Raw genomic sequence first — 48,047 nt, 5'->3', positions numbered from 1 at the left:
ATACCAAGTTGCTGTCATTTGAGTAATTTGCTCATTCGTTTTCCGGGCTTTGGATCCACACCCCGGCGCTATTCGGGAAAGACGATGGGTCCCCGTTTCCGGGATTGCGTCACGATGATTGCAAAACAACCGCAATCATCCCGCCGCCCTCCCTCCACGGGGATGACGGAGAGCGGCGGCCATGCCGGACAAAGAGGGGGAGAGGCCGCCCCCGGCATCCTCATAAAAGGGCTTCAAGCGCCCTTTGCTCTTTCGCTTACCGCAAATAATCGTCATCCCGGCAAGGGCGATCCTGCTTTTTAGGATCGTCCGCAAGCCGGGACCCAGCGTCTTTTTGATTTTTTCCTGAAATATTCTTACCTTTTTGAACGCAACTTGGTATCAGATCAGCCAGCCAATCTGCGTATCCTTCCGGAGGTTGAGTCAAAAGAACAGGCTTATCCTTCATGCCTTGTCTCCCTGCTCAGGATTAAAGGTAACGCCGGCCAACAGCTGTTCGATAAAGGCCTGGACGGCGGTGATGTCGTATTTATCGTCCATGGTGACCCGGAGGGACAGCATTTCAATGAGCCCCGTGAGGGCGTAGGCGAACAGATCCGGGTCTATGGGCGGGGTGATGACGCCCGTGTCAATGGCCTGCTGCACCTCCCGGATAATGGGCGTGGTCAGGTCGTGGTAGATTTTCCGGACCGCCTGCTCCGGCCATTTGTCCTCCCCCGCCATTTCCGCCCGAAGCTGATGCAGGATTTCGTTGTAGCGCTGGTAATTTTCAAAAAAGACCCTCCCCCGCAAGCGCAGTCTTTCCGCTAAATCCGTCTCGTTTTTGATGGCCCGGGCCGCCCCGCCCAGGATTTTCCGGATCACGTCGTTGACCACTTCCACGAACAAATCCCGCTTGTTGGGAAAGTACAAATAAAAAGTCCCGGTGGAGATGCCCACGGCCTGGGTGATGTCCTGCACCTTGGTCCGGTGGTATCCCTTTTCCGAAAAAACCTCGATGGCCTTTTCCGTGATCTCCAGCTTGCGCTGAAGGCGCGGGTCCGCCTCCTCAGGCAGAGCCTCCAGCGCCTCTTCCCGGGGAGGCGGCGCCTCTTCCTCCTGGGGATGGGGATCGCTTTTTTCCAGTTCCTTGCGCAAAAAGTCGATGGGAAGGCGCATCTCTCTTTTCATCTTGCGGATTTGCTCCAGCCGCTCCAGGTGGGAGTCGTCGTAATAGGCCATGGTGCGTCCGGTCTTAAGGGGCGGATGCAGGAGCCCGTTTCTCAGATAATAATGGATGGTGGTGCGGGAGCACCCGGATTTTTCGATCAATTCCTTGATGCGCATATAGGGCTTTTTATTCATCAATAATCCTTTAATGCAGGGTCCGGAGGGCGGGCTGAATTTTCAGGCGAACGCCGGCCTCCAGGTTCTATTTTTGGTTTCATCCCCCCCAAAACTATTGTCCAACTATATATATTCACTCTGCAAGTCAAGAAAAAACAATTTTTTCTGAATATTCAAACCGTCCATTCAGCGAGATAGGACTTTAATCTACAAGGAAAAGCCATAAGTATACAGTTTTGAATATTTTTCATCGCCTGGAAGGGGGGCGTTTTTTTTGTTGACGCCGGAGGCGGTCTAGTCCACTCTAAAAATGACTATTCATTCATAACTGTAGTTATGAGGGGAACGTCGCAACAAGGGCGCCCCCCCCAAAGCGCCCCCAGAACTTCCGGCCTCTTAAAAACAAAAAAAAACCAGGCCGGATCCATTGGCGAAAGGAGACATCCGTATGAGCAAATCAGGCATAGCCATTATAGGGATCGGCGAGGTTCCCACGCGCATAATGCCAGAGAGAACGCCCTGGGACATCCTGTACGACACATGCATGGATGCGGTGAACGACTCCGGGCTTGATAAAAACGACATCCAGGGGGTGATCACAACCAGCCCCCAGGCCCAGCCGCGGCTCACGTCCGAACTGGCCTTCGGCAAGCTCCCGGAAGAGCTTGGCCTGGAAGGTTGCCGGGACTGCTGCATTGTGAACGCAGGCGGCGCCGGAACGTCCAACTGCCTGCGTCTGGCCGGGCAGTACATCGAATCGGGCGTGGCCGACGCGGTTTTGGTCAACCACGTGACCGTGCATTCCACCATTTCCGTCCCCGAACTCATCGCCTTTTTCGGTCAGGCGGGCGTGGACCTGCAATGGGAGTATCCTTTCGGGACCACCTATAACATCGTCATGGGGCTCATGGCCAATCGATTCATGCACGAAAGCGGGTGCTCTCCCCTGGAAATGGCCTCTGTAGTTACGGCCCTGAGGAGCTGGGCGACCCTGGACCCCAACTCCATATTTTACGGCAAGCCCGTTCCCACGCCCGAGATGGTGTTGGAGTCCAGCATCATCAATACGCCTTTGCACAAGAGGGAGTCCAATGTGCTGGCCGACGGCGGATGCGCCATGGTGGTGGTTTCGGCCGAGCGCGCAAAAAAACTGGGCAAGCCCGCGGCCTACAAGCTGGGCGAATCGGCCCGGTATTTTTCCGGCACCACGGTTGTGAGGGATTCCGACAAGGTTACGAATGGTTTTAAGGTCACCGCCAAGGAAGCCATGGCCCAGGCCGGCATCCAGAAGCAGGATGTCAGCATTTGGAACTGCTACCTGGCTTACCCCCTGGCCCACCCCATCATGGCGGAAGCCCTGGAAGTGGCGCCCGAGGGCAAAGGCGGCCAGTGTTTCCTGGAAGGACGCATGTCCTTCGGCGGCGACATCCCCTGGTCCACCATCGGCGACGCTCCCGGCCGCGGCCACACGGGTTCGGGCGTTTCCTCCGCCATGTACGTGGAGACGGCGCGCCAGCTCATGGGCAAAGCCGGAGAGCGGCAGGTGAAGGATTGCCGGTACGTCTACCAGAACACGGCGGGCGGCTCGGGTTTTAACAACATTGTAACCATCTGGGGGAGGGAGCCCAATGAGTAATACGGAAAACAGCATCGACATGACCCGCCCGCTGCCTGACGTGCAGCCCTGGAGCCGCCCCTTTTGGGAAGCCGCCAAAAACGGCGAACTTCTGGTCCAGCATTGCATGGATTGCGCGGCCAACATCTTCTACCCCCGGAAATACTGCCCCGAATGCTGGAGCGGAAACCTGGATTGGATCAAATCCTCCGGCAAGGCCGTGGTCTACTCCTTTTCCACCGCTTACGACATGGTGGAGCCCAGGTTCTGGGAGGATCTTCCCTACACCATCGCTTTTGTGGATCTGCCCGAAGGCGTTCGCATGATGACCCGCATTGTGGAGTGCGATCCCGAGGACATCTCCATAGGCATGGAGGTGAAGGTGACGTGGCGTAAACTGAATGACGACTTTTTCCTGCCTTACTTCAGGCCGGTCAAATCGTAGGCCTTAACGCATAGGCGTAGGCGCAAAGATAAAGAGAGAGGCCTACTGGCGAGTCCCCGGAACGGCAGCCCCCACATGCCGCCGTTATTGTAATTATACGGGCAACCAAGGCGCAAAACTCGCCAGGCATGGTCTTCTCTCCAGGCGACCGGGGAACGTTCGCGCCCGCATTCGCGGCGTCCCCCGGCCGCCCCCCTTTTTCATGAAGGGCGTGCGCCGGCAAAGACGAATGCTTCCGGAGGGAGGAATCATGACGGAATATCAAACCATAATTTACGAAGTCGACGAGGCAAATCCGGCCCTTTGCCGGATCACCCTGAATCGTCCGGACAAATACAACGCCATCAATCGCGAAATGGCTGACGAGCTCATCGACGCCTTTCGCAGCGTGCGGAAAGACTCGGCGGTAGGCGCTGTGGTTCTATCCGGCGCCGGAGAAAAGGCCTTTTGCACGGGCGGAGACCTGGATATTTTCCCTTCCCTGGCCGTGCATCAGAACAGCCTGGACTGGCTGGCCCACGAAGGGCTGGAAGTGCAGCGGGCCATTACCGGCTGCGAAAAGGCGGTCATCTGCAAGGTGGACGGCCACTGCCTGGCCGGCGGTTTGGAGCTGGCCCTGTGCTGCGACCTGATTTACGCCAAAGCATCGGCCAAATTCGGGCTGACCGAGATCAACATGGGCATTCTGCCCGGTTGGGGAGGCACGGCCCGCATCATCCGAAGCCTGCCCATCTACCGCGCAAGGGAAATCGTGTACAGCGGCCGCAAGGATTATTCGGCCGTGGAAATGTTCGAAATGGGATTTCTGACAAGGGTGTTCGAGGACGACGTCTTTGAGGAAAAATTCGAGGCCGTGGTCGCCAACATCGCATCCAAAAAGCCCATCGCCCTGCGCATGGCCAAGGAAGTCATGGGCCGGTCCATTGACGGCTGCGACCTGGAAACAGCCTTGGCCGTGGAGCGCAACGGCATCCAGTGGCTGACCTACGCGCCGGACATCCAGTCGGTTATGGACCAGTTTCGGCAAAGCCCGGAGCTTTTAACCCAGCAGCAAAAAGAGGCCAACAAGGCTTCCGATTCCAAATAACGCTTCCCGCAGCGCGTTGAGGGGCCGTTTGACGGAAAAACGCAAAAGCTGCAAAGCGGTTAACCAAATCAACAAACAATATCAAACCGCGCGGCGCGCGCCGTGCGGACTTCATATGGAGATATTCGCATGGATTACGGCTTTTCAAAAGAACAGGAAATGATCCGCAAGGAAATGGCCCGGTTCTGCAAAAAGGAACTCAGCAGGGAGTATGTGGCCTGGATGGACGAAAACGTGGACTTTCCCCCCGGCGAGTTGTGGGAAAAATTTCGGGAGATAGGCATTTTTCAAGCCTACATTCCCGAGGAATACGGCGGCGAGGCCATCAGCGTACTGGATTCCATGATCTCCTATGAAGAGATCTGCAAGGCATCCATGTCCGTGGCTTTGGCTGTTGGGGCTTCCATAGGGTTCGGCGCCCGCTTCATTGGAGAATTGGGCTCCAAGGAGCAAAAGGAAAAATACCTGCCGCTTCTTGGCGAGGGCAAAGCCAAAATGTGCATGGCCCTGACCGAGCCTGCCGGGGGCACGGACATCCTGGGCGCCATATCCACCACTGCCGAGGAAAAGGAAGGCCGCTGGGTCATCAACGGCGAAAAGGTGTTTATCACCGGCGCCCACGCCTCGGACTATATGATCACCATCTGCCGGACCCAAATGGACGCCAAGCCCAGCGAATCTCTTTCCATATTCCTGGTTCCGTCCAATTCCGAAGGCATTACGATCACCCGCATTCCCAAGATTAGCTGCCATCATTGCGACTCCGTGGGCATCACATTCTCCAACGTGGAAATCCCAACGGAAAACCTGATTGGAACCCGCAACGGCGGCTGGTACGAAATGCTGACAGTACTCAACCCCGAGCGCATCGGCTGCGCCGTCATGGGCGTGGGCCTCATGGCCGCCGCTTATGAGGACGCGTTTCAATACGCCCAGCAGCGCCATGCCTTCGGCGGTCCCATCAGCCGGTTCCAAATCCTGCAGCATTATCTGGCGGACATGTACATCAACCTGGAAAACGCCCGCAACCTCACTTACAAAGCCGCCTGGCTGTGCGATCAGGGCAAGCCTTACCACCTGGAAGCCACCATGGCCAAACTGGTCGCCTCCGAGGGCGCCCTGCACGCCGGACGCTTCGGCGCAGAGATCATGGGCGGCTACGGCATCTGCATGGAATACCCCATGCAGCGTTATCTGAGAGACGCCTACCAACTTCAATTCTCTCCCATCTCGAACGAAATGAGCAAGAACATGCTCATGCAGTTCCAAGGACTGCCCAAATCCTGGGCTTAAAAAGGAGCCTGCCATGTACACCTTAGGCGACATTCCCCGTAAAGGGGCCCTTCTTTATCCGGAACTCGAAGCCGTTGTTTTTGAGGACATCCGCCTTACCTATCAACAATTGGAGGAACGGGTTAACCGCCTCGCCAATGCACTCACCGGCCTGGGAGTCAAACAGGGAGACAAAGTCGGCGTGATCGGAGAGAACAGCGCCGCTTTTTTGCAACTGTATTTCGCCGCGGCCAAAATCGGCGCAGTCACGGCGCCGCTCAATTTCCGGTTGTCCGACCCGGAAATCGTCCATATTGTTAACGATTCCGAAGCCATGATCCTTTTTGCAGGCGAAAGCTACGAAGAAAGAGTGTACGCCCTGATGAATCAGATGCCCGGGGTGAAAATCTTTGTCACCCTGGAGAAACGGGTTCAGGAGATTACGTACGCCGAGGATCTGATTCAGACGGCCCCATCCACGGAGCCGCTGGTTGACGTGGATGAAAACGATCTGGCGGTCCTCATGTACACAGGCGGCACCACCGGGCTTCCCAAGGGAGTCATGCTTTCCCACAGGAACATCCTGACCGGCGTAATCAGCGCCAATCTGCAGTATCCCATCGCTCCCGGCGAGGCCACGTGCTTTGTGCTTCCTTTATTCCATGTTTCGTTCTGGCCTGCGTTCTGTTTTTTGCTGGCCGGGGGCAAGGTGGCTATAAACCGGAAGCCGGATCTCAACGAAATCCTGCGGATCATCCAGGACGAAAAATGCCAGCACATGAACGCAGTCCCCACCATTTACGGATGGCTGCTACAGTTTGCCAACGTGGACGCTTACGACCTGTCCAGCCTCAGGCTGCTGTCCTACGCAGGCAGTCCCTTCCCGCCTGAAGTGCTTAAGCAGTGCATGAAAAAATTCAAAGCGGATTTCGCCCAGGGATACGGCGCTACGGAAACGGCTGGGGGCGCCGTGACCGGGCTGAGCCCGGAGGAGCATATTCTGGAAGGCCCCGGCTCGGAGCTCTTAGTGAGCGCCGGAAAGCCGTCCCTTTGCGCCCAGGTGAGAATAACGGACGAAGAAGGCCGCGTATTGCCTCCCGGAGAGATCGGGGAAATTTCAGCCAAAGGAAAGCACGTCATGCGGGGCTATTGGAAAAACCCGGAGCTTACCGCCAAGGTGCTTAAAGACGGCTGGTATCACACCGGCGACATGGGCCGCATGAACGAGCAAGGGCATCTTTTCCTGGTGGACAGGAAGGCGGACATGATCGTCACCGGCGGCGAAAACGTGTACCCCAAAGAAGTGGAAGACGTGCTTTACGCCCACCCGGCCGTCTTGGAATGCGCCGTGGTTTCCGCCCCGGACGCCCGCTGGGGCGAAAGGGTGCAGGCGGTGGTGGTGCTCAAGCCGGACCAGACCGCAACCCCGGAGGAGTTGATAGAGCACTGCAAGGCGTATTTGGGCGGTTACAAATGCCCCAAGGACATCGCTTTCTGGGACGCCGTGCCCAAAACGCCCGTAGGCAAGATCCTTCGCAAAGACGTTAAAAAAGCCTTTTGGACCGGCCATGACCGGAGCATCGGCTAATCAACCCCATACTTATGCAACACGCATTTCAGGAGGCAGCTATGGCAACGGAATTCGTAATGGACGATTTTTTTAAGATCGACCCGGAGCCGCATCTCATCGGAGACATGGACGCGGTCAACCATTTTCCCGGCGTTCAGATGTGGTGGCGGGCAATAGACAACATCCACCGCCCCTTGACCATCGGCATGCCGCCGGAAGCCTTTGAAGGAGTGGAGGAATGGGAGCTGCTGAAAACCTCCGATCCCAACTCCCTGCTTAAGGCCATGGATAAATACGGGGTGGACGTGGCCTGCCTGCTGCCCGAATCTATGATGGATACCACGGGATACACCAGCCGCTGGTGCACCAACGGCGAAATGGCCAAGGTGGTGGAATCCAACCCGGACCGCTTCATGTATCAGCCGAACGTCTCTCCCATCAAATTCAAGGGCGTGGAAAACACCATTTGGGAGCTGGAATACTGGGTTAAGGAAAAAGGCGCCAAAATCTTCAAGTTCTATCCGCCGGAAGACACGTACATCAATGACCCGGATTTGTGGCCCTTTTACAAAAAAGCCGAGGAGCTGGACATTGTCCTGGACATCCATACGGGATTCTGCTGGGTGCCGCCGGGCAAAAGCAAATACGCCCTGCCCATTTATCTGGATGACGTGGCGCGGGATTTCCCGGACCTGAAAATCAACGCCTTCCACATGGGCTACCCCTATTGCGACGACCTGAACATGGTGGCCATGGGCCATCCCAACGTCTATGTATGCCTGAGCCTGCTGATTCCCTGGGCGTTCAGCGCCCCCAGGAAGTTCGCCCACATCATCGGCGAAGCTCTGCGCTGGGTGGGGCCGGACAAAATCATCTGGGGCTCGGACTACGCCGGCTTCGGCACCCAGGTCGGAGCGGCCGTCAAAGGCATGCGCGAATTCCAGATTCCCGAAGACATGCAGGCGGGATACGGCTATCCGGCCATTACGGAAGAAGACCGCGCTAAAATCTTCGGCGGCAACCTGGCCAGGCTCATGGGCATAGACCCCAGCAAAAGGCGCATATCCAAATCATAACTAACATCCCATAGTAGGAGAACTCCATGTCTTATTCAGAACTTTTCGACCCCATTGAAATCGGGAATGTAACCATAAAAAACAGGATCGCCATGGCGCCCATGAATCCGGGCCTGGCCGGTCCCAATGGGTATCATACGGATACAAACACAGCCTGGTACGCCACCCGGGCCAGGGGCGGATTCGGTCTGATCATCACCGAATGCTGCGTCATGAACCCGCATAGATGGAACGGCTCTGAAATCCTCAATCCTTCCATGTTTTCGGATTACCGCTATTACCGGTATCACAGCGAAATGGTGCAACTGATCCACGAATACAACGGCTGCAAAATCTTCATGCAGCTCAGCCCGGGTTGGGGACGTCAGGGCCATCCCCATGTGGAATCCCCGGACTGCCCGTCCGGGGCGCCTTCCGCCATCCCCCTGCGGGTGGACTTCCGCAACCTGAACAAAGGCTGGGAAAAGCAAACCAAAAGGATCAGCCCGGCATTGTCTGAACTGGTGCCGGATTTCGACGTATTCCGTAAAATGAACGACGAAGAATACGCCGAAGCCCGCGAATTGCTGATTAAAGGCATGATGGAAGTATCGCCGGACACGGTGCATTTGATGCTGGGCGACACGCCTCGGGAACTGACCATCCCGGAGATTGTGGATCTGGAAGACAGGTTCGCGGTCCAGGCCAACGACGCCTATATGCTGGGATACGACGGAATCGAAGTGCACGCGCCCCATGGCTATCTGCTGCATTCCTTCCTGTCCCCCCGGTCCAATCAGCGCCACGACGAATACGGCGGAAGCCTGGAAAACCGGGCCAGGTTCCTGTTGAACATCATCGAGAAGACCCGCAAGAAAATCGGCCCGGACAAGGCCTTCGGCGTTCGTCTTTCCGGCGATGACCTCATGCCCGGCGGCATCACCCACGACGAAGTCAAAAAGGTGGTGGAATGGTGCACGGCGGCGGGCGCCAACTTCTTCAACATCTCTCAGGGCAGCTACGAAAACCCGGGCGCGGCCTTCGCCCCGGACGGAGAAAACGACTTCCTGCGCTGGGCGCCCGGCTTCAAGGAATCTTCCGGAGGCCTGCCGGTCATCACCCCCAACTACATCAAGCCCGAAACTGCGTGCGAAGCCCTGCGCACAGGCCATACGGACCTTATCTCCCTGGGGCGTCAGGCCATCGCCGATCCGTTCTGGCCCGCCAAGGTCAAGGAAGGCCGGGAAAAGGACATCGTCAGGTGCGTCCGCTGCCAGCGCTGCTATATGAATTTGATGATCAGCCATTGGCTGGAATGCACGGTCAACCCCACCGCAGGACGCGAAAAGCATTACCCGGAACTGTGGATCAACACGCCCAGCCTGGACAAGAAAATCGACCGTTTCAAGGGCAAGGCCAAAGGCCTGGCCCAAATTTAACGGAGGACAGCGTAACGGCTTAAGGGCCTGCCTCCGGCGGCAAACTTTTTGTAAAAAGTTTGATCAAAAACTTTTCAATGGCGCTTCGCGCGATAAGGAAAGACGCAGGGTCCCGGCTTGCGGGCGGATCCTGAAAAACGGACCCGCCCTTGCCGGGATGACGGCCTTTTAAGGCGTTCGAAAACCATTGGGTTGGCAGGGATTTCGGGGATATGAACTTATTTCCTGCACGGAGATTGTTGATAAAGAAACTGGCTTCCTGAAATAAGTACCGTGTCCCCCTGAAATCCGTAGGCAGCGCTTATCATGCTGCGTTTTTGGGTAGCCCAGGCAGAGCAGTATCCTGCCTGGGTTGCGAAGCGACATGAGGTGCGGCCTGGATGGAATGCGGAAGTTGGGCAAGGCCGGCGGACGAATGACATCGCCTGAATCCATATTGATTTCGGGTTTCTGATGGCGCTATATTTATTGAAATATATATAATTTCATATAGTTCTATATGCATTCCCACGCAAAGCATGGGAACGAGGATAGCAAGGATGTACGAAGAATACATCATGAAACTAAAAGATCGCGTTGCGGTGGTGACAGGCGGGGGCCGGGGAATAGGCCGGGCCGTCGCCCTGGCATTAGCCCAAAACGGCGCAAAGGTCATGGCCGTTTTCCTGGCCTCGAACGAGGCATCCTGCAATACGGGCCAGGCCATAAACGTCTGCGCCGGGTCCGTGTTTTATTGAAATTACCCTGGCATCTGCAGTTAGGGGGGAAATAACATGCCCATGCCTAAAACAATTTCGCGCCTGAAATGGCTTTCGGGTCTGCTCTTCGGCATTCTTTTTTTGATTGCGATTTCTTTCGCCTTCAATCTGGAAAACGCCATTCAAAAGCACGTGATCGCAAAAAAGCTGGAGGCCCAGCACCATGGGATGGATATTTTAAAGGATCCCGGCATTCGCGTTATATTTGCGGGCACGGGCGTGCCTGTTCCGTCCAAAGACAGAGGCGCTCAATGCATCGCCGTCATTGCCAACGGAGAGCTCCTCATCTTTGACGACGGAGGCGCCGGCGTAAGGAGCTTGGCGGCCTGGGGATATCCAATCCACAAGATAAACAAGGTGTTCCTCACCCATCTCCATTCGGATCACATGGCCGGACTGGGGGGCTTGATCGGCGCGACATGGATCGCCGGACGCACCGGGCCTTTACGCGTTTACGGCCCGGACGACAGCAACAAGCTCTCCCATACTTTGTATCCGCCAACTTCCCAGGAATACCAGACCGGGACATTCACCACGGGGCGCGTCCCGGACAATCGCAGGGTCTTTGAGTTGGGAAAGCCGGATTTTCCCAAAGCTCCCAAAGACTATGTTCCGGGCATTGATTACGTGCTCCGGGGAATTTCCATGGCTTATGAGCCGGACGTTATGGAGCGCAACGGCAATGTGCAAACCAGGGAGTCGGCGCCGTGGGAAATGGGTTTCGCCATACCCCATCCTTTGCCGGACATGGAATCCGCCGGGACGGCCCCGGATTTCGGATGGGGAGAGCTGAAAACCGTGTATGAAAGCGAAAGCGGCAAGCTGAAAGTCAAAGCCTTTCTGGTGGACCATTACGCCTGCTTTCCGTCCTACGGATATCGGATCGAGTGCGGCGGCCAGGCTGTTGTCATCAGCGGGGATACGGAAAAAATGACCTACATGGCAAAATGCGCCAAAGGCGCGGACATCCTGATCCATGAAGCCGTGAACATGAGGATGCTGGAGGCCATAGCCGCAGTTCTGGAGGAAAAATACGGCGATCACGAAAAGGCCGGTCATTACCGGGGAGCCTCTGCCCATCACACGGATTCCCTGGATGTCGCACGCACCGCAATGGAGGCGGGCGTCTCGCGGCTGGTTCTAACGCATGTCATACCGCCCATTGACCCTGGCTTCATACACGAGCGCATCTTTGTCAAAGGCATGGACGATATATTTAGGGGGGAAATCGACGTTGCAAGGGACGGCATGGAAATTTATCTGCCGCCGGCGGCGTCGGAATAATAGCGCCTCCTAGCCTTCCTCCAGCGCATAGGCCACGGCCTGGATTTCTGGGGACATGAACTTATCTCCTCGACAACCATAAAGTTCGTTAAGCAGGATCGTGGAGATAAGTATCGCGTCCCCGTAGAGGGAGGCTGCGTGATGATTGCAGTTATTTTGAAAACCTGGGCATTGAAATATTAGCCTTTCAACGCATAAGCCACGGCCTGTTGAGCGTGAATGACGGTGGTGTCGTACAGGGGAACCGGGGCGTCCTTTTGATCCAGAAGCATGCCGATTTCCGTGCATCCAAGGATGATGGCCTGAGCGCCCTGAGCGGCCAGGTCCGCTGCTATTCCGGCGTATTCCTCGCGGGACTGATTCAAGACCTGGCCCAGGCAAAGCTCCTGAAAGATAATATCATTCACAATCTCCCGATCCCCTTTTTTAGGGATGACCACCTCCAGACCGAAATCCCGGGCCAAACGCCCCGTGAAAAAATCCTGCTCCATGGTGAACGCCGTGCCCAGCAGCCCGACTTTGGAATATTCGTCCTTCACCAGGGCCTGAGCCGCAGCGTCCGCGATGTGCAGCAGGGGGATGTCCACCGCCTCTTCAATGTCCGGGGCGACTTTGTGCATGGTGTTGGTGCAGATGAGCATAAAATCCGCCCCGGCCGCCTGGATGTTTTTGGCGGCGCGGCAAAGTTCAGCGGAAATCCGGCCCCAGTCGCCCGTTTGCAGGCATTTTTCGAGGGGTTCAAAATCCACGCTGACCATGGCGATTTTGGCGGAATGCAACCCGCCCAACGCCTTTTTGACGCCTTCGTTGATCAGCCGATAATAGGTTTCCGTGCTTTCCCAACTCATGCCGCCTAATAATCCGATAGTTTTCATGGCTGCCTCGTTACGGATTTCAGGGGGACGCGATCCTTATCTCAACATCATTTGTGAGATCCTTTATCCCTTTTGCTGAGACAAGGTCATGTCCCCGAAATCCAATGGTCTCGTTGTTTTGGGTTTATTCCATTTTAGCATTATTCAGGGCTTGAGAAAAAGCATTCGCCGTTCTTTCCAGATCGTCCCGTGTGGTGACCCAGGAGCAGACGCTCACCCGGATGGCCTGGGTTTCCTTCCAGACCGCGCCGCCGCACCAGCATTCCCCTGAAGCCTGGACGGCCGCCAGGGTCTTTTGAGTCAACTCGTCGGTTTCACAGGCGGCCAACACCTGATTGAACGCCACGTCGTTTAAAATGCGAAAGCCGCGCTTCCGAAGCATTTCCGCCAACAGGGCGGCGTTATCGCACAGGCCGTCCACCAACTGCCCCACGCCCTGCTTGCCCAAAAACTTCAGGGCCGCCCACAATTCAGGACCCCGGCCTCTGCGCGACATGTCCGGGGTGAAAAGCATGTTATCCCGGCCCTCGCCGTATATAATGTAAGAGCCCGACGCCTGCATGGCCGCGGCCAGGGCCTCCCTGCGGCGGCACAATACAATGCCGCAATCGTACGGCATGTTCAGGGTTTTGTGGGCGTCCAAAGACCAGGAGTCGGCCAAGTCCACGCCTTGGGTCAGGCTTTGAAACCGTTTCGAACCCGCGGCCCACAGGCCGAAAGCGCCGTCTATATGAATCCAGGCCCCCGCCTCTTTGGCTTTGGGGCAAATTTCGGCAAAGAGATCGAAAGCGCCGGAGTTGACGTTGCCGGCCTGCAGAATCAACAGGCAGCGTTCGTCCAGGTTCGGCATCCGGGAGGGGTCCATGCGGCCCTGACCGTCCACCGGAACCTTTTCCACGTTTTCCGATCCCAAGCCCAGCAAGGACAGGGCTTTGAACACCGTGGCATGGGCTTCCTCTCCGACAATCACGCGGAGAGGCGGCGCGCCGAACAATCCCTTTTTCGCGGCGTCCCAGCCAGCTCTCTCCAGCAAGGCGTTCCGCCCGGCGGCCAGGCCGCAAAAAGTGGCCACCGAGGTTCCGGTCACAAATCCGCCCGCCGTTCCCAGGGGAAGCCCCAAGAGATCCACCAGCCAGCCTTCGCACACCTCCTCCAGCTTGGCCGTAATGGGAGAGGACGCATGCAAAACCGCGTTCTGATCCCACACGTCAGACAGCCATCTGGCCGCCAAGGCCGCGGGAATCGCGCCGCCAATCACAAAGCCGAAATATCGCCCGCCTGTTTGAGCGGTCGTGGCGGGAGATCCTTTTTCGTGAAGCAACGCGAGAATTTGCTGCGGGTCCCCGGGCGTCTCAGGCAGAGGCTCGTCAAAGGCCTCCAGGCCGTCCAGGGCCTTTTGTTCAGGGAACACGGGACGGCTTGAGACGCCGTCCATGTACTCAAAAGAGTATGAGACCGCCTGCCGAAAGACTTCTTTAGACTCCATCATATCAGCCATGACGGCCCGCACATTCTTCGTATTGTGTGACTTGTTTTCCATAATAAGGCTCCTTGTGTGCGCCTTTTTATTCGTTAAGTTCAGAGGCGGTATTATTCCATAACCATCTGTTCATGAAGTGCTTTCTTTAAAAATATCCATCGCCCCTTGGAGCTATAGCCAGCATAGGCTTGACATTGAATGCAGTCAATTATAATATTGTATGCATGACAAATTGGACGCCCAAACCATTAGACCCCGCCCTGCCCCGCTACCTGGCCCTTGCCCGGGCCATTGCGGACGACGTGCGCGCCGGAGTTCTGCGCCCCGGCGACAAACTACCCACCCATCGAGACCTTGCCGACGCCTTGGGCGTAAACGTAAGCACGGTCACCCGGGGATATAAGGAGGCCATGCACCGGGGCCTGATTTGCGGGACCGTGGGGCGAGGCACCTTTATCACCGCGGACGCGGGCGCGGACAGGGCGCTGGTTTCCACGGAGTCGGTCCACGGGCCGAACTTACTGGAGTTGGGTCTGGTCACGCCTTTGTACGGACTGGAACCGGACGTGCGGGAAAGCATGGAGCGTCTGGCCAAAAGCCGGGATCTTTCCGGTTATTTAAGATACAGCGCGCCCGGCGGCCTGCCCGAACACAAGGAGGCGGGAGCGGCCTGGGCCGGGAAGCACGGAATGCCTTCGCCGCCGGACCGGGTGGTGGTTTTCTCCGGGGTGCAGCACGGCCTGACCTGCTGCATGCTGTCCTTGTTCCGGCCGGGGGAGCGCATCGCCGTGGAGCAGTTGACCTATCCGGGAATCAAGTCCCTTTCCTCCATGGCGGGATTGCAGCTTGCGCCGGTTGAAATGGACGAACAGGGCATGATCCCCGAAGCCCTGGACACGGCCTGCCGCCGGGACGAAATCCATGGGGTGTACTTAATGCCTGGGGTGCAAAACCCTACGGCCGCCTTTATGAGCATGGAGCGCAGGCAAGCCATCGCCCAAGTGATTGAAAAGCGGGGCTTAACGCTTTTGGAAGACGACGTCTATGCCATGTCGCGGGAAGAAAAAACGCCCCCTGTTTCTTCCTTAATCCCAAACAACGCCGTTTTTTTCGCCGGAATATCCAAGGCCTTCTGGCCTGGCCTGCGGGTGAGCTTTAGCGTGGTTCCGGCCCGATTCCAGCGCATCCTGGCCGAGGCGGTCCTGAACACGGTCTGGATGACGCCTCCCTTGAACGCGGCCCTGGCGTCGGAAATGATTCTCAGCGGAAAAGCCGATAAGGTCCTGGCGGCCAAAAGACAAGAGGCGGCCCGCCGGAACATTCGGGCGCGCGACATTTTGAACGGTTTTTCCTTCACAGGCTACGACACCGGCTTTTTTCTTTGGCTTAAGCTGCCCAGGCCGTGGACCGGCAGGTCTTATGAAGACGCGGCCCGGAACGCAGGCGTACGGGTGTTTGGAGCCGAAAAATTCGCCGTGGGAGGAACTCCCGCGCCTGCCGCAGCCCGCATATCCCTGACCGGGCCGGATTCCATGGACGCCCTCTCCAAAGGGCTTTCCGTGTTAAGGGGCATCCTGGAAGCCCCCGGCCCTCCCCCGGAAGGTATTCTTTAATGCTTAGCAAGTTGCTGCTGTTGGAACAATTTGCTTATGTATCTTCTGGGTTTTTGTCCATACCCCGCCGCTAATTCCACAATGACGCTGGGTCCCGGCTTGCGGACGATCCTGAAAAGCGGATCGCCCTTGCAGGGATGACGATTTTTTGAGGTTAAAGAAAATATTGAGGGAGCAAATCCATTTGTTGGGTTTCGCACGTATGTCTTTGGCTTTGATCATTATTCCGGCGAGGACTGGACAACCTTCTTTTGAAAAGTTCTGCAAGCTCTACCCAACCTACTATTTTTATGGATAAAAAGTAGGTTGGGTAGAGCGCTGGAGCAGAATATTAAACCGAGAAAACTGCGTCTTGATTAAACGCATTATAAAGTTTACATCGCCGCCGCGAAACCCAACAATGCAGGACGGCTGCTAAGGCCGCCGCGCCCCCAAAAACATAGACCCAGTGTCATTTTGGCCTGCCGCAGAGCATATTAATTGAGCGAACGGAACGTGGCGTCAATCAGGCTACAACACCCGGAGGGCGCTGAGGCGAAGGATTTGAAACAGGCTGACGTCCTGATAGGCGCCGGACAGGATAATCCGGGAAAAGGCCTTGGAGTAGAACCGGCGATAGGCTTGGCGGCGGATGCGGAAAAACTCCTCGTCCGGGATTTCTGAAAAATTGCAGGCGTTCCGGTGGTAGTCCATGTCCTCAGGGGCGCCCATTTTGCTCAGCTTGGGCAGGCACAGGTCGTAAAGCGGCGTTCCTTCAAAGGGCGTGACCACGAAAAAGGTGGCGAAGTTCAAGCGGGATTGGCAGGCGAAATCCACGGTGGCAAGAAGCTCGTCCCGGGTTTCGGTGGGGAATCCCAGCATAAAAAAGCCCACGGTGGTTATGCCCAAGTCAAAGGCCATGTTGATGGCTTCATTGACCTTTTTAAGGTCCAGATTCTTTTTAATGAGCTTTTGAAGCCTGGGCGATCCGGTTTCCACGGCGATGCCGGAAAAATGCACCCCCGCCTTTTTCAGTTTTTTCAGCAGACGCAAATTCAGCAAGTCGGCCCGCATGGCGTTGGGAAACGAAATTTTTATTTTCAATCCCCGATTGATAATCAGATCGCAGATCGCCTCGGCGCGTTCGGCGTTCAGGTTGAAAATGTCGTCCACGATTTCAATTTCCCGCACTCCGTGCCGGCGGACCAGGGCTTCAATCTCGTCCGCCACGTTTTCCGGGCTTCTGGGCCGAAAGCCCTTGCCGAAAATTCGGTGGCAGTAGATGCATTGATACGGGCAGGAGCGGGAGGTGAAAACCGGCATATACCGGTTTTTCCGAACGTTGGCGAAGCGTTCGGCTTTGGCGTAGGCGTTTATGTCGATCAAATCCCAGGCCGGGAAAGATAGGGCGTCCATGTTCTGGATTTCCAGGGCGGGCGGCGTTTTAATAATTTTTCCATCCCGTCGGAACGCCAGCCCGGGGATGTCCTCCAGACGGCCCTGGCCTGTCTCCAAAAAACGGACTACCGCGGGAAAGGTTTCCTCCCCCTCTCCCAAAACCGCCAGGTCAATGTTGGGGTCGGAAAGGACGTCTTCCGGACCGGATGTGGGATAAGGGCCGCCCGCAATCACCATCGGCGGCTTGGGCAGGGCCTTGAGGCCGGCGGCCAGCTCGTGGACCGTGTACGACTCCAGGGAGAACGCGGAAATTCCCGCAATGCCGGGCGCCATATCGCGGGCCGTTTTCAGGGCGTAACTCATGGGATCGGCATGCAAGCGCATGTCCAGAACGCGGACGTCATGGTCCCCCTGGCGCTTCAGGGCCGAAGCCAGGTACATAAGCCCCAGGGGCGGAGACGCCTGGATATGGGCCGCATTGCCCGACGTGGGTTTGATCAGAAGAATTTTCGTCATATTCGGTATTATGCTCGCAGAAGGCGCTTTTTTCACCCTCAGCGTTCAAATACAATAGGGGGCGGGGCCTGTCAAACTCCATGCGGCGGTCTTGGGTGAAAAGACTTGTGCTTGCAAGAAGCGGCGGGTTGTGCAAAAATTCGGCATCTTAATTTGGGAACCGCGGAGGAGATAAGGGTTCGGCGCCTCAAACTTGCGGCGTAAGGACCAAACCCTGCTCCGCTCCCGGCGGCGGATTCACCTCCCATGGACAAGGCCTTGAAAAATACATTAACCAACAATCCGGACGCCCGGGCGCCTGCGCAGCCCCTGGACGACGGAACCCGGGTTTTAATGCGCCTGGCCAAGGCGGACCGGTTCAACACCTGGATGGCGGACGCCATTCGCCCCTTTGTGGGGGAAAAGGTGCTGGAGATCGGCTCGGGAATCGGCAGCCTGACGAAGAAGCTCCTGCCCAGGCAAAGCTACACCTGCACGGACATCAACCCGTTCCATTTGGAAATCACGCGCAGGCTTACGGAAAACCGGCCCTATCTGGAGGTTTCGTATCTGGACTTGAACGACATCTCCCAATTCACCAAGGCCCGCCGTTCTTTCGACACCGTGGTCTGCATTAACGTCATCGAGCATCTGGAGGACGACCTGGGCGCCGTGAACAATATTTCCAGCCTGCTGGAGCCGGGCGGCCGGGCGGTGATTCTGGTTCCCCGGGGGCAGGCGTTTTTCGGGACTCTGGACGAACTGGTGGGGCATAAGCGCCGGTATTCCAAGGACATGCTTGTGGGCCTGGCAAGAAAGACGGGCCTGACCGTGGAGCGCATCATCCCGTATAACCGGGTGAGCACGGTGTTTTGGGTGCTTAACGGGCAGGTTCTGAAAAAAAGGAGCTTCGGAGGCTTTCAAGTCTATATGATGAACCTTCTGACGCCCCTGTTCCGGCGGGTTGACCGGTTTATCCCGTCTCCATCCTTAAGTTATCTGGCGGTGTTCAGAAAATAACCGGGCGGACTTTCATGACCAGGAATCGACGACACATCCTTGTTTTGCTCATCTACCTGGCTTTTTTTTCCCTGCTGTTTTTGCAATATCCTTTAAAAAACTGCCTGCCAGGCAATTACGACGCCTGGATGCAGATAGTCCTGTGGAAAACGCTCCTGACCAAGCTGCAAAGCCTTTTTACCGGAGAGTTTTTGGGGACCTTTTTTTATCCCGCGGAAAACGTCTTTTATTACGGCGAAACGTCGCTCATCACCACCGCCATTTTCGGAACGTGCAAAGTGTTGGGCGCCAGCGACCTATGGTGCTGCTACTGGATCATTGTGCTGGTTTTCGCCGGGGCGGCCTGGGGGGTGTACATCCTGGCCGGGAATTACACAAAAGACGCCGGCGGGGCTTTTTTCGCCGGATTCGCCTATGCGTGCTCCAACTTCCTGTTCGGAGGCATAGACGATGCGCCCATCTACTGCGCTTTGACAACGGGCCTGGCCCTGCATTATTTCCTGAAGTACATCCGCGAAAACCAGCCCAGACATCTGGTTTGGATGGCCGTCATTGGCGGACTTGAGGCTTATGTTTCGGTGTACGCCTTTGTGCTGCAAAGCGCGGCCCTGGCCTTGTTCGCCGTGGCGACCATTAAAAGCTGGGCCTCGTGGGACAAGATGAAAACAATCGCCCCGCGCGCCTTGCTGTATGTGCTCATCCCCCTGCCCCTGTTCGTATTTCATCTGTACGCCAAGGCCTACGGAAACGTGTATTTTCCCTGGCCCGTTCATCTGGTCATGGACGGAACCAGCCTTCGGCCCTGGAGTTTGTTCGGCGTCCTGCCCGGCAACCTGCTTTATCCGGCGACGACGTCCGATTACGTTGTGTGGAGCCATGTACGGATCATGGCCTTTGTGGGATTCGGGGTGTGGGGTCTGGCGTTGCTCGGGCTGATCAAAGCCCAGGGGAGAAAAATCGAACTGATTCTGCTGGCTCTGTTTGGCTTGATTTTCTCATTCGCCGTCAAAGACCTGAACGTCCTGGGCGACGTGTACCGCCTGCCCTTCTATTACACGGGCGACGACTCTTTGCTGAATTTCTTCCGGGTTCCCAGCCGATTTTTTATATTAACGTCCATGGCTTTGTCCATATTGGGCGGAATGGGCCTGAGCGTCGTCCGGCAATGGTGTGCGTCGCCGTGGATGAAGCGCGCCGTGCTGGCTGCATTTTTGGTCTTTCATTGCCTGGAGAACACGCCCTTTCCCCTGGCCGCCTATCCCATGGGCCCCATGGGCGATCCGCCCGCGGAATACAAGGAATATTTTCAGGGAATGGATGACGCCGTGATTCTGGACCTGCCATCCACGGACATCGCCGTTGTCCCCTTTGAGGACGATTATCTGTTCGGATTTAACCGGGAGTTCATCTACATGCACTGGCAGTTGGATCACAAAAGGCATATTCTAAACGGCATCAATGGCTATGCGCCTTCCTTCCGGGTGTATTTTGAAGGGCTGACGGACAAGGTTTTTTACGAGGGGAACCTGGAGGCGTTTGACAAATTCAGGCCCTACAAGCTAAGCCATGTGGTCTTTCACAAGGATCTTGTTTTGGAAAAGGACGAGGGCATGGAGGAGAGGTTAAAGGCCATGCCCTTTCTTGAGCTGAAAATGGAAACGCCCCGGCTGTGCATTTTTAGGGTCTTGCCTTCCAAGGCGACGCGCCATTGAACCTTTTCGGCATTGCCTTTGTCGCGGGGAAGGAATGCACCTGCCTTCCCCGCGCAATTGGACCAAAATTCAGACGCTCCATCCCTTATCTTCAATGGCAAGGCTGCCACTCGATAGCTGAAGCTGCGCTTGGTCTTCGTCAGACGCTTCAGCCTGATTTTGAGCTTGTTTTAATTGAAAGCCTTTCAGCACGCTTTTGAGGCTTGCAGCCTGAGCCGCCAATTCATGGGCCGCCGCGGCGGACTCTTCTGAACTCGCGGTGTTTTGCTGCATCACGGAATCCACTTGGCCCAAAGCCTGGTTGATCTGCGCCACGCCCTGGGCCTGCTCATCGGATGCAGTCGCTATTTCTCCCATAATATCAGTTATTTTTCCCACGCTTGCCACGATCTCCTGCAAAATGACGGAAGTTTGCGCTGCGACGTCGGATCCATTTTTCACTTTACTGGACGACCCTTCAATGAGTTCGGATGTTTCCGCAGCCGCTTTGGCGCTGCGTGCAGCGAGGGCTCGCACCTCCTGCGCAACCACTGCAAATCCTTTCCCGTGGACTCCGGCTCTGGCCGACTCCACGGCGGCGTTAAGAGCCAGCAAGTTGGTTTGAAAGGCGATATCATCAATAGCTTTGATAATTTTAGCAATATCAGCGCTGGATTTTTCTATATCATCCATGGCTTGCACCATGGAATCCATCTGTTGGCTTCCAGCTTGACTAGACTCCTTCATGGAGTCCACCAGCCGATTGGCATGAGACGCGTTTTCGGCATTGGCTTTAGCCTGGGTTCCTATTTCAGCCATGGATGCTGAAATTTCCTCCAGAGAAGCGGCTTGTTCGGTTGCCCCATGGGACAAAGCCGTACTGGATTCCGAGACCTGCCGGGCGCCTGTATCAATTTGGGAGCTTGCCAGACCCACCCTGCCAATGACAGTGTTCAGGCTGTCAGCCATATCTTCCAGCGCTTTACCCAACTCATCTTTTTCAGACGCGGCGATCCGGGTTTGAGAAAGGTCGCCTGCGGCGATCCTTTCGGCCGCATTCATTTTGTTCCTCAGGCTTTCAGACATTTTATCAAAAGCCTGAGCCAAATGCCCCAACTCATCCTCCCTTTCCATAGCCAATGTTCTGGAAAGATCCCCCAGGCTCACGGCTTCCGCCACGGTCATAAGCCTCTTGATGGCCCGGGCGGCGCTGAATCCAATGGCCGTGCTCACTGTGATTCCGATTATGGAAGCAAACAGCATCAGGATTGCAATATTCCTAAAAGAATCATTTACCTTACCAAAAACCTCCTCATTCGTTTTTTGCGTGATTCGATCAATGAGACTGGACGATTGTTCAGCGCCGGAAAGGACTTTCGCTCGCAGGGCCTCCTGCCTCTCCGTATTAATGATGTATTTTTGCGTCAGATCGGTGATATGCAGGTTAACTCTCTTGGCGTCCGCAGCTATCCCGTAAAACGGAGTTCCCTCCAAATTTTTCATATCCTTTTCAACATTTTTAAGTATGGCTTCCAGATAGGCTTGCAATTCATCTTTCCGGGTGGAGTTCCTTTTTAATTGCTCAAATAAAATCATGACCTCATAATTGGAGGAGGTGTTGATATTCGCTCCCGATATAACAAGGCGCTCCAAGGTGCTGACCTCCGCCCTTCTTTCTTCATCCGCCAGATTTGCCACGGTGGCGTTTATGTACTCATTGGATTTCTTGATCGATTCTTCTGAGAGAGCCCTTACCTGCCTTTCAAGTGCAGAGTTTTCGGACTCAAGAGCTTCATATTTCTGCAGGTTGCCCCAGACATCCTCCAACTGACGGACTATTTCCTGGACTTTGACCTGGCCCATAATGGACAGGTAATTGTTGTTCAGGGATTCAAAAGAAATTCTGGCGCCCAAATAGCCATGGATGTCCGTCGCCAGACCTCGTACATCCTGAGCTGTCTTCCCAAAGGATTTATGCCTGGCGGCCAAGTCCTTGATCATGGCGATATTGCTCAGGTACATAATCAGAACCGCAACAAGCACCAGTATGAAAATAAAGCCTGGAACAGCCATTTTTTGACGGAAGGACATTTTACGAAGGACTTTGATCGACATGACATTTCTCCTTTTTGGGAGGGGTTTTGTGCAGCGGTAATTTTTTTCATGCGACGTTCTTGCTTAGTATTTAGCAATATCTGTGCCTTAACGGCGGATATCAAAGAGTGCAGAGGAGAGGGGGGTTCGGCGGGCGATATTCGAAGAAATGACAAGCCGGCCCCGACAAACTTTTGACAAGACCGGCGAAAATTTTGGAAAGGGCCTAATGGGGACAGGATCCATCAAATATCCAGGACGCCCCACCATCCGATAACCCGTTTGAACAAGTCGAATTGCAAAAGCACTTCGTCTTTCATCAGACGCAGGTTGACGTTTTCTTTTTCCAAAACAGCCTGCTCCATTTGCTTGGCCGCGCTCCACAGGGACAAGGCGCTGATGCTGCCCGCCGTGCCGGCGATCTTGTGCGCAATCGCCTGGCAGGATTCAAGGGCGCCATCGTTTACGGCTTTCTCCAATCCCCTCATAAGCAAAGGCGCTTCATCCATGAATATCTTCAAGACTTTTTTGGCCAGGTTCATGTCCCCCATAACCTGGGCGAAGAACTTTTGCTTGTCGAAAATCAAGGAGGCCTGCTCCGCTATTACGGGCCGGGCCTTGGACCACGCCAGATCGCTTCCGTATTCGATGGTTTTGTTATCAACTGATTCGTGCAGGTTCATGCGACTCTCCAATCCGCTCAGATAAATTTTTATTCGTGCAGCAACGCTGTATAAAGTGATCTTCGTCACATGCCCCCAAAAACTTAACATAATTTTTTCATACCCTTTCCGCCAAGGGGCGCAGGGGCGATCCAAACGTCCGGCCATGCTGTTGGCCATGCCGGCGTGAGAAGCCCTGGCAACAAAAAATACTGTTTTTCTTCGCGTAACAATCATGCCTTCCCTAAGATCAGCAAAGGGGGGATCCCATAATTTGCTTGTGTTTCACACTTGGAAATAGTAATAAGTATCGTGTGGAGATAGGCTTACCGGACTTTCCGGAGGCTTGGTTTGAGGTGAAGTTTTAGGATCTTTGTTCCTGAAAATTCCTGCCCGAACAAAAAAATATTACGAATTGTAAACGGCTTGGCATGCCGGTGCGAACAGGTTCGTCCATTTTGCGCCGACCGCAGGCCAACGTTTTCCCCTCCACTTAGCGCCTTTGCTGGAACCCCATAGCGCGTTGTTTTCTATACGTTTTTTGAAAGGGTGTGAACATGATGAAAAATGGTCATAAAATCAACCCAACCGCTCCATTCAAAAATCGCCCCTTGGCATGGGCGCTTTTTTGTTTCATGCTGATTTTCCTGTGCACGGGATTTCAGACGGCGCTGGCCCAAGAGGAAGCCCCGCCTGACTGGTACAGAATCCGCACCAACAGCGTGCCTAATATGCCTCAAGACCTGACCGTGGATTCCACGGGCGCCGTCTGGGTCACGGCCGCCAATGACTCGGAGGATGAGCCTGGGGTCTGGCGTTTGCCTTCCGGTGAAACCCGCTTTCAATATTTGACCGACTCCCGGGCCAACAACTGGCTGGAGGGCGATTATAACAATGTCTTGGAAAAGCCTAATCTGAACGAAGAGATCAATTACGCGGCCCAGGATGACGACGGCAACGTGTGGTACGCCCTGAATAACCGGACCGTGCTGGTGGAAAAGGCGAACGGGGACTGGCTGACCTTTGACATGGTGGACACCAGCTATTTGGGATCGGACACCACCAACGTGGACAGCGCCCACACCATTCGATTCATCAACAACCAGGACGGAACCCAGGACGCATTGCTCATTGCATACCGGAGCATCCTAAGGGTTGATTCCAACTTCAACGTGACGGCAACCCGGGAGGTTTACCTCCAATACAATAATTACTTCATCCAGGACGCCTATTTCGACACCCACGGAAGATACTGGGTGTGCGACGGGTACGGCGTGCAGTTTGGAACAAACCTTCTGAATACTGAGTTTCCGGCATACTCCGATGCCTACAAAAACGACCCGGAGGCGCCGCCCTCTAATCCATGGGTCGTCACATCCACCATCGAAGCCGTAACGCACATCATGGAAGATTCTTTGGGAAACATGTGGTTCAGCAGCGACAGCGGAGTTTACTGCCTGACCAATCCGGACGGCGCGGACGACTGGCTCAAATACGACATCAACGCATTGACGGGCGCCAGCAACACGATTAATTGCATGGCGGCGGGCGCCAACGGAACCATGTGGTTCGGGGCGCGTTACAGCGGAATCGTCACGTACGCCCCCGGGTCGGGCTGGTCTCGGACCACATGCGCCATCCTGGGGATTCCCAGCGAACAAATTTTAAGCATGGAGGAGCACGACTCCAAGCTATGGTTCACCACCTACGACAATTCAGTCAATGCGGGCGTGTACGCCCTGAATTTATCCGACTCCTCGGTGACCTCCTGGACCTATCGGGAAAGCAGCACATCCCTCACCAGCAACCGCATTAACAGCGTGGCGGCCGACCTCAGCGGAGGCGTGTGGTTCGCGTCCTACGATCTGCCCGAGGTCGCCCGCATGAAGGCGGACGGGACCTGGGTTCAGTACGCGACGGACGCCATGGATCTTCTCTGGTCCCGAGGGAGCGGCAGCATTCCCGGAATCGGCGTGGATTCCAACAACATTGTCTACATGGCGCCCACGCGCCGTTCCCCCATTGCCTATGACATCACCGCGGAGCAATGGCTGTCCCTGCCCTCCGATCCCCCGGCCCCCCAGGCGGACACCGTGTTCTACGGTTTGTACGTCGATCCCAAGGACGGCAAGTGGTTCCTGGGCGCTGATTGGGTTTATTATCTGAATGCGGACAACTCCGCCTGGACGATCTACGACACAAACGACGAAACCACGTTTTCCGATTACCGGGTGACCAACGCCCTCATGGACGCCGAGGAAAACATGTGGTTCTCCACCTATTACGGCCTGTGCCTCGCCAAAAACGATCCCGTCAGCGGAACCGTCTGGATCCAGTTTGAATCCGGCGACGGCACGGGATATGCGGGCTGGTACACGGACCGGGTCTTTTTGGACGAAGACGGCGTAATCTGGAATTCGGCCAGCCAGACATATGACAGCGCCAACAATACCTGGACCACCCAGACGGATGCCACCCCCTTTAATACCCGGCCTCTGCGTTTTCTGAACGGAAACATCCCGGCCGATGTGGATTTGGCCGGGGCGCCGGAAGCGTTGTCCGGCACAGTCCAGGATCGCATGACCGTGGATACGGAAGGCAATATATACTTTGCCGGCGGCATGTTCTGGGTCCAATCCGTCAATAAAGGCATTATTGTCTGCAGCCCGGTAAAGGGCGACGTGTCCCGGGACGGACGCATTGATCTGGCCGACGCCGTGCTTTCCATGGGATCCCTGGCGGGCAAGGCCTCGGGCATCCAGTCCGCGCCCACGGACGTGACCGGCGACGGCAAGGTGGATCAGGCCGAAAGCCTTTTTGTGCTGCAAAAAGTGGCTGGCCTGCGGTAAAAAAACTACGGATTATCCATAAGGGGCGGTTTGGAGGCGGTTGCTTCCCAAGCCGCCCTTTTTTTTTAACCTTCCCTCCAGGGACCCAATCCCGCCCCATTTACCTGCTGTTCTTCACTTTCCGTAATCTCTCAGCAGTAATGTTGTTTGTTTTTTGCACGCCGCCGGCTATTGACAATGGCGGATATAAAGAACGCCTTCACACTCTCTTAATCATCGCCTGAATACTTTTGAGGCAGTTCCATTTTCCCTAAGTTTTCGAGAACGGAGGGCTTGAAAATTATCTTGCCTTTCGCCCATGGCAAGGCTATTTAATACAATGTGGAGCAAGGCCTTCCGAATCTTCCGGAGGCTTGGTTCGAGGTGAGGTTTTGGGATATTTTCTCCTGAAATCTTCTACCCGAACTTGAAAATAGCTGGAATTTAAAACGGCTTGCATGGCCGGATGAGTAAATTCGTCCTTCCTGCGCCGTCCGCGCACATAATTTTTCACCTCCACGCAGCACCTTTGCTGAAGATCGATCGAACCTTGTTTTCTTCACAATTTATTTGAAGGGGTGTGGCCATGTTGAAAGAATTTCGTAAACTCTACGCAATCCGTCTCTTTAAAAAACGCCTCTTTACCGGGACGCTTCTCGGTCTCATGCTGATTTTCCTGTGCTCAGGTTTTCAAACGGCGCTGGCCCAGGAAGAAACCCCGCCGGACTGGTACAGAATACGCGCCAACAGCGTGCCTTATATGCCTCAAGACCTGACCGTGGATTCCACGGGCGCGGTGTGGGTCACGGCCTCCAATGGCTCGGAATATGATCCTGGGGTCTGGCGTTTGCCTTCCGGTGAAACCCGCTTTCAGTATCTGACCAATTCCCGGGCCAATAACTGGCTGGAAGGCGATTACAATAACGTGGTGGAAAAGCCTCAGTTGAATGAGGAGATAAACTACGTGGTCCGGGATAAAGCCGGCAACGCCTGGTACGCCCTGGACAACCGCACCGTGCTGGTGCAAAAGCCGGATGACTCCTGGCTCACGATCACCATGGAAAATACCCAATCCGGCTTTACGGACACCACCCATGTGGACAGCGTCCACACCATCCATTTGATTGACAATCAGGACGGGTCCCAAAACGTTTTGCTGGTCGCCTACAAAAGCCTCAAACACCTGGACCCTTCTTTCAACGTGGCGGAAACCGTGGCCGTATATTCCACGTATAACAACGACCTGATCCAGGACGCTTACATTGACAGCCAGGGGAGACACTGGATGGCCAACGAACGGGGGCTGTACCAGGGTTCAACCATGTACGACATGGCTCTGGTGGGCGATCCCGTCTACCACCCGGAGTATACTAATGACCCGGAAGTTCCCCAGGAGAACAGCCCCATCACGTGCATCATGGAGGATGCGTCCGGGAACATGTGGTTTGGCAATTCAACCTACGGGACCGGGGGGGTTTTTTGCCTCACAACCGGGGACGACTGGGTGTATTACAATCTCTCCACCGTGGCCAACGGCTCCAGTAATGCCGTCAACCGGTTGGCCCCTGCGTCCGACGGCGGCATGTGGTTCGCCCCCAACTATAGCGGCATCGTCAAATACAGCCCCGCCAGTGGAGGGACCTGGACCCGCACCACCTGCGCCAGCCTGGGCGTGGGAAGTGAACAGGTTCTGAGCTTGCAGGAACACGGCGGCGTTCTGTGGTTTGTTGTGGATGTTGCGACTAACTATGGTTCCGGCGTGCACGGCTGGACTTTAGGGTCCAGGAAAGAAGACCCCCAGGTGGTTTCCTATAATTATAGGAAAACAAGCACCACCCTGACCAGCCACCGCATCAATTCCATAGCCGGAGACCTGAGCGGGGGCGTGTGGTTCGCCGCCTATGACGCCCCCAGCGTGGCCCGATTGAAAGCCGACGGAACCTGGGTTCAGTATAGGGAAGACGCCATGGGCCTGCCCGGGGACCCTAGTTCCGGCAGCGTCACCGGCGTTGGGGTGGATTCCCGTAACATTGCCTATTTCGCCCCCACCCGCCGCGCCCCCCTGGCCTACGACATCAACACGGAGCAGTGGCTGGACCTGCCCTCCGAATCTCCAGCCCCCCCGGCCGACACTTATTTTTATAACCTGTATGTGGATCCCCTGGACGGCAAGTGGTTCCTGGGGGCAAACAATGTGTATCATCTGAACGCGGACAACTCGGCCTGGGAGATTTTCGACACCAACGACGCCGCCAAGTTCCCCGACTACCGGATTCAATACGCTCTTATGGACGGGGAGGAAAACATCTGGTTCATGACCACCTTCATCAGCACCCCCAAGGTGAGCGTCAGGAAAAAGGATCCCGAAGGGGGGGATCCCACATGGCATGTCTTTACTCGGGGAGACGCCTCCGGCTTCCTGGGAGGCCCTCGCCTGTACGTGGACAAAAATGGCGCCGTATGGAATACGGCCAGCCAGACCTTTGACAGCGAGACGAACACCTGGGTCACCCAGACCGACGCCACGCTTTTCAACACCCGGCCCATGCCTTTTTTGAACGGCGGCATTCCCGCAAACATGGTATTCGACGGCGCCCCCGTGCCAGCCAACCAAACAAACCAGGATCTGATGACCGTGAACGCCCAGGGCGACATCTACTTCTGCGGAGGCATGGTTTGGCTTCAATCCATTAACGCGGGTATTGTGGTGCGCAGGCCGGTCATGGGCGACGTATCCCGGGACGGACGCATTGATCTGGCAGACGCCGTACTTTCCATGGGCGCCTTGTCAGGCAAAACCACGGGAGTGCAATCCACCCCCACGGACGTCACCGGCGACGGCAAGGTGGATCAGGCGGAAAGCATCTACGTGCTTCAAAAAGTGGCGGGCCTGCGGTAGATAAAAAACTGCGAATTATCTCCAAGGGGCGGTTTGGAGGCGGTTGCTTTCCGAGCCGCCCCTTTTGTTGCCGTCTTTCAGGGGATGCGCCTCCATTGCCGGGGCCGCCCACGTCTTTTAACAAAAACCAAACCTTGATAAATTATGAAAAGACGGGACGGACGGCATTGACAACCCTTCCGGCCCTTTAGTAATAGTCAGTTTTTCGGCAGCAATGCTTCGGCGCGTTCATTCCGCCCGTCGGATATAAAAAAAACAAACACCCAGGATTCCCAGGAGGAATACGGTTATGACAGAAAACGGACAATCTCCCGTCATCGACGCTGAAATCGTGGAGCAAAGCCCGGAGCAGGCTTTAAAAGAACTGGTTCCCGCCGTGCTGGAGCCGCCCAAAAACGTCCCCGCGCCCGAGGCGGACGCCGCCAAGGAAGCCGCCCTGGTCCTGCTGGAAAAAATCAAGGCCGACCCCACGGACAGGACCGCGCTTCGGGAGGCGACCTCCGTGGGCGACGACGTCCAGACCAAGGCCAACGGGGAGTTCGGGCTTATGCGCACCTCTTTGGGCAAGGTCATGGACCGGATGAGCAATGGCGAAAAGAACAGCATCCCCCAGGATTTGGTGAAATTGCGCGAGGTCATGGACCAGATCAACCCGTATCCGGCCATCGAGCAGTTGAAAAAATCCCAGACCGCGGGCTTTTTCTCCCGCATGTTCAGGGGCGTGCCCGGCGTAGGCAAGATCCTGGCCGACATTGCCATGCGTTATGAGTCGGTCCAGACCCAGGTGGACGCCATTATCCAGTCCCTGATGGCGGGCAGCGACAAGCTGCTGGAAAACACCCTGGAAATCGAAGAGCGGTACAACAACCTCAAGCAGCTTCAAAACGAGCTGCGGCTGCGGGGCTACAAGCTCCAGGTGCTTTTGCAGGAGATGGAAAAGCTCCAGCCAGAAATGACCGACGAAATCGAAAAGCAGGCCCTGCAAAAGGCCATTGTCCGGGTGGTGAGAAGGCTCCAGAACATCAAGGTGACCGAAAACGCATTCTCCCAGTTTTTCGTGACCATGAACATCACCATGGACAACCACGACAACCTGCGGGACTCCATCAAAAGCATGGTCAACCTCACCCGCCCGGTCCTGGAAAACGGCCTGGCCCTCAAAATCGCCCAGCAGGACGAAAAGGAAATCGCCCAGGCCCTGGCCGCCTCCCAAGAGTACCTGGGCGGGCTCATGGTGTCCATCGCCGAGGACTCCATGGACAACGCGGCCGAGGTGGCCAAGGTCACCAACGAGCCTCTGGTGCGCTTTCAGGATCTGGTCAAGTCCTACAATATCCTCACCTCCCGCATGGCCGAAGCCTCCAAGATCGAAGGCCAGATGCTGGAATCCGCCAAGTCCAACATGGCCCAGTTAGAGGAAATGACCAAGGACATGGAAAAACGCGCCCAGGCCCAGGAAGCCGCCCGGGACGCCGTGAACAAAATCGATTAACAGCCCCCTTAAAAGCGGGCTTTGACAGATTTTAAAACCGGGATGGACGGCTGGCAACGGCCGTCAGTCCCGGTTTTTTTATTCCGAGGTCGGGGCGCCGTCATTATGTGCAAATCACGTCATCAGTTTATTTTGTAAACCAGGTCTCCGGTTTGTATTCGGATGGAGGGGTAGTTGCGAGGTCTCCTCGCTGTGGTTGCGCGGTCCCCGCGTTCTTTGGGCCGGAAGCCCAGCCCCTGCTTCGGGCGGGGCAAGCCCCGCACCCTGCATAAACATTTGGAATAGGAAACCCTGCCCGGCATGCCCCAAAAAGGAGCGGCGCCGGGGCCGTTTCGAGATCTGACAGGGCTCTTATCGCCTCTTTCCAACTTATATCTCCTTGACAATCCGATCGTTCAATTTTATTCTGCCGCAAAGACTGACATGTCAGTTTATTTATCCAACAAACAAACCAGGGAGGGGCGATGGCGGCAAGATCCAACGGTCGGAAAAAACCTAATGTTCTGTTAAGATCCATGTTCAATGACAGCCCCCAATCCCTTTGGTTTCAACGATTTATGCTGGACGGAATCGTCAAGACTTTGGGCAGGACGCCCCAAAAGGCCAAAATCATCAAAACCCGCATAGAGAGCATGCCGGCGGAAATCATAACCGGATGGGCGCATACGGACGGCAGGACCCTGTTGTACCTCCACGGCGGGGCGTATCTCATGGGCTCCATCAGCACCCACAGGCCCCTGGCCTCGGCCCTGTGCCGCATAACCTCGGCCCGGGGAGTGATCATAGATTACCGCCTGGCGCCGGAGCACCCTTTTCCCGCGGCTTTGGAAGACGCCCTTTTGGCTTACGGCGCGATTCTGGCTTCCGGGGTTAAGCCGGAAAAAATCGTCATCGCAGGAGACTCCGCGGGGGGAGGCCTGACCCTGGCCCTGCTGCTGGCGCTCAAGCAAAAAAGCCTCCCCCTGCCGGCCGGAGCCTACTGCATGTCCCCCTGGACCAACCTGTACGAATGCAATAAGTCCGGCCAATTTCAAAGAACGGGCGTCAAGCATCGCCAGGACCGGTATGTGCGCTACGCCTCGGACCTTTACGCGGCCGGATCGGATAAGAAAAATCCTCTGATCAGCCCGGCCTACGGTGATTACGCCGGCCTGCCGCCCATTTTGGTTCAGGCGGCAAAGGGCGAGCTTCTCCGCTGCGACGCCCGGGAAACCGTGGAACGCGCCCAGGCCCACGGCGTGGATGCGGCCCTGGAAATTTACAACAGCAGGGTCCACGTGCTCCAGGGCCTGGCAGGACGCTCCGGCCTGGGAAGGTCCCTGTTGATCCGCGGCGGACGGTTTTTGGCTGATCGACTGGATTAAAGGGCCAAAATTAACAGGTCAGCCCCATGGTGCATCCGACCCGAATGACGGCTGATATTTATAACGGTGTTCTTACCCATGTGTAGAATTTTTTTCTTGACAGGCGTAGAAGTTTTGAGATAAATTCCGTTCAACGCGGGTGAAAAAGTACGATCTTCAAAGCCTACACTTCACCCGGGCGAATTCCAAATCAACAATTCGTTTTGCCAAACCGGTCGCGAGGCCGGGACGGAAAGCCACGGGTCTTGATCATAAAAGACAGCCGGGTTGCACTTCAGAGGCAACCCGGCTTTTTTAGTTTTATCTCACCACACCATAACTTCTCAGGGGGAGAACGATGATGAAGAAGCAAGCATTAATTCTGGCGTTGGCCGCTCTTTTGCTGATTCCCGGACTGGCGCTCGCCGGCGGCAGCAAGGACATTTGCGACACCAAGTACCCGGTGGTTCTGGCCCATGGCATGGGCGCATCGGCCGAGATCCTGGGGATCATGGATTACTGGTGGGGCATTGAGGAAGCGCTGGAAGACGAAGGCGCCGAAGTGTACATCACGTCGGTCAACGGCATGGACGCCACGGAAAACAAGGCTGCTGACTTTCAGCGTCAGGCTTTTCAAATCATGGCTGTGTCCGGCGCCTCCAAGATTAACGTCATCGGCCACTCCCACGGAACCATATACACCCGGTACGCCATGTCCAACCTGAGCCTGGGCCGCTACGTCAAAAGCCACACCAGCATTGCAGGGCCCCACCAGGGAAGCAGCATCGCCGACCTGATCATGAACGGCCTTCCCTCCGGATTGCTGAGCGTGGGCGGCGACGTCCTGGATTTTGTCTACGCCTTCATCTTCGGCGATGACAATCCTCAAAGCCTGGAAAACGGCTACGACCTGGTGACCGACTACATGAGCGACGTGTTCAATCCCAACACGCCCAACCTGAGCAGCGTGTACTACCAAAGCTGGGCCGCCAAGGCCAAAGCAGGCTGCAACAGCGTGGTCCTGGCCCCCACCTGGCTGATCATGCTTGGCTACGAAGGCTCCAATGACGGGCTGGTCGGCGTGGAAAGCGCCAAATGGGGCAAATTCCGCGGCGTGGAAGACGGCGCATGGTGGAGCCTGGGCGTGGATCACCTGAACATTGTGGGCCAGCTTTTCGGCATCACCCCCGGTTTTGACGCTCCCGACTTCTTCGTGGACATCGTGAGCGACCTGAAGGACAGGGGATACTGATTGATTCCCAAACTAAAAATGTAAACAGTCCTTGAAATACAAAGGGAGTCCGGTCAGTCCGGGCTCCCTTTTTTGCGTTTTCAAATACGGGCGTTTGGGCTTGGAGGCCGCCATCTTTATTGCAGGCTGGTGACAAGTTGCGTTCAAACAAGTAATTGCCTTTCAAGGCAAGTCCATAATGGCGCTGGGTTCCGGCTTGCAGGACGGTCTTTAAATACAGACCGTCCCTTGCCGGGATGACGAGATTTTGCGGCCATCGAAAGAACAGAGGACGCTTGAAGGCCTTATATATGGGCGCCCCCCTTTGTCTGGGTATTGCCGCTGCTCTCCGTCATCCCCGTGGAGGGATGCGGCGGGATGATTGCCTCAGTTATGCAATTATCCTGACGGACTCCCGGAAACGGGAACCCAGTGTCATTGGAATAGCGCCTAAATAGGGACAAAAAAACCGGAAACGGTATATAAGAAAGGAGTAATAATGGGCATGGCGCTAAGCCGGCATGGATAGTTGGAGGCGCTTGCTTGAAATAATCTCCGGTCCTTTCCAATAAGAGGCAGTTTCGGAAAACCCGCACTCCTCCAAAATGTCTTGAAACGTTCCTTGCTCCATGGCTGTCTCAATAAAAAGCTCAACAGCCTCTCATAGATTTTTAGCAGCCTCATCCGGATTCCGTCCGCAGCTTGCAATGTCTATTTCAGGAGCGTAGGCGATAAAAACGTCTTTTTCTTTTAGAATTTGGGTGGTCAGTTGAATATCCATGGGATAACCTCCTCTTAAGAAATCCTTTACAAATTGCAGGGTGAAATCATGAGGAAGTCAAGACGCCGGAGAGTGTAGGGCATGGGGTCAAATCTACGTTTGACGTTTGAGAAAGTTGGATAGTCCGGGATGCATTCCCACGCGTACAGCCCGCATCGCAAAAAAACAACTACTGCGATACGAGCTGACAGCATGGGAACGAGAGAAAAGCAGAAACATTAATCCAGCCATAATTGCTGTGAAGCCGCGTCCTTTTTTGCTAAACCCAACAACTGGCTCCGACCTCTCTTCCATGGGGCAGGCTTCAAAGGGCGATTGCTGCAATTTTTGTTGGGTTTGAAGTCCAACAGCACCGTTGCCAGCTTGAAGGTCCATCCCTGGACTTCTTAACCCGACCTACGGCTTTTCATGATGCGACAAAGGTCGAGTATTTCTTATATAATATCGTTATTGCAACAAAAATGCCAATCTTCCAATACGCCCGATGGCCTCCTCGCGAAATAGAACAGAAAGCCTCGGCGGCGCCTCATACGCATCCTATCAATGGAAAAAGACGCCCCTTTTGCTATTCCGCCAATTCCCGAAGGATGTAAATCAGGTCCTCCTGCTCCACCTTTTGGTTGCCCGTGGGGTCCTGGTCAAAGGAGACAGCCCTTTCCTTTCCCGTGAGAATCTCCAAGCCCAGGAGGCAATCCTGCAGGGTTAAGGCCTCATCCGCGTTGTAGTCGCCCAAGGGGACCTGGGAGCAGTCCATATCAATAGTTCTGCTTGTGGATTTGCTGATGCCCTCGCCGCAAGTGTTGGTGAACATGACGATGAGCTCATATTCCACGCAGCCCGACAAACCGGAGGCGATGTCCTGGATAGGCGCAACCCAGGAAGTCGCACTGCTGGAAAGGGAGACGGAGTAAATCTCGTCGTGATTCACTTCCAGCATGACCTTGATTTGCGCTTCGCTTCCCACGGCCGCGGTCCAGGGCGTCCATTCCACAAACAGGCTTTTATCGCCTTTTATTCGTGTGGAGACCTCGGGAAACTGGCCGGGAAAAGATCCGGACAAAACGCCGGTTTCCTCGGCGCCAAAGGCTGCCACGGAGTACGTTCCGTCAATAAAGCGCTCTTGCAGGGAGTTTTCTTCGAGGCGGAACGGAATGCCGAACTCCTCATTCAAGGGCGTCGTCAGGGTCAGGCCCTGCATTTCAGACTCGCCTGTGACTTCGTACTCGATGGCGCCTTCCTGGTCCATTTCCTGGTTCAGGGCCAACTCCCAGGTCAGGTCCAGGCCGCTGCCCTGTACATCGGTTTCGTCGGCCCCGGCGTCGTACATGCCGCCCTGAATGCGCGGTTCTCCGTCATAATCCCGTTCAGGAACTCCGTTATGAAAGATTGCTGTGTACTCTTCCGTCTTGGACAGGCCGGCGTCCATGATGTCATCGTGCATTTTAAGAAAATTCGCCCCCAGGGTGAGGGTTCTATCATACAGAGCCTCGTCGGTTTGAAAAAAGCCCGAGTAGGAAACAGGGCTCGCCTTTGGAGGCAGATAGATGTAGTTGTCCACGTTTTTCTTGGAAGCGTCGCCGCCAAAGGTCACGACCTTTACTTCTGCACTGCACGGCCCCTCGGTCATAAACAAAAGCCAGCTTCCAAAAAACCGGCTGTTATCCGCCTGGGTCGATATACGCTCGCCCGTTCCTGACATGGCGCCCTGGCACTCGGCAGGGTCGTCGTCCGCAAGGGTTCCTGTGTAGGTCAAGCTGTTCATGTCAGCGCTGAATTGAGCAGCAATGTGCTCGGTCCATCCCTTGGAAGGATCGGAAACCCATACCCCCACGGTGTCGATTGTTAAGGTGTCCGACGCCACAGCAATCTGGCGCTCGGCAAAATCATCGCCGTCGTCGTATCGAAAGGAGAAGGAAAAGTCAGAGCCTTCCGCCGGAAGATAGATGTAGTACTCTGCGCCGATGCGTTTTGCGTCATTGCCGATTTCCACCACCTTGCCATTTTCCGTGCAGGCGCCCAGGGTTTCATCAATAATATAATTTCCGTAAAACCTGGTATTGGGGCCTGCCTCAGCTACCCTGGCCCCTGAGCCTGTAATGACCCCCTGGCATTGGTCCGCGTCGTCGTCCTGGCTGGTCCCGGAGTAGGTGAACGAGTTCAGGTCAGCGGCGAAAACGGCTGTAATCTGCTCTGACCAGGTATTATCCGGGTTGTCGACGGCGTAGCCCTCATTATTCAAGGTGATGGAATCGCCGCTGATGGACGTGGACCATTGGCAGTAATCGCCGTCCATGTTTTCCCCGGAAAAGGTGAAGCTGGTCCCGGAAGCTGGCAGATACAAATAATTGTCGTATCCTATCCGGCCGGGGTCGCCGCCGATGACAAAAAACTTGGTTTCTTCGTCGCAGGACCCTTCCGTCCCGGTAATCATATAAGCGCCGTAAAAACGCTTATTATTCCCATCGCCGTCAAGCCTGACGCCGGTTCCGCTTTTAGCGCCCACGCAGGCCTCGTCGCCGTCCTCGGACAAGGCGCCGGAAAAGGTAAAGCTGTTGTAGTCCTCAGCGAATGTGACCGTGTAATTGTCCGCCCATCCCTGGTAAGAGTAGCCGGCCCATACGCCTTGATCCGTGATTGTTATAACCTTATCGGAAATGAGCATGGACATGGTGCGGGCGTCCAGATCAAGTTCGGTCCATTGGTGCTGAAAGGAGCCGCCGGCCGCGGGAATGTATAGATAATTCTGGTTATACACCCTGGTCGGATCGTTTCCCACTTCCACAATTTTAGTGACGGGATCGCAGTCGCCCACCGTTTCCGTCACCTGATACGTCCCGAAAAAATGGGAATTCGGCCCTTCGTCCGGTATTCGCGTCGCCATGCCGCCGGCGGCGCCGCGGCACGCGGTCCCGCTGGTATCCGTAATAACGCCGCCCACATCCAGGTATTCATATTGGGTGGAGGGGGGGGCTATGTTTATGCCTGGAGAAGAATTCTGAAGATGGTAGTCGCCGCTGTTTTTATCCACAAAGACGGGCGATAGCCGGATGTCGTTGGCGCCGGTGGAGTTCCCTTCATAATTGCGGGTGTTTCCATGGACCATGTTGTAATCAAAGTCAGGCGGTACCGAACAGCTTAGCTCAGAGGCGCCGCTGAAATTATTGACCGATATGTTCCGTTTGACGCGAACGGCGCCCGTGCAACTATTTAAGAGTATACCGGATGAGTTGTTAACGACGGTGTTATTCAACACATCTATTTGAGCGCCGAGCTCCGAGGATTGTACGGTAATTCCATAATCATTAGACAAAACCACATTGTTTGTGAATCTGCCGGCGCATGCCCAGGCCGCCGAGATTCCGTATCCGTTATTTCCGCTCCCGTCGGCGTTTTGATAAAAAACATTTCCATTCACGTTGACGTTCTTGGAGCCGCACTGGATTCCGCCGTGAGCGTTATCGTGAACCAGACAGTTTTCCACCACAAGATTGTCGGAGCCTTCCCCAAAGGACATTCCCGTATAGCAATTGCTTACTTCGACCCCGGAAATCGTTAAAAAATTGGTGGGTTCCCAGGTACTGCTGGAGCCGCGAACGCCTGCATAGGAGCCATGGTTTTTGACGGTCAAATCCGAAATGGCGACGCCGGTGGCGTTTACGGCGATCACGGCAAAATCGTCATAATGGACCGTTGACCATGGGTCCGGCCCTACATTGACAAATCCAATGCTCTCGTCCGGGCTAAGGTTGGCGCCGTCAATGATGGTCTGGCCCGTCCCCGCGCCTTTTAAGGTTATCGCGCTAGGGATATAAATGGGAGGATCCCATTTTAAATCCCCCTCCACAAACCTGACGTTCAGGGTCCAATCCGAATTTTCGAGGACAGGTTCAATCTTGACATACCTTGCGCTGGCTGCGCCCGCCGTGGACAAATCCCCAAAATGATACCATGAAAAAGCATCGGATGCGCTGGTCACCCGGGTCCAGGGGCCGGACGCTGAGCCTCCCACGTAATAATGGGCGTATTCACCCCAACTGTTGCCATTGGACGTCCACCAATGGACATAAAAATCATCCCCCGGCCCGTCCATGATTTCCTCTTCCATGCGCACAATGATATATCCATCAGCCCCTATTTTAACATCATCGCCCCAATTATTGGTCTTGCCTATAATTTTCCCAGGATCCGTGCAATTGCTGCTTCCCGCGACAGCCTCGGCGTTGTTGCCCTCATAAGCTGTGAACGTATAGGTTCCTGGCCCCACCTCCACCGTGTCGCCGGCCTGAGCGGCCAAAACGGCGTCCTGGATTTTGGCGTAGTCGCCGGGCACAGTAATGGTGGCGCCATGGCATAAGCCGGCTAATGGAATCAGGAAGAAAAAAAGGAAAAAGATAGCCTTTAGGGGCGATGAAATGCTGGGCATTGTCCACTCCGGAGGTTGCTTGGTTCAAATTGTATGTGTTTTCAAGGTGTATCCGGCATAGCGAATCCCCTTGCCGGAGGAAAAATTTTGGCGGAAACGGCTTTGTAAGTCAACTATGGTTGCCTCCTTTTGAACAGAATTGTTTGATTTACACTTAATTGCGGATAAAACTGTGAGGGGAAAGAATCTTTACAAACGTGCAAATTTTTTGTTTGGAATGAAATCGCTCCCCTGTTCTGAATATTGAAGCATTTATTTCTGAAGGCCGTTCATAATTCCGTGAACTTAATAGGAAAAAACCAAACTCATGGAGTGGAGGCCAACCGTTCTGGCGTCCGGAGGGATTGGCTTCTGCAATAGGGTGCAGGCCCGCCCATTCTTCGCCCATTCTTCGGTTGCGGGAATGAGGCGTTTTTGCTACATTTACTCCCAGCCTTGACCTCAAATCTTCCAAGTTTCAATTCAATAGGGCCTTTGCAGCGCCATCGGGGGGAACAATCAATGTCCGGCTTAAGCAAGTGGAAAAAAATTGGTTTGTTGTGCGGCGCCGCACTGGTTCTGATCGTCCTGGGGTATGTGCTTCTGTCAGGCGGGGATTCCCGGCGGGCCGTCTTGCCTGAAGCCGCCCCGCCCGGATACATCTTTGACAAAACCTACGACGTCCCGCTTAAGGACATTGTCAAATCCCACGGGGTCGCCTCCCCCGGAGACTCCGTCAATCAGGCCAAGGCTTCGGCCGAACCCGGCAGATACTCCCAGGTCAATGTGAGCCGGTATTTCGACGAGGGCATGGGCGTGACCGTTTTCACCCGCAAGTATTTCAAGTATCTGGAAAAAAAATTCAAGCACAGCAAAGACCTGGAAAGCCACCTTGCCGAGGTGAAGGCATTTTTGCTTTCCCAACTGCCCGAGGACGAAGCCATGGAGCTTTTCGCCCTGTATACGGATTACCTGAACTGCGAAATGGACCTGGCTTACGCCCAGGAGTCCTGGGGCCAACCCGCTACGGTGGATGAAGTGGTGGCCCTGCTGGCCCGCATTCAGGCGTACCGGCGTGATTACCTTGGCAAGGAGGTCGCCGACGCCTTGTACGGAGCCGAAATAAAAACCAAGGAGTACCGGATCCGCCGCGGCGCCATTGTGGCGGACAGGGAGCTTTACGGCGAAGAAAAGGAAGCCCTGCTGGCGCAGTTGAACGAGGATATGTGGGGAGACCAGACCTCGGATGTGGAGGCCTACGGACTGCCCTATAACCGGTATCAGGAAAAGCTGCGCATGTACCAAAAGAATTTTTCCGAAATGACCTCCCCAGAAGACAAGGAAGCCCTCACCCGGGAGTTCCGGGAGGAGTTCTTCACCCCGGAGCAGGTGGCGGCATTGGATGAGGTGGACGTCATGCTGGATGAAAAGCAGGCGGCCGAAAGCGAATTTCAAGCTCAAGAGCAGGAAATCCAAAACAATCCCGAACTGACCCAGGAGCAAAAGGACGCGGCCATAGAACAGGCGGCCGACGAAATGCTGGGGGAGGACGCCCCCGCCTATTTCCGCCGCAAAGCCATCCGGGACGGTAAAAAAGCCTTGATGCAGGAGCAGGGGTTGAATTAATGGAGGTTTACACCCAAGTTCGCAAAGGCAAGTTTTCCGCCTAACATTTTAATATTGTTGGGTTTCGCAAGCTCTATCCAACCTACATCGCTCAAAATTCACCGATAGGTTGGGTTAAGAAGTCCGGCTTTGCGCATCGCATGGCGGAAACGTGTGCGGACTTCGAACCCAACAACGAAATCACCAGGGTATGGCTGATGAGATTTCAGGGTAGATTCTTTTTACTGCAAATGTCGATGAGGTCGCCGCACACGGACTGATGAGCGGCGCAGAGCTTGGCCTTGTGTCCGTCCAGAACCGGGGCCACGGTATCCAGGGCGATTTCCGGCAGGTTGTTGGTCTCGGACAAATGCCCCAGAATGACGTGCGACAGGCCCTCATGGAGGATTTCCTCCAGCAGTTCCCGGGAGGCGTCGTTGGAAAGATGTCCGGACCGGCCTTTGATCCGCTGCTTCAAATGCCACGGATACGGGCCGTCCAAAAGCATTTGCACGTCGTGATTGGCTTCCATAAGCAGCACGTTGCAGTCCTGGAGGTGGTTTTTCACCATAGCGGTGGCGATTCCCAGGTCCGTGGCGATTCCCGCTTTGGCGCCATGGGCTTGTATGGTGAATCCGGCGGGATTGACGGCGTCGTGGCTGGTGGAAAAAGGATGAATCGTCATCCCGCCTATAGTGAATTCCTGGCCGGGAGCGAAGCCCTTGCATTTTTCCATTTTGCCCAGGCCTTTGATGGAGGCCCTGTACGTCTCCCGCGTAAAATACGCCGTATACCCGTAACGCCTGCAAAGCACGCCCACCCCGCTCACATGATCCGTATGCTCATGGGACACCAGCACGGCGCTGATGCTTCTGGGGTCGATGTCCCGTTCGGCCATGCGCCGCTCCAATTGCACGCCGGAAAGCCCTGCATCCACCAGGATGGAGGTTGTTCCGTCGGTCACGTAGATGGAATTGCCTTTGCTGCCCGAGGCCAGCACGCAGATTTTGAACGGGTTTTCCGTGGGAGAGTTCGTCATATGCCAGCATCAACTTCTTATCTTTCAAATGGATTTAAAACCAAATAACTTCGGTGCGCTAATCCCAAAATCTTCGCCCCTTCCTCCCTTTAGGGGGGGGGGGGGGAGCTTTTTTCGGCGTCGTCAAAAGACTCCCAGAAGCAAACTCCGCTCTTGGGGCGTTTCAGCCTTATTATATCCGGGTTAACAATTTTTCAAAAGCGATTATCTGAAGGCGAAAAAAATCAGACGCCGGTATGCCCGAAGCCGCCGCCGTTGCGTTCGGTTTCGTCCAGGGAGTCCGTCTCCGTCAGCCTTGCCTGGAATACGCGTCCCACAATAAGCTGAGCAATGCGGTCGCCCCGGGAGATGGTGCGCGTTTCGCGGGAAAGATTGATGAGCCCGATCTTTACCTCCCCCCGGTAGTCCGAATCAATGGTGCCGGGCGTGTTGACCAGGCTGACCCCCTGCTTGACGGCCAAGCCGCTGCGGGGACGCACCTGCACTTCGAAGCCCTGGGGAATGGCCATGGCCAGGCCGGTTGGAACCAGGGCGATGTCTCCGGGCGCCATGGCGAGATCTTCGTCCAGGGCCGCGCAAATATCCATGCCCGCAGACCCGGGGGTCATGTATCTGGGCAGGGGCAGGTCTCCGTCCTTTTCGGGATTCAATCGTTTGATCCTGATTTCCGGCTGTTCCTGGGATTGCATGAATAATCCTATACGTATCTTTTAAGGCTGTCTGGGTCCTTGACAGGGCCAAGGACGGCCAGGGCCATAGGCGGTTCCAGCAACTCGTTGGCAAGCTCCAGAATTTGCTCCCTGGTGACGGCTTCAATATTTTTTGCGGATTCGGAAATGGGTTTGTGGCGCCCGAAATTGATTTCGTTCTGGGCCGCCCTCAACATCTGGTTGTCCGTACTCTCCGCGGACATAATGAGGCTGCCAAGCACATACTCTTTGGCGCCCTTCAGTTCCTGTTCGCTCACCTTTTCCTCTTTCAAGCGGCTCAATTCCTTGTAGATGAGGTTTAGGGTAAGGTCCAGGTTGGAGGGATCCACGCCCGCGTAAACGCCGATGGCGCCGGTGTCGGAAAAGGACGGGGCGAAGGAATACACGGAATAGGCCAGGCCGCGCTTTTCGCGTACTTCCTGGAAAAGCCGGGAGCTCATGTTTCCGCCCAGAATAATGTTCATAAGGGAATACGCGTAGCGCCTGGGGTCCACGGCGCCGAGGCCCGAAGCGGCCAGGCACAAATGCACCTGCTCCAGGTCCCGGTGCTCCACCCGCAGTTCGGGCTTGTTTTTCGGCGGAACGCGTTGAGGCAGTTCAGGCCCCGGGCTCACTTGCTCGAAGGCCGGCCCGGTGAGGGAGACAAAGTCGTCATGGTCCAGATGCCCGGCTGCGGTGATGACAATGCGGCTGGGCTGATACCATTCCTTGAGACATTCCAGCAGGGAGTGGGCCTCGAAGGAAAGAAGGTTATCCGGAGAACCCAGGACGGAACGCCCCAGGGGATGCTCTCCGAAAAGCGCCTGGCCGGTCATAAGATGGACTCGGTCGTCAGGGCTGTCATCCTGCATGCCGATTTCCTGCAGGATGACAGCTCGTTCCCGAATAAATTCTTCCGGTTGAAAGACGGAATTAAGAAAGATGTCCGATAGAATATCCGTCAGCCGCGGCAAGTGCGTATCCAGAACCTTGCCATGGTAGCAGGTATCCTCCATGCCGGTGAATGCGTTGGCGTTTCCTCCGATGGCGTCCATTTCGGCCGCTATCTGGAAAGCGTCCCGCTTTTCCGTGCCCTTGAAAACCATGTGCTCGATAAAGTGGCACATGCCGTTGTTTTCAAGAGGTTCGTCCCGGGCGCCTACGTTAACCCAGACGCCCATGGACACAGACCGCACATGCGGCATGGAATTAGTGACGATTCTTATCCCGTTTTGGAGCTCCGTTTTCCGGACCGGGTTTTCCATTCTCTTCTTCCAGAAGCGCCTTGCGGCTCAGACGGATCTTTCCATCCTTGGTTAATTCCAGCACCTTGACTTTGATCTTTTCCCCTTCCTTTACCACGTCGGACACCTTTTTGACGTGCTTGGTGTCCAGTTGGGAAATATGGCACAGGCCTTCCGTGCCGGGGAGGATAGCCACAAAGGCGCCGAAGTCCATGATTTTCACGACGGTTCCTTCGTAGACGGCGCCCACTTCGGGAACGGCCGTAATGTCCTTGATCATCTGAAGGGCTGCTTCGCCTTCTTCCAGGTTCACCGCAGAGACCTTGACCAGGCCGCTGTCGTCCACGTCGACGCGGGTTCCGGTTTCCGCCTGGATGGCCCGGATCACCTTGCCGCCGGGGCCGATGATATCCCGGATTTTGTCAGGATGGATCTGGACGGTGAACACCTTGGGCGCGTAAGGAGACATTTCCTCGCGGGACTCGCTGATGGTGGTCAGCATTTTCTCCAGGATGTGCAAACGTCCCACTCTGGCCTGGGCCAGGGCTTTTTCCATGATTTCCCGGGTGAGGCTGGAAATCTTGATGTCCATTTGCACGGAAGTGATGCCGTCCTTGGTGCCGGCCACCTTGAAATCCATGTCGCCCATGTGGTCTTCGTCCCCCAGAATGTCGGAGAGAACCACAATCTTGTCGCCTTCGGCCATGAGCCCCATGGCGATGCCGGAGACGGGATTGGCGATGGGCACGCCGCCGTCCATGAGCGCCAGGCTTGCAGAGCAGACCGTGGCCATGGAGGAGGAGCCGTTGGATTCCAGGATTTCGGAAACGATCCGGATTGTGTAGTCAAAATCCTCCTTGGAAGGAAGCACTTCCTTGATGGCGCGGGTGGACAAGCCGCCGTGGCCGATATCCCTCCGGCTGGGGCCGCTGATTCTTTTGACCTCGCGCACGGAGTAAGGAGGAAAGTTATAGTGGAGCATGAAGGGACGGGTCTCGTCGCCGTACAGGGTTTCCACACGCTGTTCATCGCCGGAGGACCCTAAAGTGAGGATGCCCAGGGACTGGGTTTCGCCGCGGGTGAACAGGGCGGAGCCGTGGGTCCGGGGCAGAATGCCCACTTCGCAGGTAATGGGCCGGACTTCATCGAAGCGCCGTCCGCCGATGCGGCGGCCTTCGTCCAACACCATGGCGCGCATAATCACGCGGGTGCGGTCATGGATGAATTCCGAGACTTCCTTGCCCCGGTCTTCGTATTCCTCGCCCAGGCCTTCCATCACGGTTTTCTTGACGTCGCGAATGGCGTCCTGACGCTCCAGCTTGTCGTTGATTTCAAGAGCCTTTTTGATCTCGGGATCAGCCAGCTCCGCCACTTTGGCGGCCAGTTCTTCGTCCTTTTCTTCAGGATCGGCCGACCTTTTGGGAACCCCCGCCTTCTCCATGAGTTCTTCCTGCATCTCAAGGAGGGGCTCCAGGGATTCCTGGCCAAAATAAATGGCGTCCAGCATTTCTTCTTCAGAAATAAATTGGCCTCCGCCTTCCACCATGACAACCCCGTCCCGGGACCCTGCCACGATGATGTTGAGGTCGCAATTTTCCTGCTGGCTGATAGTGGGGTTTGCCACCAGTTGGCCGTCGATTCTGCCTACCCTGACGCAGGCGATCGGCGTGGAAAAGGGCAGGTCGGAAATGCAAAGTGCGGCGGAAGCCCCTACCATAGACAACATATCCGGGTCGTTTTCCTGATCCATGGACAGCACGGTGGCTATCACCTGGGTTTCATAACGCCAGGTCTTGGGAAACAAGGGCCGGATCGGCCTGTCTATAAGTCTTGCTGTCAGGGTTTCTTTTTCTGAGGGCCGCCCGATTTCCCGGCGAAAATAGTTCCCGGGAATTCTTCCGGCGGCGTATACCTTCTCCTGGTACTCAACTGATAGCGGAACAAAATCAATGCCTGGGCGGAGTTCCTGAGAACCCACCACGGTTACCAACGTGATAGTTTCGCCATACGAAACCACAACCGACCCGCTGGCCTGCTTGGCCAGCTTGCCTGTTTGAATACGCAGGGGCCTGTCCCCCAAATTCCTTTCTAGTGTTACTTCCATTAGCATCTCCCGACGGTGGTCGTGCGCAAACCAGTGCTTATGTCAGCCCGCGGCGCGGCCCAAAGCCTCGTCGCAAGCATGTTGACCTCTACAATGATTACTTGCGTAGTCCCAACGCCTCAATCAATGTGCGATATCGCTGCACATCCTTATTTTTCAAATAGTTTAAGAGCCTTCTACGCTGGCCGACCAGTTTAAGCAGCCCACGCCTGGAATGGTGATCCTTTTTGTGGGTCTTAAAATGCTCGGTCAGGTAAGTGATCCGATTTGTTAACAAGGCCACCTGCACTTCCGGGGAACCGGTGTCAGAGTCATGGGTCTTGAATTGTTCGATAAGCTCTTGTTTGGTTTTCGCTGTTAAGGCCACGTTTCTCAAGCCTCCTGTGTAGGTTAACTGTTAAAACTGTTTCTTGCGTTGGGAAGCATGGGCGCACCCTTTGAATGCCTTCTCCCCACAGGACGGGTTGGGGGAAAGACGCATTCATAGGTGAAGCCTATGCCGTCCGTTTTAGGCGTAAGCACGGCAAGCAGGTCTCCCTCCTGGGAAGCCACCTTGATATGCTTGGGATTATCCTGCAGGTCTTGCCTGCCTGTTTTTTCTCCAAGGTCCAGCCATGTGAGGGCCGCCCCATGGGTGATTTTCCTGGCCGTTTGCGAGGACGCTGTATATTCGGGCATTTGACGTAATGCATGGGCCATGGGCACGACATGCTCATTGATTTTTCCCGATAAAACAAGGTCTTCCAACTGGTCGAGAGTCACGGCTTCCTCAATGAAAAAGCCGCTGTTTTCCGTACGGCGCAAGGCGTGCAAATGGGCTCCACAGCCCAATTCGCGCCCCATGTCCGCGCAAAGGGTTCTGATATACGCCCCGCCTGAGCAGCGGGCGGTGAATCCCGCCATGGGCGGGTTTATGTCAGTCACATCCAACGAGTAGATGGTGATGCGCCGCGCTTCCTTTTGCACGGGGGTTCCTTTTCGAGCCAGCTTGTACAAAGGAACTCCCTGGTGCTTAAGCGCGGAATACACCGGCGGAAACTGATCGATTTCCCCCTGGAACCTGGCCGCGGCTTCCCGGATCTGCTCGGGCGTAACCTGGGCGGCCTCCGCCTCCATCCGGGAGGTGACTTCGCCGGTCAAATCCTGGGTGTCGGTCTCGATGCCCAAGTGCATAACCGCTTCATAGGTTTTGTCGCCATGAAGAAAAAACCTGGCCAGCCGGGTGGCTGCGCCCAGGCAGCATACAAGCACGCCCGTGGCGAACGGGTCCAGGGTGCCGGTGTGCCCCGCCTTTTTGACGCCCAAGGTCTTTTTGACCTTGTCCAGAGCCTTTGCGGAGGTGATTCCGGACGGCTTGTCCACCACGATGATTCCGTGGTTTACCGCCCCTTTTTCAAGCTGCATGCCTGTCATTCCTCCGGTTCCTCCGGGCTGTCCAGGGGACCGATTTCCTTCAGGATATTTTCGATCTTCCGGCCGTAGTCAAAGGACTCGTCAAAGAAAAACTCCAACTCCGGCATGTACCTGAGCCCCAATTTTTTGGCCAGTTCCCGCTTAATAAAGCCGTGGGCCTGCTGAAAGGCCTCGCCGACTTTGATTTTCTTTTCTTCTTCGCCGAACACGCAGTAATAAACCCGGGCGATCTTCAAATCCTTGGTCATTTTGACCCCTGTAATGGTGGCCCATTCCAGGCGCGGGTCGTTAATGCGTTTTTGAATGAGGGCGGACAACTCCTGCTGGATGCGTCCCGCCACTCTGTCCTGGCGCCCTATGGATTTCACAGATGCATTATCTCCATTTCCGAATCTATGATCTCACAGACGCCCATGGATTCCACAAGGTTGATGATCCGGTCCATCTTTGAGTTCAACAGTCTTTGATCGTTGCCGACCAGAGCGAAGCCTATTTCCGCCCTTTGGTGCATATCATTATCCCCGGTTTCGGCCACCGAAGCGTTAAAGTTGCTTCGCATGCGCCCCACCACGGATTTCACGATCTTTCTCTTTCCCTTGAGGGAATGGATGTCGGGTATTCTCAACACCAACACCCCGTAGCCTATAACCATACTCTATGTTCGGGCGGGTTTTTCCGGCCCGCCCGGCGCCGGTTATTTGCAGCCTTATTTCAAAACCGGCTTGATCTCTTCCAGATAATAGAGCTCCAGAACATCGCCGATCTTGATGTCGTTGAAGTTCTCGATGCCCATGCCGCATTCGTAGCCGGTCGCCACTTCCTTGACGTCGTCCTTGAAGCGGCGGAGAGAAGCCAGTTTGCCGTCGAAAATCACCACGCCGTCGCGGAGCAGGCGGACCTGGTTGTTTCTTTCCACCTTGCCGTCGGTCACGTAGCAGCCGGCGATGGTGCCCACCTTGGGAATGGTGAAGGTGTCGCGGACTTCCGCGCGGCCGGAGACGTGCTCCTTGTAAGTGGATTCCATCAAGCCCACGATGGCGTCCTTGATCTCGTTGATGGCGTTGTAAATGATGTCGTAGAAGCGGATGTCCACGTGCTCTTCGGCGGCCATGTCGCTGACCTTGGGGCTCGGCCGCACGTTAAAGGCCACGATGATGGCGTTGGACACGGCGGCCAGGGCCACGTCCGACTCCAGAACCGTACCGGTGGCGGCATGGACCACGTGGATCTTGACCTCGTCGCCGGAAAGCTTCTCCAGGGATTCGCGCAAGGCCTCGATGGAGCCCTGCACGTCCGCTTTGATAATCAGGTTGAGGTCCTTCACGTTCCCAGCCTGCATCTGGTCGAAGAGGTTGTCCAGGGACAGCTTGCTGGATTTCGCCAGTTCCGTGGCCCGCTGTTTTTGAGCGCGGTGTGAAGAGACCTGCTTGGCCACCTTTTCGTCATCCACGGCAATGATTTCATCGCCCGCCATGGGCACGCCGGAAAGGCCCAGGATTTCGGCCGGGCACGCAGGGCCGGCGGCGTCCAGGGGCTGGCGTTTTTCGTTGTACATGGCGCGCACTTTGCCGTAATGAATGCCGCAGACAACCACGTCTCCGGCGTGAAGCGTGCCTTCCTGAATCAGGACCGTAGCCACAGGCCCCCTTCCGGGATCCACCTTGGCTTCCACAACATGGCCTCTGGCCAGCTTGTCCGGGTTGGCCTGGAGTTCCAGCACTTCCGCCTGAAGGAGGACCATTTCCAGCAGGTCGTCGAGGCCTTGGCGCTGCTTGGCGGACACGTGAACGAAGATGGTGTCTCCGCCCCAGTCTTCGGG

General features: G+C 55.6%; 34 protein-coding genes and 1 riboswitch (1 of these 35 running past the window's edge). Of the genes, 18 read left to right on the top strand and 16 right to left on the bottom strand.

Annotation, left to right across the window (positions count from 1 at the left end; all coding sequences use genetic code 11):
* Positions 1-444: 444 nt before the first annotated feature.
* On the bottom strand, positions 445-1,344 hold the full coding sequence (locus tag BUE18_RS03495; protein ID WP_073472853.1) for a TetR family transcriptional regulator: 900 nt from the start codon (positions 1,342-1,344) through the stop codon (positions 445-447).
* Positions 1,345-1,774: 430 nt separating this feature from the next.
* Here BUE18_RS03495 and BUE18_RS03490 point away from each other — a divergent pair, with 430 nt between their 5' ends.
* From BUE18_RS03490 to BUE18_RS03450, 9 genes are all read left to right on the top strand, one after another.
* Entirely contained in the window at positions 1,775-2,962 is a 1,188-nt protein-coding gene (locus BUE18_RS03490) for a thiolase family protein (RefSeq protein WP_073472852.1), read from the top strand.
* A complete protein-coding gene (locus BUE18_RS03485) occupies positions 2,955-3,386 on the top strand; it encodes a Zn-ribbon domain-containing OB-fold protein (RefSeq protein ID WP_073472850.1) in 432 nt (143 codons plus the stop codon). Before BUE18_RS03490 ends, BUE18_RS03485 begins: the two co-directional genes overlap by 8 nt.
* 250 nt (positions 3,387-3,636) lie before the next feature.
* Positions 3,637-4,473, top strand: a complete 837-nt coding sequence (locus BUE18_RS03480; RefSeq protein ID WP_170868251.1) for an enoyl-CoA hydratase/isomerase family protein — start codon at positions 3,637-3,639, stop codon at positions 4,471-4,473.
* Positions 4,474-4,602: 129 nt separating this feature from the next.
* A complete protein-coding gene (locus BUE18_RS03475; RefSeq protein ID WP_073472847.1) occupies positions 4,603-5,766 on the top strand; it encodes an acyl-CoA dehydrogenase family protein in 1,164 nt (387 codons plus the stop codon).
* A 13-nt stretch (positions 5,767-5,779) separates the two neighbouring features.
* Positions 5,780-7,333 carry a long-chain-fatty-acid--CoA ligase gene (locus tag BUE18_RS03470; protein WP_073472845.1) on the top strand — a complete coding sequence of 518 codons (1,554 nt, stop codon included), beginning with the start codon at positions 5,780-5,782 and terminating at the stop codon, positions 7,331-7,333.
* Between the two features lie 41 nt (positions 7,334-7,374).
* Positions 7,375-8,391: an amidohydrolase family protein gene (locus BUE18_RS03465; RefSeq protein WP_073472843.1), complete on the top strand. Its 1,017-nt coding sequence runs from the start codon at positions 7,375-7,377 to the stop codon at positions 8,389-8,391.
* Between the two features lie 26 nt (positions 8,392-8,417).
* Complete coding sequence (locus tag BUE18_RS03460; RefSeq protein WP_073472841.1) at positions 8,418-9,809, top strand: oxidoreductase; 1,392 nt, start codon at positions 8,418-8,420, stop codon at positions 9,807-9,809.
* A gap of 539 nt (positions 9,810-10,348) precedes the next feature.
* Complete coding sequence (locus tag BUE18_RS28605; protein ID WP_073472839.1) at positions 10,349-10,546, top strand: SDR family NAD(P)-dependent oxidoreductase; 198 nt, start codon at positions 10,349-10,351, stop codon at positions 10,544-10,546.
* A gap of 42 nt (positions 10,547-10,588) precedes the next feature.
* Complete coding sequence (locus BUE18_RS03450) at positions 10,589-11,851, top strand: MBL fold metallo-hydrolase (protein WP_170868250.1); 1,263 nt, start codon at positions 10,589-10,591, stop codon at positions 11,849-11,851.
* Positions 11,852-12,030: 179 nt separating this feature from the next.
* Here BUE18_RS03450 and BUE18_RS03445 read toward each other — a convergent pair whose 3' ends face one another.
* Both BUE18_RS03445 and BUE18_RS03440 read right to left on the bottom strand, forming a co-directional pair.
* Entirely contained in the window at positions 12,031-12,726 is a 696-nt protein-coding gene (locus BUE18_RS03445; RefSeq protein ID WP_073472835.1) for an aspartate/glutamate racemase family protein, read from the bottom strand.
* Positions 12,727-12,850: 124 nt separating this feature from the next.
* The gene (locus BUE18_RS03440; protein WP_083610734.1) at positions 12,851-14,266 is read right to left on the bottom strand and encodes a pyridoxal phosphate-dependent decarboxylase family protein; all 1,416 of its coding nucleotides are present in this window, start codon (positions 14,264-14,266) and stop codon (positions 12,851-12,853) included.
* Between the two features lie 164 nt (positions 14,267-14,430).
* On the opposite strand from BUE18_RS03440, the gene BUE18_RS03435 reads away from it, so the two are divergent.
* On the top strand, positions 14,431-15,819 hold the full coding sequence (locus BUE18_RS03435) for an aminotransferase-like domain-containing protein (protein ID WP_073472833.1): 1,389 nt from the start codon (positions 14,431-14,433) through the stop codon (positions 15,817-15,819).
* Between the two features lie 510 nt (positions 15,820-16,329).
* On the opposite strand, the gene BUE18_RS03430 is transcribed toward BUE18_RS03435, so the two are convergent.
* Complete coding sequence (locus BUE18_RS03430) at positions 16,330-17,712, bottom strand: B12-binding domain-containing radical SAM protein (RefSeq protein WP_073472831.1); 1,383 nt, start codon at positions 17,710-17,712, stop codon at positions 16,330-16,332.
* 258 nt (positions 17,713-17,970) lie between these two features.
* Between BUE18_RS03430 and BUE18_RS03425 the strand changes: the two genes are divergently transcribed.
* Together BUE18_RS03425 and BUE18_RS03420 are read left to right on the top strand one after the other, a co-directional pair.
* On the top strand, positions 17,971-18,711 hold the full coding sequence (locus BUE18_RS03425) for a class I SAM-dependent methyltransferase (protein WP_170868249.1): 741 nt from the start codon (positions 17,971-17,973) through the stop codon (positions 18,709-18,711).
* A gap of 14 nt (positions 18,712-18,725) precedes the next feature.
* Entirely contained in the window at positions 18,726-20,423 is a 1,698-nt protein-coding gene (locus tag BUE18_RS03420) for a hypothetical protein (protein WP_139264594.1), read from the top strand.
* A 69-nt stretch (positions 20,424-20,492) separates the two neighbouring features.
* On the opposite strand, the gene BUE18_RS03415 is transcribed toward BUE18_RS03420, so the two are convergent.
* Together BUE18_RS03415 and BUE18_RS03410 are read right to left on the bottom strand one after the other, a co-directional pair.
* Positions 20,493-22,517: a methyl-accepting chemotaxis protein gene (locus tag BUE18_RS03415; RefSeq protein WP_073472827.1), complete on the bottom strand. Its 2,025-nt coding sequence runs from the start codon at positions 22,515-22,517 to the stop codon at positions 20,493-20,495.
* Between the two features lie 224 nt (positions 22,518-22,741).
* On the bottom strand, positions 22,742-23,179 hold the full coding sequence (locus BUE18_RS03410; protein ID WP_170868248.1) for an Hpt domain-containing protein: 438 nt from the start codon (positions 23,177-23,179) through the stop codon (positions 22,742-22,744).
* A 614-nt stretch (positions 23,180-23,793) separates the two neighbouring features.
* On the opposite strand from BUE18_RS03410, the gene BUE18_RS03405 reads away from it, so the two are divergent.
* From BUE18_RS03405 to BUE18_RS03380, 5 genes are all read left to right on the top strand, one after another.
* Complete coding sequence (locus tag BUE18_RS03405) at positions 23,794-26,007, top strand: dockerin type I domain-containing protein (RefSeq protein WP_244549272.1); 2,214 nt, start codon at positions 23,794-23,796, stop codon at positions 26,005-26,007.
* A gap of 565 nt (positions 26,008-26,572) precedes the next feature.
* Positions 26,573-28,885: a two-component regulator propeller domain-containing protein gene (locus BUE18_RS03400; RefSeq protein ID WP_073472822.1), complete on the top strand. Its 2,313-nt coding sequence runs from the start codon at positions 26,573-26,575 to the stop codon at positions 28,883-28,885.
* Positions 28,886-29,174: 289 nt separating this feature from the next.
* On the top strand, positions 29,175-30,377 hold the full coding sequence (locus tag BUE18_RS03395) for a toxic anion resistance protein (protein WP_073472820.1): 1,203 nt from the start codon (positions 29,175-29,177) through the stop codon (positions 30,375-30,377).
* A 464-nt stretch (positions 30,378-30,841) separates the two neighbouring features.
* On the top strand, positions 30,842-31,741 hold the full coding sequence (locus BUE18_RS03385; RefSeq protein WP_073472817.1) for an alpha/beta hydrolase: 900 nt from the start codon (positions 30,842-30,844) through the stop codon (positions 31,739-31,741).
* Between the two features lie 195 nt (positions 31,742-31,936).
* Positions 31,937-32,016: riboswitch (cyclic di-GMP riboswitch) on the top strand.
* A 62-nt stretch (positions 32,017-32,078) separates the two neighbouring features.
* Positions 32,079-32,972 carry an esterase/lipase family protein gene (locus tag BUE18_RS03380; protein ID WP_244549271.1) on the top strand — a complete coding sequence of 298 codons (894 nt, stop codon included), beginning with the start codon at positions 32,079-32,081 and terminating at the stop codon, positions 32,970-32,972.
* A gap of 1,325 nt (positions 32,973-34,297) precedes the next feature.
* Here the strand turns inward: BUE18_RS03380 and BUE18_RS03375 are convergent.
* Positions 34,298-38,155 (bottom strand): NosD domain-containing protein, encoded by a 3,858-nt coding sequence (locus tag BUE18_RS03375; protein ID WP_073472815.1) that lies wholly within the window; start codon positions 38,153-38,155, stop codon positions 34,298-34,300.
* Positions 38,156-38,656: 501 nt separating this feature from the next.
* Between BUE18_RS03375 and BUE18_RS03370 the strand changes: the two genes are divergently transcribed.
* A complete protein-coding gene (locus BUE18_RS03370) occupies positions 38,657-39,760 on the top strand; it encodes a lipase secretion chaperone (protein WP_073472813.1) in 1,104 nt (367 codons plus the stop codon).
* A 205-nt stretch (positions 39,761-39,965) separates the two neighbouring features.
* On the opposite strand, the gene BUE18_RS03365 is transcribed toward BUE18_RS03370, so the two are convergent.
* The 9 genes from BUE18_RS03365 to infB form a co-directional block, all read right to left on the bottom strand.
* Positions 39,966-40,778 carry an MBL fold metallo-hydrolase gene (locus BUE18_RS03365; RefSeq protein WP_073472811.1) on the bottom strand — a complete coding sequence of 271 codons (813 nt, stop codon included), beginning with the start codon at positions 40,776-40,778 and terminating at the stop codon, positions 39,966-39,968.
* Between the two features lie 224 nt (positions 40,779-41,002).
* Positions 41,003-41,467: a dUTP diphosphatase gene (dut, locus tag BUE18_RS03360; RefSeq protein ID WP_073472810.1), complete on the bottom strand. Its 465-nt coding sequence runs from the start codon at positions 41,465-41,467 to the stop codon at positions 41,003-41,005.
* A gap of 8 nt (positions 41,468-41,475) precedes the next feature.
* Entirely contained in the window at positions 41,476-42,732 is a 1,257-nt protein-coding gene (locus BUE18_RS27420; RefSeq protein WP_073472895.1) for a M16 family metallopeptidase, read from the bottom strand.
* Positions 42,677-44,815 (bottom strand): polyribonucleotide nucleotidyltransferase, encoded by a 2,139-nt coding sequence (gene pnp, locus BUE18_RS03350; protein ID WP_073472808.1) that lies wholly within the window; start codon positions 44,813-44,815, stop codon positions 42,677-42,679. Before pnp ends, BUE18_RS27420 begins: the two co-directional genes overlap by 56 nt.
* Positions 44,816-44,912: 97 nt before the next feature.
* Positions 44,913-45,182 carry a 30S ribosomal protein S15 gene (gene rpsO, locus BUE18_RS03345; RefSeq protein WP_073472806.1) on the bottom strand — a complete coding sequence of 90 codons (270 nt, stop codon included), beginning with the start codon at positions 45,180-45,182 and terminating at the stop codon, positions 44,913-44,915.
* A 23-nt stretch (positions 45,183-45,205) separates the two neighbouring features.
* Positions 45,206-46,219, bottom strand: coding sequence for a tRNA pseudouridine(55) synthase TruB (gene truB / locus BUE18_RS03340; RefSeq protein ID WP_170868247.1), 1,014 nt, complete (start codon positions 46,217-46,219; stop codon positions 45,206-45,208).
* A 5-nt stretch (positions 46,220-46,224) separates the two neighbouring features.
* Complete coding sequence (gene rbfA / locus BUE18_RS03335) at positions 46,225-46,596, bottom strand: 30S ribosome-binding factor RbfA (protein ID WP_073472802.1); 372 nt, start codon at positions 46,594-46,596, stop codon at positions 46,225-46,227.
* Complete coding sequence (locus BUE18_RS03330; protein ID WP_073472800.1) at positions 46,593-46,880, bottom strand: DUF503 domain-containing protein; 288 nt, start codon at positions 46,878-46,880, stop codon at positions 46,593-46,595. The genes rbfA and BUE18_RS03330 overlap by 4 nt, the downstream gene beginning before the upstream one ends.
* A gap of 54 nt (positions 46,881-46,934) precedes the next feature.
* Positions 46,935-48,047: the 3' portion of a translation initiation factor IF-2 gene (infB, locus tag BUE18_RS03325; RefSeq protein ID WP_073472798.1), read on the bottom strand. The gene runs 2,022 nt beyond the window's last position; only the last 1,113 of its 3,135 coding nucleotides appear in the window; its start codon lies off the right edge, out of view; it ends in the stop codon at positions 46,935-46,937.

Source organism: Desulfatibacillum alkenivorans DSM 16219, from assembly GCF_900142135.1.
In the GTDB taxonomy this organism is placed as follows: domain Bacteria; phylum Desulfobacterota; class Desulfobacteria; order Desulfobacterales; family Desulfatibacillaceae; genus Desulfatibacillum; species Desulfatibacillum alkenivorans.
This window is presented reverse-complemented; position numbering and strand designations above follow the sequence as displayed.

Excerpts from the sequence above, each read along its gene's own strand:
- BUE18_RS03330 (WP_073472800.1), bottom strand. The coding sequence starts at position 46,880 with ATGGTTATAGGCTACGGGGTGTTGGTGTTGAGAATACCCGACATCCAT.
- BUE18_RS03495 (WP_073472853.1), bottom strand. The coding sequence starts at position 1,344 with ATGAATAAAAAGCCCTATATGCGCATCAAGGAATTGATCGAAAAATCC.
- BUE18_RS03395 (WP_073472820.1), top strand. The coding sequence starts at position 29,175 with ATGACAGAAAACGGACAATCTCCCGTCATCGACGCTGAAATCGTGGAG.
- dut (WP_073472810.1), bottom strand. The coding sequence starts at position 41,467 with ATGCAATCCCAGGAACAGCCGGAAATCAGGATCAAACGATTGAATCCC.
- BUE18_RS03475 (WP_073472847.1), top strand. The coding sequence starts at position 4,603 with ATGGATTACGGCTTTTCAAAAGAACAGGAAATGATCCGCAAGGAAATG.
- BUE18_RS03415 (WP_073472827.1), bottom strand. The coding sequence starts at position 22,517 with ATGTCGATCAAAGTCCTTCGTAAAATGTCCTTCCGTCAAAAAATGGCT.
- BUE18_RS03445 (WP_073472835.1), bottom strand. The coding sequence starts at position 12,726 with ATGAAAACTATCGGATTATTAGGCGGCATGAGTTGGGAAAGCACGGAA.
- BUE18_RS03420 (WP_139264594.1), top strand. The coding sequence starts at position 18,726 with ATGACCAGGAATCGACGACACATCCTTGTTTTGCTCATCTACCTGGCT.
- BUE18_RS03485 (WP_073472850.1), top strand. The coding sequence starts at position 2,955 with ATGAGTAATACGGAAAACAGCATCGACATGACCCGCCCGCTGCCTGAC.
- BUE18_RS03450 (WP_170868250.1), top strand. The coding sequence starts at position 10,589 with ATGCCTAAAACAATTTCGCGCCTGAAATGGCTTTCGGGTCTGCTCTTC.
- BUE18_RS03430 (WP_073472831.1), bottom strand. The coding sequence starts at position 17,712 with ATGACGAAAATTCTTCTGATCAAACCCACGTCGGGCAATGCGGCCCAT.
- BUE18_RS03375 (WP_073472815.1), bottom strand. The coding sequence starts at position 38,155 with ATGCCCAGCATTTCATCGCCCCTAAAGGCTATCTTTTTCCTTTTTTTC.
- BUE18_RS03470 (WP_073472845.1), top strand. The coding sequence starts at position 5,780 with ATGTACACCTTAGGCGACATTCCCCGTAAAGGGGCCCTTCTTTATCCG.
- BUE18_RS03385 (WP_073472817.1), top strand. The coding sequence starts at position 30,842 with ATGGCGGCAAGATCCAACGGTCGGAAAAAACCTAATGTTCTGTTAAGA.
- BUE18_RS03460 (WP_073472841.1), top strand. The coding sequence starts at position 8,418 with ATGTCTTATTCAGAACTTTTCGACCCCATTGAAATCGGGAATGTAACC.
- BUE18_RS03410 (WP_170868248.1), bottom strand. The coding sequence starts at position 23,179 with ATGAACCTGCACGAATCAGTTGATAACAAAACCATCGAATACGGAAGC.
- BUE18_RS03465 (WP_073472843.1), top strand. The coding sequence starts at position 7,375 with ATGGCAACGGAATTCGTAATGGACGATTTTTTTAAGATCGACCCGGAG.
- BUE18_RS03490 (WP_073472852.1), top strand. The coding sequence starts at position 1,775 with ATGAGCAAATCAGGCATAGCCATTATAGGGATCGGCGAGGTTCCCACG.
- BUE18_RS03365 (WP_073472811.1), bottom strand. The coding sequence starts at position 40,778 with ATGACGAACTCTCCCACGGAAAACCCGTTCAAAATCTGCGTGCTGGCC.
- BUE18_RS27420 (WP_073472895.1), bottom strand. The coding sequence starts at position 42,732 with ATGGAAAACCCGGTCCGGAAAACGGAGCTCCAAAACGGGATAAGAATC.
- BUE18_RS03405 (WP_244549272.1), top strand. The coding sequence starts at position 23,794 with ATGCTGATTTTCCTGTGCACGGGATTTCAGACGGCGCTGGCCCAAGAG.
- BUE18_RS03480 (WP_170868251.1), top strand. The coding sequence starts at position 3,637 with ATGACGGAATATCAAACCATAATTTACGAAGTCGACGAGGCAAATCCG.
- truB (WP_170868247.1), bottom strand. The coding sequence starts at position 46,219 with ATGCAGCTTGAAAAAGGGGCGGTAAACCACGGAATCATCGTGGTGGAC.
- BUE18_RS28605 (WP_073472839.1), top strand. The coding sequence starts at position 10,349 with ATGTACGAAGAATACATCATGAAACTAAAAGATCGCGTTGCGGTGGTG.
- BUE18_RS03440 (WP_083610734.1), bottom strand. The coding sequence starts at position 14,266 with ATGGAAAACAAGTCACACAATACGAAGAATGTGCGGGCCGTCATGGCT.
- BUE18_RS03370 (WP_073472813.1), top strand. The coding sequence starts at position 38,657 with ATGTCCGGCTTAAGCAAGTGGAAAAAAATTGGTTTGTTGTGCGGCGCC.
- BUE18_RS03435 (WP_073472833.1), top strand. The coding sequence starts at position 14,431 with ATGACAAATTGGACGCCCAAACCATTAGACCCCGCCCTGCCCCGCTAC.
- BUE18_RS03380 (WP_244549271.1), top strand. The coding sequence starts at position 32,079 with ATGATGAAGAAGCAAGCATTAATTCTGGCGTTGGCCGCTCTTTTGCTG.
- pnp (WP_073472808.1), bottom strand. The coding sequence starts at position 44,815 with ATGGAAGTAACACTAGAAAGGAATTTGGGGGACAGGCCCCTGCGTATT.
- BUE18_RS03400 (WP_073472822.1), top strand. The coding sequence starts at position 26,573 with ATGTTGAAAGAATTTCGTAAACTCTACGCAATCCGTCTCTTTAAAAAA.